This is a genomic window from Microbacterium galbum, from assembly GCF_032464915.1.
Classification (GTDB): domain Bacteria; phylum Actinomycetota; class Actinomycetes; order Actinomycetales; family Microbacteriaceae; genus Microbacterium; species Microbacterium galbum.
On the sequence record NZ_JAWDIS010000003.1, the window covers coordinates 1 to 54,805 of the forward strand.

At 71.2% G+C, this 54,805-nt stretch carries 57 protein-coding genes and 1 tRNA gene (1 of these 58 cut by a window edge); 37 read left to right on the plus strand and 21 right to left on the minus strand.

The window, feature by feature from the left end; genetic code table 11:
* Positions 1–103 precede the first annotated feature (103 nt).
* On the plus strand, positions 104–292 hold the full coding sequence (locus RWH45_RS12750; protein WP_315995280.1) for a hypothetical protein: 189 nt from the start codon (positions 104–106) through the stop codon (positions 290–292).
* A gap of 31 nt (positions 293–323) precedes the next feature.
* Here the strand turns inward: RWH45_RS12750 and RWH45_RS12755 are convergent, their stop codons facing one another.
* On the minus strand, positions 324–2,996 hold the full coding sequence (locus RWH45_RS12755; protein ID WP_315995281.1) for a phosphoenolpyruvate carboxylase: 2,673 nt from the start codon (positions 2,994–2,996) through the stop codon (positions 324–326).
* A gap of 336 nt (positions 2,997–3,332) precedes the next feature.
* On the opposite strand from RWH45_RS12755, the gene RWH45_RS12760 reads away from it, so the two are divergent.
* Together RWH45_RS12760 and hisS are read left to right on the plus strand one after the other, a co-directional pair.
* On the plus strand, positions 3,333–3,938 hold the full coding sequence (locus RWH45_RS12760; RefSeq protein ID WP_315995888.1) for a nucleoside triphosphate pyrophosphohydrolase: 606 nt from the start codon (positions 3,333–3,335) through the stop codon (positions 3,936–3,938).
* 127 nt (positions 3,939–4,065) lie between these two features.
* A complete protein-coding gene (gene hisS, locus RWH45_RS12765; RefSeq protein ID WP_315995889.1) occupies positions 4,066–5,313 on the plus strand; it encodes a histidine--tRNA ligase in 1,248 nt (415 codons plus the stop codon).
* Positions 5,314–5,358: 45 nt separating this feature from the next.
* Here the strand turns inward: hisS and RWH45_RS12770 are convergent, their stop codons facing one another.
* Positions 5,359–6,216 (minus strand): helix-turn-helix transcriptional regulator, encoded by an 858-nt coding sequence (locus tag RWH45_RS12770; protein ID WP_315995282.1) that lies wholly within the window; start codon positions 6,214–6,216, stop codon positions 5,359–5,361.
* A gap of 122 nt (positions 6,217–6,338) precedes the next feature.
* On the opposite strand from RWH45_RS12770, the gene RWH45_RS12775 reads away from it, so the two are divergent.
* From RWH45_RS12775 to RWH45_RS12825, 11 genes are all read left to right on the plus strand, one after another.
* Positions 6,339–7,781, plus strand: coding sequence for an MFS transporter (locus RWH45_RS12775; protein ID WP_315995283.1), 1,443 nt, complete (start codon positions 6,339–6,341; stop codon positions 7,779–7,781).
* 115 nt (positions 7,782–7,896) lie between these two features.
* Positions 7,897–8,706 (plus strand): SGNH/GDSL hydrolase family protein, encoded by an 810-nt coding sequence (locus RWH45_RS12780; RefSeq protein WP_315995284.1) that lies wholly within the window; start codon positions 7,897–7,899, stop codon positions 8,704–8,706.
* A 123-nt stretch (positions 8,707–8,829) separates the two neighbouring features.
* The gene (locus RWH45_RS12785) at positions 8,830–9,621 is read left to right on the plus strand and encodes a cytochrome c oxidase assembly protein (RefSeq protein WP_315995285.1); all 792 of its coding nucleotides are present in this window, start codon (positions 8,830–8,832) and stop codon (positions 9,619–9,621) included.
* 31 nt (positions 9,622–9,652) lie between these two features.
* The gene (locus RWH45_RS12790) at positions 9,653–10,333 is read left to right on the plus strand and encodes an O-methyltransferase (RefSeq protein WP_315995286.1); all 681 of its coding nucleotides are present in this window, start codon (positions 9,653–9,655) and stop codon (positions 10,331–10,333) included.
* 62 nt (positions 10,334–10,395) lie between these two features.
* Positions 10,396–11,676, plus strand: a complete 1,281-nt coding sequence (eno, locus tag RWH45_RS12795; protein ID WP_315995287.1) for a phosphopyruvate hydratase — start codon at positions 10,396–10,398, stop codon at positions 11,674–11,676.
* Between the two features lie 254 nt (positions 11,677–11,930).
* The gene (locus RWH45_RS12800; RefSeq protein WP_315995288.1) at positions 11,931–12,548 is read left to right on the plus strand and encodes an FtsB family cell division protein; all 618 of its coding nucleotides are present in this window, start codon (positions 11,931–11,933) and stop codon (positions 12,546–12,548) included.
* A 100-nt stretch (positions 12,549–12,648) separates the two neighbouring features.
* Positions 12,649–13,167, plus strand: a complete 519-nt coding sequence (locus RWH45_RS12805) for a DUF501 domain-containing protein (protein ID WP_315995289.1) — start codon at positions 12,649–12,651, stop codon at positions 13,165–13,167.
* Entirely contained in the window at positions 13,164–14,483 is a 1,320-nt protein-coding gene (locus RWH45_RS12810) for a S8 family serine peptidase (RefSeq protein ID WP_315995290.1), read from the plus strand. The genes RWH45_RS12805 and RWH45_RS12810 overlap by 4 nt, the downstream gene beginning before the upstream one ends.
* The gene (locus tag RWH45_RS12815) at positions 14,480–15,880 is read left to right on the plus strand and encodes an NAD(P)/FAD-dependent oxidoreductase (protein ID WP_315995291.1); all 1,401 of its coding nucleotides are present in this window, start codon (positions 14,480–14,482) and stop codon (positions 15,878–15,880) included. Before RWH45_RS12810 ends, RWH45_RS12815 begins: the two co-directional genes overlap by 4 nt.
* Positions 15,881–16,094: 214 nt before the next feature.
* Positions 16,095–16,167, plus strand: a tRNA-Leu gene (locus RWH45_RS12820).
* Between the two features lie 102 nt (positions 16,168–16,269).
* Entirely contained in the window at positions 16,270–16,839 is a 570-nt protein-coding gene (locus RWH45_RS12825; protein ID WP_315995292.1) for a LemA family protein, read from the plus strand.
* Between the two features lie 45 nt (positions 16,840–16,884).
* Here RWH45_RS12825 and RWH45_RS12830 read toward each other — a convergent pair whose 3' ends face one another.
* Positions 16,885–18,126: a winged helix-turn-helix domain-containing protein gene (locus RWH45_RS12830; protein WP_315995293.1), complete on the minus strand. Its 1,242-nt coding sequence runs from the start codon at positions 18,124–18,126 to the stop codon at positions 16,885–16,887.
* A gap of 69 nt (positions 18,127–18,195) precedes the next feature.
* On the opposite strand from RWH45_RS12830, the gene RWH45_RS12835 reads away from it, so the two are divergent.
* The gene (locus RWH45_RS12835) at positions 18,196–19,386 is read left to right on the plus strand and encodes an AI-2E family transporter (RefSeq protein ID WP_315995294.1); all 1,191 of its coding nucleotides are present in this window, start codon (positions 18,196–18,198) and stop codon (positions 19,384–19,386) included.
* Positions 19,383–20,612, plus strand: coding sequence for a threonine ammonia-lyase (gene ilvA / locus RWH45_RS12840; protein WP_315995295.1), 1,230 nt, complete (start codon positions 19,383–19,385; stop codon positions 20,610–20,612). The genes RWH45_RS12835 and ilvA overlap by 4 nt, the downstream gene beginning before the upstream one ends.
* 234 nt (positions 20,613–20,846) lie before the next feature.
* On the opposite strand, the gene greA is transcribed toward ilvA, so the two are convergent.
* Both greA and RWH45_RS12850 read right to left on the minus strand, forming a co-directional pair.
* Positions 20,847–21,338: a transcription elongation factor GreA gene (greA, locus tag RWH45_RS12845; protein WP_295840371.1), complete on the minus strand. Its 492-nt coding sequence runs from the start codon at positions 21,336–21,338 to the stop codon at positions 20,847–20,849.
* 106 nt (positions 21,339–21,444) lie between these two features.
* Positions 21,445–21,840, minus strand: a complete 396-nt coding sequence (locus RWH45_RS12850) for a DUF4307 domain-containing protein (RefSeq protein WP_315995296.1) — start codon at positions 21,838–21,840, stop codon at positions 21,445–21,447.
* Between the two features lie 63 nt (positions 21,841–21,903).
* On the opposite strand from RWH45_RS12850, the gene RWH45_RS12855 reads away from it, so the two are divergent.
* On the plus strand, positions 21,904–22,179 hold the full coding sequence (locus tag RWH45_RS12855; protein WP_315995297.1) for a hypothetical protein: 276 nt from the start codon (positions 21,904–21,906) through the stop codon (positions 22,177–22,179).
* A 91-nt stretch (positions 22,180–22,270) separates the two neighbouring features.
* Here the strand turns inward: RWH45_RS12855 and trhA are convergent, their stop codons facing one another.
* Positions 22,271–22,963 (minus strand): PAQR family membrane homeostasis protein TrhA, encoded by a 693-nt coding sequence (trhA, locus tag RWH45_RS12860; RefSeq protein WP_315995890.1) that lies wholly within the window; start codon positions 22,961–22,963, stop codon positions 22,271–22,273.
* Positions 22,964–23,127: 164 nt separating this feature from the next.
* On the opposite strand from trhA, the gene RWH45_RS12865 reads away from it, so the two are divergent.
* On the plus strand, positions 23,128–23,901 hold the full coding sequence (locus tag RWH45_RS12865) for an isoprenyl transferase (protein ID WP_437127353.1): 774 nt from the start codon (positions 23,128–23,130) through the stop codon (positions 23,899–23,901).
* Positions 23,902–24,148: 247 nt separating this feature from the next.
* Positions 24,149–25,510: an RNA 5'-3' helicase PhoH2 gene (phoH2, locus tag RWH45_RS12870; protein WP_315995299.1), complete on the plus strand. Its 1,362-nt coding sequence runs from the start codon at positions 24,149–24,151 to the stop codon at positions 25,508–25,510.
* Positions 25,511–25,825: 315 nt separating this feature from the next.
* Here the strand turns inward: phoH2 and RWH45_RS12875 are convergent, their stop codons facing one another.
* The 7 genes from RWH45_RS12875 to xseA form a co-directional block, all read right to left on the minus strand.
* Complete coding sequence (locus RWH45_RS12875; RefSeq protein ID WP_315995300.1) at positions 25,826–26,482, minus strand: response regulator transcription factor; 657 nt, start codon at positions 26,480–26,482, stop codon at positions 25,826–25,828.
* A complete protein-coding gene (locus tag RWH45_RS12880) occupies positions 26,479–27,894 on the minus strand; it encodes a sensor histidine kinase (protein WP_315995301.1) in 1,416 nt (471 codons plus the stop codon). The genes RWH45_RS12875 and RWH45_RS12880 overlap by 4 nt, the downstream gene beginning before the upstream one ends.
* 46 nt (positions 27,895–27,940) lie before the next feature.
* Complete coding sequence (locus RWH45_RS12885; RefSeq protein WP_315995302.1) at positions 27,941–29,335, minus strand: class II fumarate hydratase; 1,395 nt, start codon at positions 29,333–29,335, stop codon at positions 27,941–27,943.
* Between the two features lie 74 nt (positions 29,336–29,409).
* Entirely contained in the window at positions 29,410–30,066 is a 657-nt protein-coding gene (locus RWH45_RS12890) for a carbonic anhydrase (RefSeq protein ID WP_437127346.1), read from the minus strand.
* Positions 30,063–30,695, minus strand: a complete 633-nt coding sequence (locus tag RWH45_RS12895; protein WP_315995303.1) for a DUF4245 family protein — start codon at positions 30,693–30,695, stop codon at positions 30,063–30,065. Before RWH45_RS12895 ends, RWH45_RS12890 begins: the two co-directional genes overlap by 4 nt.
* Positions 30,695–30,925 carry an exodeoxyribonuclease VII small subunit gene (locus RWH45_RS12900; RefSeq protein ID WP_295780378.1) on the minus strand — a complete coding sequence of 77 codons (231 nt, stop codon included), beginning with the start codon at positions 30,923–30,925 and terminating at the stop codon, positions 30,695–30,697. The genes RWH45_RS12895 and RWH45_RS12900 overlap by 1 nt, the downstream gene beginning before the upstream one ends.
* 10 nt (positions 30,926–30,935) lie before the next feature.
* Positions 30,936–32,288, minus strand: a complete 1,353-nt coding sequence (xseA, locus tag RWH45_RS12905; protein ID WP_315995304.1) for an exodeoxyribonuclease VII large subunit — start codon at positions 32,286–32,288, stop codon at positions 30,936–30,938.
* Positions 32,289–32,416: 128 nt separating this feature from the next.
* Between xseA and RWH45_RS12910 the strand changes: the two genes are divergently transcribed.
* The 5 genes from RWH45_RS12910 to RWH45_RS12930 are packed head-to-tail and all read left to right on the plus strand — an operon-like array spanning position 32,417 to position 35,912.
* Entirely contained in the window at positions 32,417–33,478 is a 1,062-nt protein-coding gene (locus RWH45_RS12910; protein ID WP_315995305.1) for a 4-hydroxy-3-methylbut-2-enyl diphosphate reductase, read from the plus strand.
* Entirely contained in the window at positions 33,475–34,068 is a 594-nt protein-coding gene (locus tag RWH45_RS12915) for a DUF6264 family protein (RefSeq protein ID WP_315995306.1), read from the plus strand. The genes RWH45_RS12910 and RWH45_RS12915 overlap by 4 nt, the downstream gene beginning before the upstream one ends.
* A 52-nt stretch (positions 34,069–34,120) precedes the next feature.
* Entirely contained in the window at positions 34,121–34,627 is a 507-nt protein-coding gene (locus tag RWH45_RS12920) for a sigma-70 family RNA polymerase sigma factor (protein ID WP_315995307.1), read from the plus strand.
* Complete coding sequence (locus RWH45_RS12925) at positions 34,624–35,325, plus strand: zf-HC2 domain-containing protein (protein WP_315995308.1); 702 nt, start codon at positions 34,624–34,626, stop codon at positions 35,323–35,325. Before RWH45_RS12920 ends, RWH45_RS12925 begins: the two co-directional genes overlap by 4 nt.
* 41 nt (positions 35,326–35,366) lie before the next feature.
* Entirely contained in the window at positions 35,367–35,912 is a 546-nt protein-coding gene (locus RWH45_RS12930) for an MOSC domain-containing protein (protein ID WP_315995309.1), read from the plus strand.
* A 247-nt stretch (positions 35,913–36,159) separates the two neighbouring features.
* Here the strand turns inward: RWH45_RS12930 and fbaA are convergent, their stop codons facing one another.
* Positions 36,160–37,188, minus strand: a complete 1,029-nt coding sequence (gene fbaA, locus RWH45_RS12935; protein WP_315995310.1) for a class II fructose-bisphosphate aldolase — start codon at positions 37,186–37,188, stop codon at positions 36,160–36,162.
* 177 nt (positions 37,189–37,365) lie between these two features.
* Here fbaA and glpX point away from each other — a divergent pair, with 177 nt between their 5' ends.
* On the plus strand, positions 37,366–38,355 hold the full coding sequence (gene glpX, locus RWH45_RS12940; protein ID WP_315995311.1) for a class II fructose-bisphosphatase: 990 nt from the start codon (positions 37,366–37,368) through the stop codon (positions 38,353–38,355).
* 252 nt (positions 38,356–38,607) lie between these two features.
* Entirely contained in the window at positions 38,608–38,820 is a 213-nt protein-coding gene (locus RWH45_RS12945; RefSeq protein WP_083708993.1) for a UDP-N-acetylmuramyl pentapeptide phosphotransferase, read from the plus strand.
* A 73-nt stretch (positions 38,821–38,893) separates the two neighbouring features.
* On the opposite strand, the gene RWH45_RS12950 is transcribed toward RWH45_RS12945, so the two are convergent.
* Together RWH45_RS12950 and RWH45_RS12955 are read right to left on the minus strand one after the other, a co-directional pair.
* Complete coding sequence (locus RWH45_RS12950; protein WP_315995312.1) at positions 38,894–40,282, minus strand: DNA recombination protein RmuC; 1,389 nt, start codon at positions 40,280–40,282, stop codon at positions 38,894–38,896.
* Between the two features lie 137 nt (positions 40,283–40,419).
* On the minus strand, positions 40,420–41,013 hold the full coding sequence (locus RWH45_RS12955) for a 3'-5' exonuclease (protein ID WP_315995313.1): 594 nt from the start codon (positions 41,011–41,013) through the stop codon (positions 40,420–40,422).
* A 236-nt stretch (positions 41,014–41,249) separates the two neighbouring features.
* On the opposite strand from RWH45_RS12955, the gene RWH45_RS12960 reads away from it, so the two are divergent.
* The 3 genes from RWH45_RS12960 (at position 41,250) to RWH45_RS12970 (ending at position 44,508) form a co-directional block, all read left to right on the plus strand.
* Positions 41,250–41,999: a class I SAM-dependent methyltransferase gene (locus RWH45_RS12960; RefSeq protein WP_315995314.1), complete on the plus strand. Its 750-nt coding sequence runs from the start codon at positions 41,250–41,252 to the stop codon at positions 41,997–41,999.
* Between the two features lie 40 nt (positions 42,000–42,039).
* Positions 42,040–43,113, plus strand: coding sequence for a redox-regulated ATPase YchF (gene ychF, locus RWH45_RS12965; protein WP_315995315.1), 1,074 nt, complete (start codon positions 42,040–42,042; stop codon positions 43,111–43,113).
* A 645-nt stretch (positions 43,114–43,758) separates the two neighbouring features.
* Positions 43,759–44,508 carry a hypothetical protein gene (locus RWH45_RS12970; RefSeq protein ID WP_315995316.1) on the plus strand — a complete coding sequence of 250 codons (750 nt, stop codon included), beginning with the start codon at positions 43,759–43,761 and terminating at the stop codon, positions 44,506–44,508.
* A 143-nt stretch (positions 44,509–44,651) separates the two neighbouring features.
* Here RWH45_RS12970 and RWH45_RS12975 read toward each other — a convergent pair whose 3' ends face one another.
* Complete coding sequence (locus RWH45_RS12975; RefSeq protein ID WP_315995317.1) at positions 44,652–45,521, minus strand: hypothetical protein; 870 nt, start codon at positions 45,519–45,521, stop codon at positions 44,652–44,654.
* A gap of 179 nt (positions 45,522–45,700) precedes the next feature.
* On the opposite strand from RWH45_RS12975, the gene RWH45_RS12980 reads away from it, so the two are divergent.
* Genes RWH45_RS12980 through RWH45_RS12990 form a run of 3 tightly spaced genes read left to right on the plus strand, consistent with a single transcriptional unit; the run spans position 45,701 to position 48,255 of the window.
* Complete coding sequence (locus RWH45_RS12980) at positions 45,701–46,261, plus strand: hypothetical protein (RefSeq protein WP_315995318.1); 561 nt, start codon at positions 45,701–45,703, stop codon at positions 46,259–46,261.
* The gene (locus RWH45_RS12985; protein ID WP_315995319.1) at positions 46,262–47,644 is read left to right on the plus strand and encodes a sensor histidine kinase; all 1,383 of its coding nucleotides are present in this window, start codon (positions 46,262–46,264) and stop codon (positions 47,642–47,644) included. It begins immediately after the preceding gene.
* A complete protein-coding gene (locus RWH45_RS12990; protein WP_315995320.1) occupies positions 47,641–48,255 on the plus strand; it encodes a response regulator in 615 nt (204 codons plus the stop codon). Before RWH45_RS12985 ends, RWH45_RS12990 begins: the two co-directional genes overlap by 4 nt.
* 6 nt (positions 48,256–48,261) lie before the next feature.
* Here RWH45_RS12990 and RWH45_RS12995 read toward each other — a convergent pair whose 3' ends face one another.
* Together RWH45_RS12995 and RWH45_RS13000 are read right to left on the minus strand one after the other, a co-directional pair.
* On the minus strand, positions 48,262–48,690 hold the full coding sequence (locus tag RWH45_RS12995) for a class F sortase (protein WP_315995321.1): 429 nt from the start codon (positions 48,688–48,690) through the stop codon (positions 48,262–48,264).
* A 212-nt stretch (positions 48,691–48,902) separates the two neighbouring features.
* Complete coding sequence (locus RWH45_RS13000; protein ID WP_315995322.1) at positions 48,903–49,613, minus strand: CHRD domain-containing protein; 711 nt, start codon at positions 49,611–49,613, stop codon at positions 48,903–48,905.
* Between the two features lie 220 nt (positions 49,614–49,833).
* On the opposite strand from RWH45_RS13000, the gene RWH45_RS13005 reads away from it, so the two are divergent.
* Together RWH45_RS13005 and RWH45_RS13010 are read left to right on the plus strand one after the other, a co-directional pair.
* Positions 49,834–50,367, plus strand: a complete 534-nt coding sequence (locus RWH45_RS13005) for a sigma-70 family RNA polymerase sigma factor (protein ID WP_315995323.1) — start codon at positions 49,834–49,836, stop codon at positions 50,365–50,367.
* Positions 50,351–51,046 carry a hypothetical protein gene (locus tag RWH45_RS13010; protein ID WP_315995324.1) on the plus strand — a complete coding sequence of 232 codons (696 nt, stop codon included), beginning with the start codon at positions 50,351–50,353 and terminating at the stop codon, positions 51,044–51,046. Before RWH45_RS13005 ends, RWH45_RS13010 begins: the two co-directional genes overlap by 17 nt.
* A gap of 34 nt (positions 51,047–51,080) precedes the next feature.
* Here the strand turns inward: RWH45_RS13010 and RWH45_RS13015 are convergent, their stop codons facing one another.
* Entirely contained in the window at positions 51,081–52,397 is a 1,317-nt protein-coding gene (locus RWH45_RS13015; RefSeq protein ID WP_315995325.1) for a D-alanyl-D-alanine carboxypeptidase family protein, read from the minus strand.
* A gap of 172 nt (positions 52,398–52,569) precedes the next feature.
* On the opposite strand from RWH45_RS13015, the gene RWH45_RS13020 reads away from it, so the two are divergent.
* The gene (locus tag RWH45_RS13020; protein WP_074697048.1) at positions 52,570–52,740 is read left to right on the plus strand and encodes a CsbD family protein; all 171 of its coding nucleotides are present in this window, start codon (positions 52,570–52,572) and stop codon (positions 52,738–52,740) included.
* A 98-nt stretch (positions 52,741–52,838) separates the two neighbouring features.
* The gene (locus tag RWH45_RS13025; RefSeq protein ID WP_315995326.1) at positions 52,839–53,807 is read left to right on the plus strand and encodes an aldose 1-epimerase family protein; all 969 of its coding nucleotides are present in this window, start codon (positions 52,839–52,841) and stop codon (positions 53,805–53,807) included.
* Between the two features lie 72 nt (positions 53,808–53,879).
* Here the strand turns inward: RWH45_RS13025 and RWH45_RS13030 are convergent, their stop codons facing one another.
* A complete protein-coding gene (locus RWH45_RS13030; RefSeq protein ID WP_315995327.1) occupies positions 53,880–54,290 on the minus strand; it encodes a glucose-6-phosphate dehydrogenase in 411 nt (136 codons plus the stop codon).
* Between the two features lie 177 nt (positions 54,291–54,467).
* Here RWH45_RS13030 and RWH45_RS13035 point away from each other — a divergent pair, with 177 nt between their 5' ends.
* A protein-coding gene (locus RWH45_RS13035) for an SPFH domain-containing protein (RefSeq protein ID WP_315995328.1) crosses the window boundary here: on the plus strand, positions 54,468–54,805 show its 5' portion. The gene runs 1,072 nt beyond the window's last position; the window shows 338 of its 1,410 coding nt (coding positions 1–338); the start codon lies at positions 54,468–54,470; the stop codon falls past the right edge of the window.

Below are 54,805 nucleotides of genomic sequence, written 5' to 3' on the forward strand. Positions count from 1 at the left end.
AAGGGGGACGCGTACCGGCGCTTCCCGGTACCCGCGGAGCGACCCGTTTGGTGTACGTCGGCGCGCGGTCACGCTGTGCGTGGCAACAGCCCGCGGACGCGGCATGCCTTCGCACACCTGGGTTCAGAACCGCACGTTCAGCCCGACGCCGTCGCTCGGCGTCGTCGCTCGACGTCGTCGTGCCGTCGTGGTGGCGTCGTCGTGCTCGCGCGGTCGTGTGGGTATCGACGCCACCGAAGGTCGTGTGCGCATCGACGCACCCGGAAAACGACGATGCGCCGACCCCGGGTGAGGAGTCGACGCATCGCGGGGGGTGGAGCGGTTCAGCCGGTGTTCTGAAGGCCGGCCGCGACACCGCTCACCGAGAGGAGGAGAAGGCGCTGGTGCTCGGCATCCGGAGTCGGGTTCTCGGAATCGACGTCCCGCAGGGCGCGCAGCGCGCGCAGCTGCAGGAGCGACAGTGCGTCGACGTACGGACTGCGCATCTTGACGGCCCGCTGCAGGATCGGCTTGTTCCCCAGCAGGTCGCCGCCGGTGATCCGCTCGACCCAGGAGCGGGTGAGCAGCATCTCGTCCATGACGAGGTCGGCGAGGTCGTCGCGGTCACCGAGGGCGAGGTAGCGCCGGGCGATGCGTTCGTCGGCCTTCGCGAGACTCATCGCGACGTTGTCGATCATCGTGCGGAACAGCGGCCACTGCTCGTACGCCTCTCGCAGACGCTGCTCGTCGCCGACGGCGTCGAGCGCCGTGCCCAGGCCGAACCAACCGGCGAGGTTGATACGCGCCTGCGTCCAGGAGAACACCCACGGGATCGCTCGGAGGTCTTCCAGCGACTCCACCGAGAGACCGCGACGGGCGGGCCGTGAGCCCAGCGCGAGGTGCCCCAGCTCCTCCATCGGCGTGACCGTCGCGAACCACGGCGCGAAGCCCGGAGCCTTCACCAGCGCGAAGAACCGCTCGCGCGAGGCGACGTCCATCTTCTTCGCGACGTCGGCGAAGGCGTCCGCCGCCCCGCGGTTGCGGCGTTCGATGGAGGGGGAGGACGCCGTGAGCACGGCCGCCGCGACCTGGTCGATGTGGCGCATGGCGATGTCGGGGTCGCCGTAGCGCGCGAAGATGACCTCGCCCTGCTCGGTGAGCTTGAAGCGGCCGTCGACCGAGTGCGGGGGCTGCGCGAGGATCGCGGAGTTCGCCGGTCCTCCGCCGCGCCCGAGCGCTCCGCCGCGACCGTGGAAGAGGGTGAGCTCGATCCCCTCGGTCTCGGCCCATGTCGAGATCGCGGCCTGGGCCTCGTACAGCGCGAGGTTGGCGGCGACGGGTCCGACGTCCTTCGACGAGTCGGAGTAGCCGAGCATGACCTCGAGGCGGCGGCCGGTGGCATCCAGGCGGCTCACGAACGAGGGGTGCGAGACGATCTCGGCGAGGATGCCGGGGGCCGCCTGCAGGTCGGCGAAAGTCTCGAACAGCGGGATGACGTCGAGCACGGGCAGGGCTTCGCCCGGCCCCATCGCGTAGGAGGCGAGCTCGTGCACGTTCGCGAGGTCTTCCGCCGACTGCGTGAACGACACGATGTAACGGCCGGCGGCGCGGGGGCCGAAGCGCTCCTGCACGTAGGCGATCGAGCGGAACACCTCGAGGACCTCGTCGGCCTGCTCGCTGCGGGCACCGCCCGCGCGCAGCTCGTCGAGCACCTTGCGGTGGACCGCCGAGTGCTGCCGCACCTCGAGTTCGGTGAGGTGGAAGCCGTAGGTCTCGACCTGCCACACCAGGCGCTGCAGAGCGCCGTACGCCTGACGCGCGGCACCCGCGGCGACGAGCGAGTCCTGTACGGTCCGAAGGTCGGTGAGCAGGTGCTCCGGGTCGCGGTAGGCGAGGTCGGCGTTCCGCGTGCGGGTCGCGGCGATCTTCCGCGCGAGCAGCAGCAGGATGCGCCGGTGCGGCTCGTCGGGCGAGCGCTCGGCGATCTCCGCTGCGGCGTCTTCGTCGGCGGCGCGCAGACGGTGCCACAGGGCGACGAGGGCGTCACTGGGCGCAGTGGTCTCGGCATCCAGGGTCAATCCCCGTCCCACGCGCTGCGTGGTGCGCTCAAGGCCCAGGAGCACGTGTTCGCTGGCGATCGCGGCCGCCTTGCGGGTGACGGATGCCGTGACGAACGGGTTGCCGTCACGGTCGCCGCCGACCCAGGAGCCGACGCGCACGAAGGGCTTCACGATCGGCGCGCGGGCGCCGGCGTTCTCGCCCTGGAGGATGTCGTCGATACGGCGGTACACGCGCGGGACCGCGGTGTAGAGCGTCTCGTCGAAGACGGCCATGACCGAGCGCACCTCGTCGACCGGTGACGGCTTCTCGCGCCGCAGCGGGGCGGTGCGCCACAGGGTGTCGATCTCCTCGAGCATGCGACGCTCGGCACGGCGGCTCTCGCTGTCGTTGCCGGCGGCGTCGTCGTGCTCGGCGAGCAGTTCGGACAGGCGGCGGATGCTGGTCGAGATCGCTCGGCGGCGGGCCTCGGTGGGGTGCGCGGTGAAGACGGGGTGGAAGCGCAGAGCCTGCAGGCGCGCGAGCGCTGTCTCTTCGCCGACCTCGCCGGCGAGACGCTCGAACGCCGTCGCAATCGTGTCGGGGGTGCCGGAGCGCGACGGGCGATCGCCGCGCTCGCGCAGCACGCGCACGCGCTGGTGCTCCTCGACGAGGTTGACGAGGTGGAAGTACGCCGTGAAGGCGCGTGCCACTTCGTCGGCACGCTCGATCGACAAGCCGTCGGCGATGGCCGCCGCCCGCTCGAACGCTTCGGGCGTCTCATCGGTGTAGGCCTGGATCGTCGCCGTGCGCAGCCGCTCGACGTCGTCGTACAGTCCGGGGGAGCCGCTCTCCTGAAGGACGCGGCCGAGGAGCGATCCGAGCAGGCGCACGTCGGCGCGCATCTGTTCGGGCAGTTCCTGGCCGGCTTCGAAGCGGCCCACGAGGTCGATCGCCTCGGTCGGGGTCAGTTCACGCACACGCCCCAGATTATCCGCGTCCTGTTGCGCGCAGATCACGTGTGACGCGGGGCCGCCGTCTCGCACGGCGAATTCCGGACAATATCCGGCTACGGGTGGCGAGGGCCGCAGGATTTCGGCCCGTTCCGGGATCGGCATCCGGCTTTCCGGTCACGTCGATATCGACGACCTCGCGCGGGGCGGCGCAGGCCCCGCCTCGACCGCGACGGCCATGAAACGGGGAAGGAGCGCGCCGCGCGAGAGTTCCGCGGGGCATACTCGTCGACAGCGGGCCCGTCGGGGGCCGCGGAGGGAGACACCGTGAGCGACGACGCCCTGCGAGAAGCCGCCCGGACGATGCACGCCGTGCGCGAACGGTGCGTGTGGACGCAGCAGATCGACCACCGCGACCTCGTGCCCTATCTCGTCGAGGAGAGTGCCGAGGTCATCGACGCCGTCGAGGCGGGCACGCGCGCCGACCTGCGGGAGGAGCTCGGCGATCTGCTCTGGCAGGTGCTGTTCCACGCGGAGATCGCGGCGGGCGACCTCGACGACCCCTTCGACATCGACGACGTGGCGCGCGGTCTGACCGAGAAGATGGTGCGGCGGCATCCCCATGTCTTCGCGGGCGCCGTGGCATCCACGCCCGAAGAGGTGCTCGTGCACTGGAACGCGGCGAAGGCGGCCGAGAAGCGCGAGCGTACGAGCGTGCTCGACGGTGTCAGCGATCACATGCCCTCGCTCAGCCTCGCGCAGAAGGTGATCGGCAAGGCCGCGCAGGTCGGGGTTCCCGCCCCGCATCACCGACTCGCCGACCCCGCCTCCGAGGCCGAGCTCGGTGACGCCCTGCTCGCCCTCGTCCAGCTCGCGCGGGAGCGCGGCTGGGACGCCGAGCGCGCACTGCGCGAGCGCCTGCGCACCGTTCGCGCCGACGTGCGGGCCGCCGAGACCGCGGCCGGTTGACGACACCGCAGGCGCAGGATGACATCCGCCTACGGTCTCGGCACGTGCATGCGGTCTCGGTGGAGCGTTCGACCGCGCGCGAGCCTGGAACAATGGGACCGTGGCATCCGTGAATCCGCCGCGCGGCATGCGCGACTTCCTCCCCGCTGACAAGGCCCGTCGCGAGCGCGTGCTCGCCGTCATCCGCGAGCGCTACCGTGCGCACGGCTTCGACGAGATCGAGACGCCCGTCATGGAGGAGTACTCGCGTCTGCACGCCGGTCTCGGGGGGGATAACGAGAAGCTGTCGTTCAGCATCTTGAAGCGAGGGATGGATGCCGAGGGCATCCGCGCCGCGGCCGACGACCCGGCGGCGCTGGCCGACCTGGGCCTGCGCTACGACCTCACGGTTCCGCTGGCACGCTTCTACGCGACGAACCGTGCGCAGCTGCCGACGGTGTTCCGCGCGATCCAGATGGCTCCCGTCTGGAGGGCCGAGCGCCCGCAGAAGGGGCGCTACCGCCAATTCCTGCAGTGCGACATCGACATCATCGGCGACGCGTCCGCGCGCGCCGAGGCGGAGCTCATGATCGCGAGCCTCGACGTGCTCGACGCGCTCGGCCTCGAGGGCGGATCGATCCGCGTGAACGACCGACGCTTGCTCGACGCCATGCTGGACGTCTTCGGCTTCGCCCCCGACGAGCGCCCCGGTGTGCTCATCACGATCGACAAGCTCGACAAGGTCGGCCCCTCGGGCGTCATCGCCGAGCTGCGCGAGCGCGCGGCGACCCCCGCGGCCGTGGACGCCCTCGCTGCGTACCTCGAGCGGCCGGCGGGTGCGCCGACTTTCGACGACGCGGGGATCCGCGCGGCCCTGCCCGACGGAATCCCGGACGAGGTCATCGCCCACCTCGTCGCCCTGGGGGAGACGGTGGCAGCCGCCCGCGGTGCGGACGCACCGCTCGTGTTCGACCCGTTCCTCGTGCGCGGCATGGGCTACTACACGGGCACGATCTTCGAGCTCGCGCACCCGAGCGTCGACTACTCGCTCGGCGGCGGCGGCCGCTACGACGGCATGATCGGTCGGTTCCTCGGCCAGCAGGTGCCGGCGGTGGGCTTCTCTATCGGCTTCGAGCGCATCGTCGACCTGCTGCCCGACGACGAGGCCGACGGGGATCGCTCCGTCGTGCTCGTGCACGACCGGGACGTTCCGCTCGATCGGCTGGTCGCGCTGAAGGGCCGCCTCATCGCCGACGGGGCGCGCGTGCGTCTCGAGCAGCGGGTGAAGAACATGAAGGCCCTGCTGGAGCGGTCGGCGGCCGACGGGTACACCGCGTTCGCCTCCGTGGGGTCCGACACTACGGTGGAGTCGCTGGAGCTCAAGCCCCTGTCGTGAGGCTCGGGTCGCCGGGGCGGCCGAGGTCGGCGCCGCGCCGGGACCTCACGCCGCCACGCTGACCAGAGCATCGCTCGGACGCTCCGCGGCGAGCCGTTCGAGGCGCTCGGCGGTCGCGGCATCCCGAGGAGAGAACCACACCACGCGCGAGCCGAGTGCCTCGTCGATCCACAGGCTCGACATCTCGAGGTGCAGCTCGCCGACGCGGGGGTGGAGCAAATGCTTGAGGGCGTTTCGCTCCCCGCCCACGTCGCCCAATCGCCACAGCTCACCGAAGCGCGGCGACATCGCCTCGAGTTCGGCCACGAAGCGCTGCCACGACGCCTCGTCGTGGTGGCGGCCGTAGGCGGTGCGCAGGCGCGCGGCGATTCGTCGCTGCGCGTGGTCGAGGTCGACGTGGGCGCGCTGCCACGCCGGATCGGTGAAGAGCAGGACGGCGCAGTTGCGGCGGTCGACGGGCAGGTCGTCCAGGTCGTCGAAGAGGTAGCGGTAGGAACGGTTGAACGCGCGGATGTCGAAGCGCGCGGTCTGCACCGCGGCGGGGTAGGGCAGGAGCTTCTCGAGCAGGTCGAGGTGGGTCTGCCCGACGCACGTCCGCGTCGCGCGGTCGGGGAGGGGGAGGTCGGCCAGGTCGAAGAGGTGGTCGCGCTCGTCGTCGCTGAGCAGCAGCGCGCGGGCGATCGCCGTCACCACCTGGGCCGAGGCGGCGATCGGGCGCCCCTGCTCGAGCCAGGTGTACCAGGTCAGCCCCACCCCGGCGAGCTGCGCGACCTCTTCGCGGCGCAGCCCCGCGACCCGGCGGCGCGTCCCGTCGGGCAGGCCGACGTCGGCGGGGCGCAGGCGCGCGCGGCGGCTCCGCAGGAACGCGGCGAATTCCGCGCGGACATCGTCGGACCGTGTCATGGCATCCTCCTCCGGCGATCCTAGAACCGCCCACGTCCTGCATCCGCCCCGTGAGGAGTGGTGGCAGTACCAGGATGAGCGGGCTCCTGGTACCAGGATGCGACGCGCTCCATGCTGGCACCATGACCACCTCCGCACAACCGGCGACCGGCAGCGCCCCGACGCCGATCCGCCCCCAGGCCGACGACGTGCCGACCTGGCGCTACCTCGGTTTCCTGCTCGGCCCCGGTGCCGGCACGTTCGCCTTCAACGCCGTCACCGTGATCCTCCCCACGCTCCGCGAGCGGTTCGGGGCCGGCGACGTCGCCCTCGAGCTCGTCATCGCGGCGTACGGCATCCCGTTCGCGGTCCTGCTGATCCTCGGCGGGAGACTCGGGGACCGCTTCGGGCGCCACCGCCTCTACACGCTCGGGATGGGGCTGTTCCTGGTGTCGGCGATCGCCTGCGCCCTCGCGCCCTCCATCGAGACGCTCATCGCCGCCCGAGTGGTGCAGGGCGTGGGGGCGGCGCTGTGCACGCCCCAGGTCCTCGGCACCATCCAGGCGACCTCGCGCGGAGCGGCGCGCACCCGCGCGATCGCCGCCTTCGGGGCGAGCGGCGGGATCGGCGCCGCCGTGGGGCAGGTGGCCGGTGGTGCGCTCGCGGCCCTGTCGTTCGGTCCCGTCGAAGGCTGGCGTGCGGTGTTCGTCGTCGTCGCCCTCATCGCGGTCGCGGCGATCTCGTTCGCGCCCCTCGCCCCCCGCTCCCGCTCGCACGAGGTGGTCGCGATCGACCTCGTCGGCACGGCGGCGCTCGCCGTCGGCATCCTGGCGGCCTCGGTCGCCTTGACCTTCGGGCCGGTGTGGAACTGGTCGTGGCCCGTCGCGATCGCCCTCGTCGTCGCCGCCGTCGCCCTCGTGGCGATGTGGCGGCACCAGAACGGCATCGAGCGGTCGGGGCGCGTGCCGCTGCTTCCGCCGAGCGTGCTGCGCCTGCGTCCCTTGCAGCTGGGCCTGCTCGCGGCCGCGCTGTTCTTCGCCGGCTACTCGGCTCTGCTCTACGTCTTCCCGCGCGCGGTCGAGGCCGGCGGGCTCAGCTCCCTGCAGGCGGGGCTCGCGCTGCTGCCGTTCGCCGTGGTGTTCGCGGCCATGTCGCTCGCGGTCGCGCGGGTGCAGAGCCGACTGGGCGACGCGACGCTCGTGCTCGGGGTCAGCGTGCAGATCGTCGCCCTCATCGCGATGGCGGCGACCCTCGGCGTCGCGTGGGGCAGCGACATCGGGCTGTGGCTGCAGCCGGCGCTCGTGCTGCTCGGCGTCGGTCAGGCGCTCATCTTCTCGCCGCTCACGCAGCTCGTCGTGCGCGAAGTGCCCGTCGAGGCGGCGGGGCTGTCGGGTGGAATGTTCAGCACCGCCCAGCAACTCGCGCTGTCGTTCGGCGTCATCGTCATCGGGGGTGTCGTGACCTTCACCGGCGCGGCCGGCCGCGACGAACTCCTCGCCGGTCTCGCGCTCGACATCGGTCTCGCGGTGGCGGTGCTGGCTCTCGCCCTCGTGCTGCGGGCGCGGGGCGCTCGCGTCGCCGGCTGAATCGGTGCGTCGGGCTTCGGCATCCGGAGAAGACCCAGGATGCCGGGAGCCCGCCGTCGCCGCGCTGTCACGGTGTGTCCACCGGCCGTTCACCGCGGGCCGGTCTCATCGGAGCATGCGTCGTCCGGTGACCGTGACCGCCGCCTCCGCGATCGCGTTGCTGGGCGCCGGGGCCGTGGGGCTGCGCACCCTCATCGCCCGCCAGGCGGCGATCGCACGGCGCCGCATCGGCAAACCACTGGGGGAGCAGGCGCTCGACGCCGACCGGGTCTGGCGACGCAAGAAGCACCCGGGGCCCCCGGTCGAGCTGCTGCTGCTCGGCGACTCGATCGCGGCCGGCTTGGGCGCCGCACATCGGCGCGACACCCTCGGGGCGCGTCTGGCCAAGGGCATCGCCCGCGCGGCCGGGCGACCGGTGCGGTTGCGGACCGAGGCGGTCGTGGGGTCGGAGACCTCGGCGTTGGTCGGACAGCTCGCGGCGCTGCCCGAGGGGTACCGTCCGGATGCCGCGGTCATCGTGGTCGGCGGGAACGACGTGACGCACCGCATCCCGGCCTCCCGCTCCGCGGGGCAGCTCGAGGAGATCGTGCGCGCGCTCCGGGGGAGCGGGATCCCGGTCGTCGTGGGCACCTGCCCCGACCTCGGCACGCTGCGGGCGATCCCGCAGCCGCTCCGGGCGCTGGCCGCGCGATCGTCGCGGCAGCTGGCCGCCGCGCAGGCCGCGGCCGTGCACCGGTCCGGGGGTCGCGTCGTCGCGCTGGCGAGAGCGGTGGGACCGGTCTTCGCCGAGCGTCCCGACGAGATGTTCAGCGTCGACCGCTTCCACCCGAGTGCCCTGGGGTACCGCCGTACCGCGGAGGCGCTGCTGCCGGCGGTCCTGGCGGCGCTGGAGGTCGCGCCGGTCGTGGTCAGGGCGGAGCGCTGAGGGCTGCGGGGGACCGGGTCCCGGCTCCCGCATAGCTTCTCGGCCTAGCGTTCCCTCACGCCTCCCGTCGATGTCTTCCTCCGCACCTGGCGCGCCGATCCCCTCACGCTCGGCGTGCTGCTCGTGGCATCCACGGCCTATCTGCTCGCCGTGCGGCGGTCGAGTCGCCGGGGAGAGCCCTGGCCGCTCCGGCGCACGATCGGCTTCTTCGCCCTCGGGCTGCTGCCGTACGCCGTGATCGAGCTCGGATTCCTCGGCGTGTACTCGGGGCAGCTGCGGTGGGCGTTCTCGACCCGCATCGCGCTGCTGATCTTCGCCGTCCCCGCCGGGATCGCCGCCGGACGTCCGCTCGACCTCGTCCCCCGGGGTGTGCGCGAGCGCCTCCTGGCCGCACGGGTCACGCGCGTCTTCGGCAACGCGATGGTGGCCACCGTCGTCATCGCCGCGGTGTTCTGCCTCTTCCTCACGCCGGTGGCCGGCATCCTGCGCGTGAATCCCCTCGTGCAGGCATCTCTCGGCGTCGTCGTGCCGCTCGTGGGGTCGGCGATGGTGCTGCCCATGATGGCGCTCGGCGCGGTCCACACGGGCACGTTCATCGCGATCGAGTTCCTGCTCGCGTTCGTCGAGCTGCTCATCGACTCGGTGCCGGGGCTGCTGATGCGCCTGAACGACTCGGTGCTGGATCTCGTCCCGGATGCCGCGAAGGCGGTGTCGTGGTGGCCGTCGCTGCTGCACGACCAGCACCTCGCGGGCGACATGATCTGGTTCATCGCCGAGTTCGCCGACGTGCCGATCCTCGTCATCCTCATGATCCGATGGATGCGGTCGGACCGCGTCGAGGCGAAGGGCTTCGACGACCTCTCCGACGACGAGTACGACGAGATGACCCGCGCGCACCTCCGCGGCGAGCGTTGACCCGCACCCTCCGCCGCGCCAGGGTGGAGGGGTGCCCACCTCCGACGACGTCGATGCGTTCCTGACCGAGACGCTCGTCGGCTCCGACCCCGCGCTGGACGCGGCGCTGCGCGCACAGCACGACGCCGGCATGCCCGCCATCGAGGTCGCGCCGGTGAACGCGAAGTTCCTGCACCTGCTCGCGCGTATCGCGGGCGCTCGCCGCGTGCTCGAGATCGGCACCCTCGGCGCATACTCCACCATCTGGCTCGCCCGGGCCGTGGGGGCGCACGGGCGCGTCGTGACGATCGAGGCCGAACCGGCCAACGCCGCCGTCGCGCGGGCGAACCTGGAGCGGGCGGGAGTGGCCGAGCGCGTCGACATCCTGCTCGGTCGCGGCACCGACGTGCTGCCGACTCTCGACGGGGGAGACCCCTTCGACCTCGTCTTCATCGACGCCGACAAGGAGTCGAACACCAGATACCTCGACTGGGCGGCGCGCCTGGGCCGCCCCGGCACGGTCGTCGTGCTCGACAACGTCGTGCGCGGGGGAGAGGTGGCGGATGCCGGGACCGCCGACTCGAAGGTGCAGGGTGCTCGTCGGGGCGTCGAGATGCTCGGAAGCGACCCGCGCTTCGACGCGACGGCGTTGCAGACCCTCGATCGCAAGGGGTGGGACGGGATCGCGGTGGCGATCATCGTCGACCCCACGCCCGGCGGGACGGGTCACTAGACTCGACGGTGGACCGACGACGCTCCACCCTCTTCCACCCAAGAACCAACGAGGAGTCCTTCGTGGCACTTATCGAGGCTGTCAACGCGCGCGAGATCCTGGATTCGCGCGGTAACCCGACCGTCGAGGTGGAGGTGCTCCTCGACGACGGAATCGTCCAGCGGGCGGCCGTCCCCTCCGGCGCGTCCACCGGCGCGTTCGAGGCCTACGAACTGCGCGACGGCGACAAGAGCCGCTACAGCGGCAAGGGCGTGCTCAAGGCCGTCGCCGCGGTCGTCGACGAGCTCGGCCCCGCCATCGAGGGCGTCGAGGCCAGCGAGCAGCGCATCATCGACGAGATCCTCATCGAGACCGACGGCACCGACAACAAGTCGCGCACCGGCGCAAACGCCATCCTGGGCGTCTCGCTCGCCGTGGCCAAGGCCGCCGCCGACAGCGCCGACCTTCCGCTGTTCCGGTACCTCGGCGGACCGAACGCGCACCTGCTGCCCGTCCCGCTGTTCAACGTCATCAACGGCGGCGAGCACGCCGACAACGGCATCGACTTCCAGGAGTTCTTCCTCGCGCCCATCGGCGCCGACACCTACGGCGAGTCGCTGCGCTGGGGCACCGAGGTCTACCACGTCCTCAAGGGCGAGCTGAAGTCCGCGGGCTACAACACCGGTCTCGGCGACGAGGGCGGCTTCGCCCCCGACCTGCCCAGCAACCGCGAGGGCCTCGACTTCCTCATCCGTGCGATCGAGAAGGCCGGCTTCACCCCCGGCAAGGACATCGCCGTCGGACTCGACGTCGCCGCCACCGAGTTCTACAAGGACGGCGTGTACACCGTCGAGGGCAAGGAGTGGAGCGTCGACACGCTCGTCGACTACTTCGCCGACCTCGTCGCGAACTTCCCGATCGTCACGATCGAGGACGCCCTCGCCGAAGACGACTGGGACGGCTGGAAGAAGCTGACGGATGCCATCGGCTCCAAGGTGCAGCTCGTCGGCGACGACCTGTTCGTCACCAACCCCAAGCGCCTGCAGCAGGGCATCGACCTCGGTGTCGCCAACTCGCTGCTGGTCAAGGTGAACCAGATCGGCACGCTGTCCGAGACGCTCGACGCGATCTCGCTGGCGACCCGCTCGGGCTACACCTCGATGCTCTCGCACCGCTCGGGCGAGACCGAGGACACCACGATCGCCGACCTCGCGGTCGCTGTGAACGCCGGCCAGATCAAGACCGGTGCCCCGGCGCGCAGCGAGCGCGTCGCGAAGTACAACCAGCTGCTGCGTATCGAGGAAGACCTCGGCGACGCCGCGGTCTTCGCGGGCCGCTCGGCGTTCCCCCGTTTCAAGGGCTGAGCGTCTGACATCCGAGGAGGGGGAGCCCACGGGCTCCCCCTCCTTCGTCGTTTCCGGCGACGACCATGTCGCGCCGCGGGGTGGGGCCGCGTTCGCGAGCCCGACCCGTGGCATCCGCTTCAGGCGGCGCGCGGCGGGGGCCGACCCCGTGGCACCGGCCACCGAGCACGCGGCGTGGCCCACCGGGAACGCCGAGACCGCCGACGTAGACTCGCCTGCGGTCCGGGCATGCGTGCACCGGCGGATGAGAGGGGATGGACGTGGACCGACCGACACTGCCTCCCCGCAAGACGACCGCCCCCCGGCCGCCCGCCGGCAAGAAGGCGCCGCGCCGCCAGCCCGATCCGACCGCCTCGCGGCGCCCGACGGCCCCGCCCCGGTCGGCGGGCGGACAGCGCGTCGACGTGCGCGAGTGGCTCGGGAAGGTGCGCATCTCGGGTTTCGTCGTCATCATGCTGGGTCTGGTCGTGCTGGGCACCTTCGTGCTCGTGCCCACCGTCGGCACGTACATGGACCAGCGCCAGCAGATCCAGGCACTGCGCAGCGCCGTCGCCCTCAGCCAGTCGGAGGTCGCCGACCTGCAGACGCAGCGCGAGCGGTGGTCGGACCCGGCGTACATCCGCACCCAGGCGCGTGAGCGGCTGGGGTACACCTTCCCCGGCGAGGTCGTCTACCTGATCGACAACGATCTGCCCGCCTCGGCGACACCCCAGGAGCAGGCCGACGTCAGCGAAGACGTCGGGCAGACGCGCACCGACTGGATGGCGCAGCTCGCGCGCTCGGTGGCTGCGTCCGGTGCGGCGCAGGTGGCCGTCCCGTCGCTGCAGATCGGCGTGCCCGACCCCGCCCCGACCGAGCCGCCGGCCGGCTGACCGCCCCTCGGTCGCCCCCGGATGCCGGGTCCAGCCGCCGCCGCGCCGGGCGCCGCCCGCACCGGGCGCGGTGTCGGACGCGCCGGGTACCCTGTCAGGGATGACTACCGCACCTCTTCCCCCCGCTTCCGACGCCGACCTCGCCGTTCTGCAGGCGCAGCTCGGCCGTGTTCCGCGCGGGGTCATCGGCATCGCCGCGCGATGCGTGTGCGGCAATCCGACCGTGGTGGCGACCTCGCCGCGGCTCGACGACGGCAGCCCGTTCCCGACCTTCTACTACCTGACGCACCCCGCAGCGACCGCGGCGATGTCGGTGCTCGAGGCCGGCCACGTGATGAAGGAGTTCTCCGACGAACTCGCCTCCGACGAGGAGCTGCAGCAGGACTACCGTCTCGCGCACGAGGCCTACCTGCGCGACCGTGCGGCGTACGGCGAGCCCGAGGAGATCGCGGGCATCTCGGCGGGGGGGATGCCGACACGCGTGAAGTGCCTGCACGCTCTCGCCGGGCACGCCCTGGCGGCCGGCCCGGGCGTCAATCCGATCGGGGACCGGGCTCTCGAGCGCGGCACCTGGTCGCCCGATCGCTGCGTCTGCGAAAGCCCCGGGGCCGGCGGATGAAGCGCGTCGTCGCAGCCGTGGCATCCGTCATCCTGATGGCGGTGATGACCGGTGCGACGGCGTCTCCCGCGGCGACACAGGGCCCGGTGCCGGAAGACCCCACCGACTCGGTGCGCGCGTCGGAGTACTGGCTCGACCAGTACGGCGTGCGGGAGGCCTGGAAGACCACCCGCGGCGCGGGGCAGAAGATCGCCATCATCGACACCGGGATCGCCCGCGGTCCCGCCGAGTTCACCGGCGCGGTGGCCGGCGGCACCGACGTCTCCGGCGTGGGTGCGTCCGACGGGCGCACGCCGGTGGGAGCGGTGGATGCCAACCACGGCAGCTGGGTCGCCTCGCTCGCCGCGGCGCGCGGCACGGGCAACGGACGCGGCATGATCGGCGTGGCGCCCGAGGCCGAGCTGCTGTCGATCTCGGTCGGATTCGGCGCGTCGAGCACGAAGCCGTTCTCGGAGCAGATCGCCGAGGCGATGACGTGGGCGGTCGACAACGGCGCGACCGTCATCAACCTCTCGCTGACCACCAACACCCTCGACTGGGACACCAGTTGGGACACCGCGTTCGAGTACGCCTTCGATCACGACGTGGTCGTGGTCGTCGCCGCAGGCAACCGGGGGAGTGGCACCGACCGCGTGGGCGCCCCGGCGACCATCCCGGGCGTCCTCGCGGTGGGCGGCGTCGACCCGAACGGCACCGCGAGCAGCAGCGCCTCCACCCAGGGCATCACGATCGGGCTGTCCGCCCCCAGCGAGCGGCTCATCGGCGTCTCCTCCGACGGCACCCTCGTCGGCTGGAACGGGACGAGCGGGGCGGCGCCGATCGTCGCGGGCATCGCCGCGCTGGTGCGCTCGGCCCACCCCGACCTCGACGCGAACAACGTGCTCAACCGGCTGATCCAGACCGCGAAGCGCGCGGCTGGGGCGACGAGCGTTCCCGACAAGCTGTACGGCTACGGACTGGTGGATGCCGCCGGCGCGGTGTCGGCGAGGGTCGATACCGTCAGCGAGAACCCGCTGGGCAGTCTGAAGGAATGGATCCGCCTCTACCGTCGCGCCGACGCGGAGCCGGCGCCCGAACCGACGGCGAGCCCTGTCGAGATCCCCGCTCTGCCGCCCGTGGAATCCGCACCCGAGGCCGGTTCGCCTCTGCTGCCTTCACGCGATAGCGTGCTCTACGGATCGCTGCCGCTCGGGGGTGCCACGCTGGCCGCTATAATGATTGCGCTCGGCGTCAGTGCTGCTGCCCGGCGAATCCGACAGGCGCGCACCTCCCGCGAGCCGAGCCGCACCACAAACGAGGAGTCCCTCCCATCGTGACCACTACCGTGCCCAGAATCCTCATCGTCGGTGGGGGCTACGCAGGTTTCTACACCGCCTGGAAGCTCGAGAAGCTCCTCGGGCGCAACGAGGCCGAAGTCACGCTCGTCGACCCGCTGCCGTACATGACGTACCAGCCGTTCCTTCCCGAGGTGGCCGCCGGCGAGATCGAGCCGCGCCACGTCGTGGTCGGCCTGCGCCGCCACCTCAAGCGCACCACCGTCATCGCGGGCAAGGTCACGGGCATCTCCCACGCGACCAAGACCGCCACGATCACCCCGATCGCGGGCGACGAGACCTTCGAGCAGGGCTACGACCAGATCGTCGTGACCGCCGGTGCCGTCTCGCGCACGTTCCCGATCCCCGGCATCGCCGACAACGCCATCGGTCTCAAGACCATCGAAGAGGCCGTGGCCATCCGCGACCGCCTCACGTCGAACTTCGACAAGGCATCGGTGCTGCCCGCCGGTCCCGAGCGCGACCGCCTTCTGACGGTCGTCGTCGTCGGTGGCGGGTTCGCCGGCATCGAGGTGTTCGCCGAGCTGCGCGCCTACGCGTCGTCGCTGCTGAAGCAGTACCCCACGCTGTCGTTCGACGACACGCACTTCCACCTCATCGAGGCCATGGGCCGCATCATGCCCGAGGTGTCGCAGAAGACGAGCGAGTGGGTGCTCGCCGACCTCGCGAAGAAGGGTGCCTTCGTGCACCTCGACACGCAGGTCAAGGGCGCCGTGGACGGCGTCATCGAGCTGTCCACCGGTGAGCAGCTGCCCACCGACCTCATCATCTGGACCGCGGGCGTCATGGCGAACCCCACGGTGGTGCGCGGCAGCGACCTCCCCGTGGAGGAGCGCGGTCGCATCCGCACCCGTCCCGACCTGCGCGTCGGCACCGACGAGGAGATCGTCGAGGGTGCCTGGGCCGCCGGTGACGTCTCGGCCGTTCCCGACCTGTCGGGTGGCGGCGTCGGCGGGTTCTGCGTTCCCAACGCGCAGCACGCGGTGCGTCAGGGCAAACTGATGGCGAAGAACCTCGTGGCCGTGCTGCGCGGTGAGGAGCCCAAGCAGTACAACCACAAGAACCTCGGCGCCGTCGCCGGTCTGGGCCTGTACAACGGCGCGTTCCAGTCGGGCAACATCGCCCTGACCGGTCTGATCGCCTGGTTCGCCCACCGCGGTTACCACGGTCTGGCCATGCCCACGTGGGAGCGCAAGTTCCGCGTGATCGGCGACTGGATGCAGAACTTCGTCCACGGCCGTGAGGTCGTGTCGCTCGAGGCCGTGCAGAAGCCCCGCGCGGCGTTCGAGGAGTTCGCGGCACGTCCGCGCCCGGCGGCTCCCGCGGCCGACGCCCCGGCCCCGGCCGAGAAGAAGGCCGAGCCCGTCGCGGCGAAGTAACGTCATCGATTTCGAGACCCCCGTGCCCCGTGTGGGTGCGGGGGTCTCGGCGTGAGAGGTCGCCGCCGGCTCGCGCCGCGGGAGGGTCGGGGCGAGGCCCTTCTGCGGACGTCGTGACGGGCGCGCCGGGTCGCGGCATCCGGGGTTCGCAGGTGAAGGCCGCGGTCCGCGGGACGACGGCCACGCTGCCGCCCCGCGCTACGGTGGGAGCCGGGCCCCCGTAGCCCAATGGCAGAGGCAGGCGACTTAAAATCGCTTCAGTGTGGGTTCGAGTCCCACCGGGGGTACGGCATCCATCGCATCCGCTGGGAGTCGCCGCCCGGCTCCGTCACGCCGACCGGCCCGCAGTTACACTGAAGGGCAATCTCTCGAACGGAGTGTGGGGCCTTATGTGGGAGTGGCTCGTACCGGTCATCGTGATCGTCGGCATCCTGGTCATCGCCGGCATCTACCTGTGGGCCACCTACAACGCCCTCGTCTCGCTCAACGTGCGCGTCGACGAAGCGTGGAGTGACATCACGGTACAGCTCAAGCGTCGCGCCGATCTGCTGCCCAACCTCATCGAGACGGTGAAGGGCTATGCGGCGCACGAGAAGGCGGTCTTCGAGAACGTCACCCGCGCCCGCGCCGAGACGCTGAACGTCGAGAGCCCCGCCGAGGCGGGTGTCGCCGAGGGCCACATGCAGCAGGCGCTGAAGTCGCTGTTCGCCGTGGCCGAGGCCTACCCGCAGCTGCAGGCGAGCCAGAACTTCCTCAAGCTGCAGCAGGCCATCGTCGACACCGAAGACAAGATCCAGGCCTCTCGCCGGTTCTACAACGGCGGTGTGCGCGAGCTCAACACCAAGATCAAGGTGTTCCCGAACAACCTCTTCGCTCGTCAGCTCGGCTTCCACGAGCGTGAGTTCTTCGAGGTCATCGACGGCGCGGCCATCTCCGAGCCGCCTCGCGTGCAGTTCTGACCTTCTCGCAGATGCGCCCTCTCCGCTCGTCGGAGGGGGCGCATCTCACGTGGAGCGCCCGTCGGGGTGCTCGTGCCGCTCGGCCGAGAGCGCGCCGGCGATCGCATCGGCGGCGTCTCCCCATCGCGACACCGTCACCCGCTCCAGGCCCTGCCATCGCGCGGCGGTGCGCAGCTCGGCGGCGACGCGTTCCGCGGCATCCGGGGAGACACCGTGCTCCCACCACGCCGACTGCACCCGCAGGGCACTCGCCCCGCGGTCGGCTTTGAGGTCGAGGCGGCCCACGACGTCGTCGCCGACGAGCACCGGAAGCGAGTAATAGCCGAACCGGCGCTGCGGTGCCGGGGTGTAGATCTCGATGCGGTAATCGAAATCAAAGAGGCGCTCGGCACGATCGCGGAACCACACGACGGGGTCGAACGGCGTGAGCAGCGCGGTGGCGTCGACCGTGCGGGGCCGTGCCGCGTCGCGATGCAGCCAGGCCTTGGCGGGGCGGCCTGCGACGGACCATCCCTCGACCTGCACGGGCTGGAGCTCGCCCGCGTCGACGAGGTCGTGGATGGCCGCCATGACCGCCGGCCGATCGCGGATGCGCCAGTAGTCGGCCAGGTCGGACGCCGTCGCCACGCCGTAGGCCGCCGCCGCCCTCCGAACGAGCTCGCGGATGGCATCGGCCCGGGGCACGGGCGTCTCGAGCGAGGCCGCAGGCAGCACGTCGGATGCCAGAGCGTACCGACGCTCGAATCCGCGGCGCCCCGCGATGGCCACCTCGCCGAACAGCCACAGGCGCTCGAGGCCGTTCTTGACGTCGTCCCAGCCCCACCACGACCCGCGAGAGCCACTGCGGGCGTCGTGATCGATCTGCGCGGGCCGCAGCGGCCCCCGCTCGGCGAGTTCGTCGCGCAACCACTGCAGGAGGGGCTCGTTGGCCCGCGCCCACGCGTCGTCGCCGTACTTGCGGCGCAGGTCGTCGCGGCGGAACTGCAGGAGCGGCCAGTCGTCCGCGGAGACGAGGGATGCCACGTGCGCCCACGACTCCACCCAGCGCGGGCGGCGCGAGAAGGCGAGGGCGTCGAGGAGGGCCGTGTCGTAGGCGCCGAGGCGCGCGAACAACGGCATGTAGTGCGAGCGGGAGAAGACGTTGACGGAGTCGATCTGCAGGATGCGCATGCGACGCAGGGTCGCTGTGATCTGGCGCGTGCCGACCGTCTCGGGCCGCGGTCTCGCGAAGCCCTGGGCGGCGAGGGCGATGCGGCGCGCATCGGCGCGACGGAGCGTCGTGGTCATGCCTTTCACCGTATCCACCGCCTCCGACATCCAGCGTTCGCCGGGGGTGCGCGGCGGTAGGCTGACGGGATGAGTGGAACCGATCCCGAACCCCGCGGATCGTTCCTCGACGCCCTCAAGCGGCGCACCGTCTCGAGCGACCTTCAGCCCCCGGTCCCTCCGGCGCTTCGTCAGGCCACCGCGTACGCCTGGCGGTTGCTCGTGATCGCCGCCGCTCTCGGCGTCGTGATCTTCCTCGTCATCCAGCTGAAGCTCCTCGTGGTGCCCCTGCTCGTGGCGATCCTGGTGACCGCGCTGGTGTGGCCCGCGTTCTCCTTCCTCCTGCGGCACCGGTGGCCCAAGTGGCTCGCCATCGTCGTGACGGTGCTCGGCACCATCGCCCTCATCTCCGGACTCGTCTGGCTGGCCGTCTGGCAGATCACGCGCGAGTTCGGGTCGGTCCGGGAGCGCACGGTCGACGCCGTCTCGCAGTTCCGGCAGTACCTGATCGACGGGCCCCTGCACCTGAGCGCGCAGCAGATCGACGACGGTCTGCGGCAGGCCGGTACCTTCCTGCAGCAGCAGGCCGAGGTGCTGTGGACGGGCGCCCTCGCCATCGGGACGACTCTCGGCCACGTCGGCACGGGAGTGCTGCTGACCCTGTTCATCCTGCTGTGCCTGCTCGCCGACGGCGGGGGGATCTGGCGGTGGACCACGCGCCTGTTCCCCCGTGTCGCCCGACCGGCGGTCGACGGCGCGGGTCGCGCGGGCTGGCGGACCGTCAAGAGCTATGCCCGCACGCAGTTGCTCGTGGCCACCATCGATGCGATCGGCATCGGGCTCGGCGCGTTCCTCCTCGGTGTCCCGCTCTCGATCCCGATCGGCGTGCTCGTGTTCCTGGGCGCGTTCATCCCGTTCGTGGGAGCTGTGGCCACCGGGGCCCTGGCGGTGTTCATCGCCCTCGTCTACAACGGTCCGCTCGTCGCATTGTTCATGCTGATCGTCGTCCTGGGCGTCCAGCAGATCGAGAGCCACGTGCTGCAGCCGATCCTCATGGGCTCCGCGGTCAAGGTGCATCCGCTCGCCGTCGTGCTCGTCGTCGCCGGCGGCGCGATGATCGGCGGGATCGCCGGTGCCCTGTTCGCCGTGCCCCTCGCGGCCTTCGTCAACGTCGTCGCCGTCTACCTCAGCTCGAAGGCCTGGCAGCACGACGGGCAGGCCCTGGCATCCCGAGATCTCATCTGGCAGACCGTCCCGCGTGAGCGCGGAAGGAGATCATGAACGACACTCCCACCCTGGCCGAGTTCGAGGATGCCGCGCAGGCTCTGCGCGGCATCATCACGCGCACGCCCCTCGACGAGTCGCTTCACCTGACCGACCTGCTCGGCGTGCCCGTCAACCTCAAGCTCGAGAACCTGCAGCGCACCGGCTCGTTCAAGATCCGCGGGGCGACATACCGGCTGTCGCGCCTGACGGCCGACGAGCGCGCCCGTGGAGTCGTGGCCGCGTCGGCCGGCAACCACGCGCAGGGTGTCGCTCTGGCGGCGCAGCAGCTCGGAATCGCGGCGACGATCTTCATGCCCCTGGGTGTACCCGTGCCCAAGCTCCTCGCGACGCGCGGCTACGGCGCCGAGGTGATCCTCGAGGGGGCGACGGTCGAGACCCCGCTCCGCCTGGCCGCGGAATTCGCCGAGCGTACCGGAGCGGTGCTCATCCACCCGTTCGACCACCGCGACATCGTGGTGGGGCAGGGGACGTTGGGGCTCGAGCTGGTCGAGGACATGCCCGACCTCGAGACCGTCATCGTCGGTATCGGCGGCGGCGGGCTGGCCGCGGGTGTCGCGGCGGCGGTCAAAGCGCGGGCGGCCGCGGAGGGGCGCCAGGTGCGCGTCATCGGCGTCCAGGCGCACAACTCCGCCGCCTACCCGTCCTCCCTCGCCGCCGGGTACCCGATGCAGGTCGAGACCACCCCGACCATCGCCGACGGCATCGCCGTCGCGCGGCCGGGCGACCTTCCCTTCGAGCTCATCCGGCAGTACGTGGACGAGGTCGTCACGGTCACCGAGGACGACATCGCCCGCGCACTGCTCGTGCTGCTCGAGCGCGCCAAGCAGGTGGTCGAGCCGGCCGGCGCCGTGGGTGTCGCGGCGATCCTCGCGGGCAAGGTCAGGGCGAGCGGTCCCACCGTCACGATCCTCTCGGGCGGCAACATCGACCCGCTGCTCCTACAGCGCGTCGTGGCGCACGGGCTGTCGGCATCCGGTCGCTATATGTCGCTGCGCATTCCGCTTCCCGACCGCCCGGGCCAGCTGGCCCGCGTCTCGGAGCTCCTCGCGCAGGTGGGGGCGAATGTCATCGAGGTGCTGCACACGCGGCACGGGCAGGGGCTGCAGATCAGCGAGGTGATCCTGCAGCTGAGCGTCGAGACCCGCGGCGCCGAGCACCGCGCGCTGGTCATCGAGACGCTCGAGGATGCCGGCTTCGTCGCGACCGTCGTCCCGGACTGACGTCGGCGACGGGTCGCAACGTCCCGGGCCGACCTCGGCGGCGATCGTCACCGGCTCCGGGGTCGTCCCCTCCGCGATGTGCGCACTCTCCGTCGCGGGGCCGTGGTCCGGGCCGAGGTTGCGCGCATCGCGAGGTCGTGCGCGTCGGCCGGGGCGCGCGTGTGCGGCAGGCCGCCCCAAACGCCGCGAGCCGCCACCCCGATGGCGGGGGAGCGGCTCGCGGGCGGACCGGGCTTACTGGCCGGAGTAGGTCTCGACCTTGACGATCTCGACCGAGATCTCCTTCCCGTTGGGCGCGGTGTACGAGCCCTTGTCGCCTTCCTTGAGGCCGAGGATGGCGGCCCCGAGAGGCGAGGCTTCGCTGTAGACGTCGAGCTCCGAGTTGGCGGCGATCTCGCGGTTGCCGAGGAGGAACTTCTCCTCGCCGCCGGCGACGACGGCGGTGACGACGGTTCCCGACTCCACGACACCGTGGCTCTCGGGGGCCTCGCCGACCTTGGCATCCTTCAACAGCTGCTGCAGCGTGCGGATGCGCGCCTCCTGCTTGCCCTGCTCGTCCTTCGCGGCGTGGTAGCCGCCGTTCTCCTTGAGGTCGCCCTCTTCGCGAGCGGCCTCGATGCGCTTGGCGATCTCCTCGCGACCCGTGGTCGAGAGGTGCTCGAGCTCGTTGGCCAGGCGGTCGTAGGCGTCTTGCGTGAGGAACGTCACCTGAGCGTCGTTGGACACGGTTACTCCTTCGTCGAGGCGCTGACGGCGGGCGGTGTCGGGCCGTCGGCGGGGGATATGTCGAACGCCCCGGCATCGTGCCGGGGCGCGTCGTGATTCCGCGAGTTTACGGCACCCAGCAGGCGTTGACAAAACCCGTGGTCGCGAGCGACAGCGTCGGAATCTCCTCGGTGAAAGCCCGCGTGTGGTCCTCGGATGCCGGGTACTCGACGACGCGCCAGCCCACGGTTCCGTGCTCTTCGTCGCGGGCCTCGAGGGCGCAGGCGACGGGTCGGCCGGTGGGCGCGGTGATCTGGAACGTCGCGGTGACGGTGCGGTCGTCCACCACGGTGTAGCCGGTGTCGGTGGCGGTCACCGAGTTCAGGCTGCTCGACACCGTCGTCCAGCCCAGGAAGCCGATCGCGCCGAGGGCGAGGACGCCCACGATGGACCAGCCCACGATGCGTCGTCGCGGAGAGCGCGTGCGCCCGTAACGGTCGTCGAGTCGGGCGTGCGTCGTCATGCTCTCTCCGGGCTTTAGGCTGGACTTCCAGGCTACGCGCTTCCGCCCGGATAGAAGGTCTCCATGCACCCCGTGATCGTCGCTCTCGCGACAACGCCCTCCCCGGCCGTCACCCCCGACGAGTCGATCGTCACGCCCGGGCCGCTCGGATTCGCCGCGATCGCCTTCATCGGCATCGCCGTGTTCCTCCTCGTGTGGGACATGCTGCGTCGCATCCGTCGCGGCCGCTACCGCGAAGAGGTCAACGCGGAACTGGACGCCGAGGAGCAGGCGCTCGCAGCGGAGCGGGCCAGCGACGTCGACGACGAGGACATCGACCCGGCCGCTCCGCGCCGCTGACCCACGGCCGCGAGCCCGCGGCATCCGTAGCCTCCGAATCAGTCGACAGGAACGGTCGCTCGGAAGCGACGTGATCCGGCGACGCGCGCGGTCAGCTCCCGTGATACGCCGGAGCGAGGGCGATCAGCAGGCACGCGGTCCAGTGGCAGAGGAACGCCAGGACCGTGCAGACGTGGAAGATCTCGTGGAACCCGAAGTGCCCGGGCCAGGGGTTGGGCTTCTTCAGGGCGTAGATGATGGCGCCGGCGGTGTAGAGCAGGCCGCCCACGACGACGAGCACCATCATGGCGACGTTCGCCGCCAGCAGGTCGCCGAGGTACATCACCGCCGCCCAGCCCAGGGCGAGGTAGAGGGCGACGTAGAGCCAGCGGGGGGCGTTGATCCAGAACACCCGGAACAGGATGCCGAGCAGCGCGCCGCCCCACACGATCGACAGCAGCAGCACGGTCTTCGGTGTGGGCAGGGCCAGCACCGCGAGCGGGGTGTAGGTGCCGGCGATGAGCAGCAGGATGTTCGCGTGGTCGATGCGCTTGAGCACCGCCAGGGTCCGGGGCTTCCAGTGGAAGCGGTGGTACAGCGCGGAGTTGCCGAACAGCAGCATCGAGGTCGCCATGAACACCGCCGCGGCCCACTTGCCGGGAGCGCCCTGCGCGAGGGCGATGAGCACGATCCCGGCGGCGATCGCGACGGGGAACGTGCCGGCGTGGATCCAGCCGCGCCAGGTCGGCTTCAGCTCGGCCTGCGCCCCCACGGCTCCCGCCTCGAGCAGGGGGAGCTGGGGCATCTCGGGGCCGTCGGCCGGGGTTCGGGGGATCACTCCTCGACAGTACGTCCGCTCCCATGCCCCGGGAGGAACATGGGGGCAGCGCTCACCTTTCCCCCAGGAAGCACCACCCGATCCGATGCGGTCGGAAGCGCCCGACGCGGTAGCGTAGGCGGGTGGCGCGCGTGTGGAAGAACGAGGGGCGGGGACCGCTCTACCGTCTCTACATCTCGCGCCTGCGTCGTCGCATGCCGGCCACCGTGCCGCACCACGTCGCCATGATGATCGACGGCAACCGGCGCTGGGCCCGACAACTCGGCTACGACAGCGCCGCGCACGGACATCGCGCCGGAGCGGCCAAGATGCACGAGTTCCTGCGATGGTGCGACGATCTCGGCATCGAGGTGGTCTCGCTCTACCTGCTGTCGAACGACAACCTCGTCAAGCGCGACAGCAAAGAGCTGCAGGACCTGCTCGAGATCATCGCCGAGCTCGCCGGCGAGCTCTCGCGCGAGCCCGACTGGCGCGTCCAGCACGTCGGGCGGGCGGAGGGCCTGCCGCCGGAACTGGCCGAAGTGCTGCACGAGGCCACCGAGCGCACCCGCGGTCACCAGGGCCTGCACGTGAATCTCGCGGTCGGCTACGGAGGGCGCAGCGAGATCGTGGATGCCGTCCGCTCGATCATCGTCAAGCACGACGAGTCGGGCGGGTCGCTCGAAGAGCTCGCCGACAGCCTCACTCCGGAGCAGATCGGCGAGCACCTGTACACCGGTGGTCAGGCCGACCCCGATCTCGTGATCCGCACCTCGGGGGAGCAGCGCCTGAGCGACTTCCTGCTCTGGCAGTCCGCCCACTCGGAGTTCTACTTCGTCGAGGCGCTCGGCCCCGACCTGCGCGAGGTCGACTTCCTTCGGGCGATCCGCGACTTCGCGGCGCGCGACCGCCGCTTCGGACAGTAGACCGGGCCGACGCACGACGCCGGGTTCTCGGCATCCGGTGAACTATCTTCGACCGGCGAACGCCGCGAACACGCTGTTCACGAACTCGTCATATTCGCGGCGTGTTAACGACCCTCGTGGGTGTCGCGGGGTCGTACGGTGATCACATCGGACACGGAGTCCGGTCGAGTCGACCTTCGGATCGCGACTCGTGACCCACAGGTCGACTCGTGACAACCGGGTGCATCACCCGGGTCGGGAGTGGGTTGTGACTGCACGAGCACCGTACGACCAGCGTCACGTCGTCGAGAGCACCGAGTCCGAAGCCGGAGCCGATCAGGCCCTGCGCACGTACGTCCTGGACACCTCCGTCCTGCTGAGCGACCCGCGGGCGTTCTTCCGCTTCGCGGAGAACTCCGTGGTGATCCCCGTCGTGGTGATCATGGAGCTCGAGGGCAAACGTCACGACCCCGAGATCGGCTACTTCGCCCGCCAGGCCCTGCGCCACCTCGACGAACTGCGCATCGAGCACGGCCGCCTCGATTTCCCGGTGCCGGTCGGCGACGAGGGCACGCTCCGCGTCGAGCTGAACAACACCGACCCGTCCGTCCTGCCGTCCGGAATGCGCACCGGCGGCAACGACAGCCGCATCCTCGCGGTGGCCATGAACATCGCCAAGGACGGCGTCGAGGTCACCGTGGTGTCGAAAGACCTGCCGATGCGCGTGAAGGCGGCATCCCTGGGTCTCGCGACGGAGGAGTACCTCGCCGAGCAGGCGATGGACTCGGGCTGGACCGGGATCGCCTCGATCGACGTCTCGGGCGACGAGATCACCGACCTGTACGAGAGCGAGGTCGCCGTCAGCGACGCGGTGGTGGGGCTGCCGGTGAACACCGGGCTCATCATCCACTCGGAGCGGGGATCGGCCCTGGGCCGCGTGACGGGCAAGGGGCAGTACCGCCTCGTGCGCGGCGACCGCGACGCCTTCGGGCTGCACGGGCGCTCGGCGGAGCAGCGGATCGCCCTCGACCTGCTGCTCGATCCCGAGGTCGGCATCGTCTCTCTCGGCGGCCGGGCCGGCACCGGGAAGTCGGCCCTCGCCCTGTGCGCGGCGCTCGAAGCCGTGCTCGAGCGCCAGCAGCAGAAGAAGATCATCGTGTTCCGCCCGCTCTTCGCGGTCGGCGGGCAGGAGCTGGGCTACCTCCCGGGCGACCAGGCCGAGAAGATGGGCCCGTGGGGTCAGGCGGTGTTCGACACGCTGGGTTCGGTGGTCTCGGGCAACGTCCTCGAGGAGGTGCTGGCGCGGGGGCTCCTCGAGGTGCTGCCGCTGACGCACATCCGCGGTCGTTCGCTGCACGACGCGTTCGTGATTGTCGACGAGGCGCAGTCGCTCGAGCGCAACGTGCTGCTCACGGTGCTCAGCCGCATCGGACAGAACTCCCGCGTGGTGCTCACCCACGACGTCGGGCAGCGCGACAACCTGCGCGTGGGGCGTCACGACGGCGTCGCCTCGGTGATCGAGACGCTCAAGGGTCACGGGCTGTTCGGGCACGTCACGCTCACGCGCTCGGAGCGCTCGGCCATCGCCGCACTGGTGACGGAACTGCTGGAGGCCGGCGAACTGTCGTGAATCGAGAAGGAGGGCCGGGATGCCGCGGCATCCCGGCCCTCCTTCGTGCGCGAGCCGGGTTGCCGGAGCGTGCCGCGAAGCGCTGCAGATGAGAGGGTTCTCATCTGCGGCTCTCCGGCTTCTCACGAACGCCAGACAGAGTGGTCACATCGGCGAGGGAGACCTCGCCACCGCCCCGGCGGTTCCCCCTAAGAAAACACGAGGTCCGTGCTCGCGCAGGTCACCGCTCTTCGGGTGAGTCGGAAGACCACCGACGCGATCTCTCTCGAAAACCCCCGGTCGATCCCCCCGCCGGGGGTTTTCGGGGGTTCGGGCTCACTCCCAGCGGTAGCCGGCTCCGCGCACGGTGACGATGTGGGCGGGCCCCACTTTGGCTCGCAGGTAGCGGACGTACACGTCGACGACGTTCGACGTCGGGTCGAAATCCAGGCCCCAGACCCGGCTCAGCAGCTGCTCGCGCGAGAGCACTTGGCCCGCGTGACGGATGAACTCCTCCGCGAGGGCGAACTCGCGGGCGCTGAGATCGACCTCGCGGCTGCCCACCGTCGCGCGGCGGGCGAGGACGTCGAGCGACACGTCGCCGTGCGCCACCGTGATCGTGCCGAGGGTGACGGGCTCGCGCAGCCGGGACCGCACGCGAGCCAGGAGCTCGTCGAACTTGAACGGCTTCGCGACGTAGTCGTTCGCTCCCGCGTCCAGACCGTCGACGGTGTCGCGCGTACTCGTCCGAGCCGTGAGCATGATGACCGGCAGGGTGGAGCCTTGACCGCGCAGGCTCCGCAGCACCTCGAAGCCGTCGAGAGAGGGCAGCCCGACGTCGAGGAGCACGAGGTCGACCTCGCCGGAGAGGGCCGTGTCGAGCGCGTCGACGCCGTCATCGACGATGAGCGTCTGGTAACCGGCCGACTCGAGGCCTTTCGCCACGAACGCGGAGATGCGGTCTTCGTCCTCGGCGATGAGGATGCGGGTCATCCGGTGGCCTCTCTCTGCATGACGACGTCGCCGGCGCGCACGGGCGTCGGCAGCGCGGCGGGGGACTGCGCTCCCGTGAGCGGGATATGCAGCGTGAAGGTGGCGCCGCCTCCCGGCGTGTCGCCGATGGAGCAGTGACCGCCGTGCGCCTTGGCGATGGCATCCACGATCGAGAGCCCGAGCCCCGAGCCGTCGACGCCGCGCCGCGTCGACAGGCGGTCGAACCGCCGGAACACCCGATGCCTCGCGGCCGGGGGGATGCCGGGACCGTGGTCGCGGATCCACAGGTGCGCGGCGGTGTCGTCAGCGGTGCTGCCGATCTCGATCGGTGTCGCCTCGGGGGTGTACTTCGCGGCGTTGTCGGCGAGCTGCAGCCACGCCTGGACCAGGCGGTCGGCGTCGCCCGCGATACGCACGCGTGCGCGCTGCGCCACGCTCCAAGGGTGACCCGGGAGAGCGCCGGCGAGCTCCGCGACGCGGTCGGTCAGGGCGGCGACGTCGATCACCTCGGACGACAACGCATTGGCCTCGACGTCGGCGAGCGTGTCGATGTCGTCGACCAGACGCGTGAGGCGGTCGAGCTCGGCGATTCCGAGCTGACGCGTCTCCTCGACGTCGTGCGGATCGGCCGGGTCCATCATCTCGAGGTGGCCGCGGACGATGGTGATCGGCGTCTTCAGCTCGTGGCGCACGTCGTCGAGCAACTGACGCTGCGCCTCGACAGACATCGCGAGGCGGTCGAGCATGGAGTTGACCGACGTGGTCAGATCGGAGATCTCGTCGTTACCGTGCGCGCGCAAGCGCGTGCCGAGGTCGTCGATCGTGATCGAGTCCGCTGTGTCGCGCAAACGCCTCAGGGGGGAGAAGAGCCGTCCGGTGACGAACCACCCGACCGCGCCCACCACGACGAGCACGGCGAGGGCCGTGGATGCATAGGTGACGGAGGACAACGCCACCAGCTCCATGCGCTGGTCGATCGAGATGACCTGCACGACATAGCCGCCGGATGCCGCCGCAGCGGCGTACATGACCGGTCCTCGGGTGCTGTCGAGGCGGCCGGTGAGGCGCCCGTCGGTGATCGCGCGATCGAGCGCATCGACGAGCCCCTGGTCATCCCCGACGGCGAGACCGGGGGGCGACGGAGTCGCGGCGAGCACGCGCGCGTCGTCGACGGCGAGAGTGCCGTCGGTGCGGCCGGGGATCACCGCGTCGACGAGGTCGGCCGCGGTCTCGTCGCTGGTGGCGACCGTGGCGACGAAGCCGTCGAGCTGACGCTGCGCATTGGCGAGCACCCGGTCGCGCTGGACGAGGAAGGTGACCCCGCCCGCGACGATCATGCCGAGAAGCACGACGCCGAGGAGCGCCCCGAGGAGTCGCACCCGCGTCGAGACAGGTCTCGTCGCGGGGCTCATCCTTCGATTATGGCGCGCCTCGGCGTCGGAGGTGGTGCGTGTCGATTCAGCCCGGGTGGGTCATCGACAGCAGGTCGAGCTTCGCGTCGAGCACCTCTTCGGTGATCTCGCCGCGCTCCACGTAGCCGAGGTCGATGACGGCCTCGCGGACGGTGATGCCCTTCGCCACGGAGTGCTTGGCGATCTTCGCGGCCGCTTCGTACCCGATGACCTTGTTCAGCGGCGTCACGATCGACGGCGACATCCCGGCGAACGCCTCGGCGCGGCCGACGTTGGCTTCGAGGCCGTCGATGGTCTTGTCGGCGAGGACGCGCATCGCGTTCGAGAGGAGGCGGATCGATTCCAGCAGCGCGGTGCCCATGACGGGGATGGCCACGTTGAGCTCGAACGAACCGGACGCGCCGGCCCAGGCGACGGTGGCGTCGTTTCCGATGACGCGGGCGCACACCATGAGGGTGGCCTCGGGCACGACGGGGTTCACCTTGCCGGGCATGATCGAGGAGCCGGGCTGCAGGTCGGGGATGTGGAGCTCGCCGAGACCGGTGTTCGGGCCCGAACCCATCCAGCGGATGTCGTTGTTGATCTTCGTCAGCGACACCGCGATCGTGCGGAGGGCGCCGGAGGCCTCGACGAGTCCGTCGCGGTTGGCCTGCGCCTCGAAGTGGTCCTTCGCCTCGGTGATGGGCAGCTCGGTCTCTTCCGCGAGCAGCTCGATGACCTTCTGCGGGAAGCCGAGGGGGGTGTTGATCCCGGTGCCGACGGCGGTGCCGCCGAGGGGCACCTCGCCCACGCGGGGGAGCACCGCCTGCACGCGCTCGATGCCCAGACGCATCTGCCGCGCGTAGCCGCCGAACTCCTGACCGAGGGTGACGGGAGTGGCATCCATCAGGTGGGTGCGGCCCGACTTCACGATGCCCTTCCAGGCGTCGGCCTTGGCCTCGAGGGCGACCGAGAGGTGCTCGAGTGCCGGGATGAGGTCGGTGATGAGCGCCTGGGTCACGGCGATGTGGACCGAGGTCGGGAAGACGTCGTTCGACGACTGCGAGGCGTTGACGTGATCGTTGGGGTGGACGGTCGACCCCAGGATGCCCGTGGCCAGCGTCGCCAGCACCTCGTTCATGTTCATGTTCGACGACGTGCCGCTACCGGTCTGGTACGTGTCGACGGGGAAATGCGCGTCGTGGCGGCCCGTGATGACCTCGTCGGCGGCCTGCGCGATCGCGTCGGCGATGGCGCCGTCGAGCGTGCCGAGGTCTTTGTTGGCGAGCGCCGCGGCCTTCTTGATGCGCGCCAGAGCGGCGATCTGGGTCGACTCGAGACCCTTCCCCGAGATCGGGAAGTTCTCGACCGCGCGCTGGGTCTGCGCGGCGTACAGGGCGTCCTTGGGTACCCGCACCTCACCCATGGTGTCGTGTTCGATGCGGTACTCGGTGTCGGTCACGTCGTCGTTCCTCCAGGTCAGTCGTTCGGTTTCTCAGGTGCGCGGGGGTCGGGCGCGTCTCGGGTGCGCGGTTCTCAGATGCGCGCGTCGTCGACGTCGCCCACGATGACGACGGGGAAGGCTTCCCCCTCGTCGAGACGGTAGTTCGCGCCCACGACGGCTGTGCGTCCCTCGGCCACGGCTTCGCTGATCAGCTCCGAGGCGCGCAGCAGGTCGGCCACGGTGTGGCGCAGGTGCTCACGGCCCACCAGCTCGGGGTCGACGTGGTCGGGCAGGTGCCCGTCGACGGCGTTCTCGCGCTGGACACGGCGCACGGCCGGCACGATCGGGGCGATCTGCCGCCAGATGTAGGCGGGGAGGGTCGGGGCGTCGACGCCCGTGCTGTCGATGGCCGCGCCGACGGCGCCGCAGGCGTCGTGTGCGAGCACCACGATGAGCGGGACCTCGAGCACACCCACGGCGTATTCGAGGCTGCCGATGACGGAGTCCGAGATGACCTGCCCGGCGTTGCGCACGACGAAGAGGTCGCCGAGCCCCTCGTCGAAGATGATCTCGGCGGCGAGACGAGAGTCGGAGCACCCGAACAGCGCTGCGGTCGGGTGCTGCGAGCTGGCGAGCTCGGCGCGACGCTCGACGTCCTGACGGGGGTGGGCGGGTTCGCCGGCGACGAAGCGTCGGTTGCCCTCCACCATCTGCTGCCACACCTGACGGGGGGTCATGCGCTCGCTCACGGGACCTCTCTCAACTGCTCGATCTGCGACGTCACGGATGCGGCCGCCAGGGCCGCGGTCTCGGGTGCGGCATCGCCGTACACGAGGACGTAGTCGGGGCCGGCCGGGGTGGCCAGGGCGTAGTCGATGTTGCCCGTCCCGGAAGGGTTGGCGGGGCGGTAGACGTTCCAGGTGATGCCGTCGATGTCGACCGTCTCGGCACTGCGTGTGCCGTCGAGCACCTGCCCGACCCAGTTCTCGTCGGCGTCGAACCCCTGTGCGACGCGGAGGAACCCGGATTCGCCGGAGCGGACGTAGACCATCGTCCACGCTTCGGTGCCGCCGACGCCTTCGATCGTGGCCTGGTTGACCCGCCACCCGTCGCCGAGCGACGGGGAGAGCACGGGGCGCCCGAGGTCCGCCTCGATGCCGGCCGCGAGGGCGGGCACGTCAGGGGCGGGGGGCGGCGTCGGCTCACCGCGCGGGACGCCCGCGACCACCACGAACACGACGGCGACCGTCACCAGCAGGGCGGCGATGAGGTTGCGGAAGGTCTTGCTCGAGCGGTACCGACGCGAGGACTCCGCCTTGCGGTCGGCGGTCTCCTGCGGGGTCTCGGGGCGGCCGAGATGGGCGACGACGCGGGCCATCAGTCGTCGTCCCCTTCGCCGCGTGCGGCGTCGAGGCGGCGCTTGGCCCCCAGCAGCCACTCTTCGCAGCGCGCATAGAGCTTCTCGCCGCGCTCCCAGAGAGCCAGGGACTCCTCGAGCGTGGGGGCTCCCTGCTCGAGCTCGGCGACCACGCGCACCAGCTCGTCGCGGGCCTGCTCGAACGACAGGGAGGCGACGTCGGCAGCGGGGCCGGGGGTCGTCGCGGTCATGGCATCCATTCTAGGCGGCCCCGCCGGCGGAGCCGGCGTCGGGTGCCTCGTCGTCGAACGGAGCGGCGGCGGGGGAGGAACCGTGGGGAACGGCATCCGGGACGACGCCCTCCGAGGTCGTCGCGACCGTGCCCTGTTCGAGCGTCAGTCGCAGCGCGGTCCCCGCGGGGGCATCGGCCGCGTCGCGCAGCACCGCCCCGTCGGGCAGCTGTGCGATGGCGTACCCCCGGGCGAGGGTGGCCACGGGCGAGAGGGCGCGCAGCCCCGCGCTCAGCTCGCGCGTGCGCCGCCGTTCGCTCTCGAGGCGGCGATCGACGATGTCGCGGCCGCGGTTCGACAGCATCCACAGCTCCTGAGCGCGGGAGGTGAGCATGGCGTGCGGGGTGCGCAGAGCAGGACGCGAGCGGATCTGCTCCAGTTGGGCGATGTCGTGGACAACGCGCTGCGTCAGGCGCCCGGTCAGCCGCGCGCGCAGCTGGGCCACCAGCGCGCGCTGCTCGCTCACGTCGGGGACCACGCGCTTGGCCGCGTCGGTCGGCGTCGAGGCGCGCACGTCGGCGACCTCGTCGAGCAGCGGGCGGTCGTTCTCGTGGCCGATGGCGCTGACGATCGGCGTGGATGCCGCGGCCACCGCGCGCAGCAGACGCTCGTCGCTGAAGCCGAGCAGGGTCTGGGGATCGCCGCCCCCGCGCGCGATCACGATCACGTCGACCTCGGGGTCGGCATCCAGGGCCTTCAGCGCCGCGATGGTCTCGGGCACGCAGCGATCGCCCTGCACCGCCGCGTGCTTCGTGCGGAAGTGCACGCGCGGCCAGCGCAGTTCGGCGTTGCGATGCACGTCTTTCTCGGCGTCCGAATTCTCGCCGGTGATGAGTCCGATGCACTGGGGGAGGAAGGGCAGGCGCTTCTTGCGCGCGGGGTCGAAAAGCCCCTCGGATCGCAGCTGCACCCGCAGCCTCTCGAGACGCTCGAGCTGCTCGCCCAGGCCCACGTGGCGCATCGCCGAGATCGCGAACGAGAAGTCGCCGGTGCGGGGGAAATAATCGGCCTTGACGCACGCCACGACGTGATCGCCGACCTGCAGGTCTTTCGGCAGGCGTGCGAGCGTGCTCGACCAGATCCGGAACGACACCGTCGACTCGGTGCCCAGGTCTTTCAACCGCCCGAAGACGTTGCCGCCGCGGCGGTTGAACGAGGTGATCTCGCCCTCGACCCACACGGAGCCCCACCGCTCGATGAAGCCGCGGATGGTGTCGTTCAGGCGCGAGACGGAGGTGGGCGCGTCGGTCCGCGAATCGCGGGGGTGCACGCTGTCGGCCGGTGGGGCCTGGCCGGGGATGGTCTCGGGCTGGAAGGAGGTCATGAGGTCCGCTCGAATACATGCCGACGTCGGCGGGAGGGGCGGGGCGGGGAAGGGGTCATCGTATCCGTGCGCGTAGCGGTGGGGGGAGGTTCGGCCGGTGTCCAGGGGCGCCCCGGTAGAATCGAGGGGTGAGCTCACCTGCCGTCCACCTGCCCGTTCCCCGTATCCCGGGTCGACGCGGGCGGCTCCAGGATATCCCCGTCAACGGACAGAAGAAGGTGCTGCTGGCCGCGCCCCGCGGGTATTGCGCGGGTGTCGACCGCGCCGTGATCGCCGTCGAGAAGGCGCTCGAGCGCTACGGGGCGCCGGTGTACGTGCGCAAGCAGATCGTGCACAACATCCACGTCGTCACCGAGCTCGAGAAGAAGGGGGCGATTTTCGTCGAGGAGGTCGACGAGGTCCCCTCCGGGGCGCATGTCGTCTTCAGCGCGCACGGCGTCTCGCCGGCGGTGGTCTCGGCGGCATCCGATCGGGGTCTGCAGGCGATCGATGCGACCTGCCCCCTCGTCACGAAGGTGCACCGCGAGGCCGTGCGGTTCGCGCGCGACGACTTCGAGATCCTCCTGATCGGTCACGAGGGACACGAGGAGGTCGAGGGCACGGCCGGCGAGGCTCCCGAGCACGTCACCGTCGTCAACTCGCCCGACCACGCCGACACCATCGAGGTGCGCGACCCGTCGAAGGTCGTGTGGCTGTCGCAGACCACGCTCTCGGTCGACGAGACGATGGAGACCGTCCGGCGCCTGCGCGAGCGCTTCCCCGAACTGCAGGACCCGCCCTCCGACGACATCTGCTACGCCACCCAGAACCGCCAGGTCGCGATCAAGAAGGTCGCCGTCGGCGCGGATCTCGTGATCGTGGTGGGGTCGGCGAACTCCTCCAACAGCGTGCGTCTCGTCGAGGTCGCCCTCGAGCACGGCGCCAAGGCCGCCTACCGCGTCGACTACGTCGACGAGGTCAAGCAGGAGTGGCTCGAGGGCGTTCAGACCGTCGGCGTCACCAGTGGCGCCTCGGTGCCCGAGGTGCTCGTGACCGAGGTGCTCGAGGAGCTCGCCGGTGCCGGATACCGTGACGTCGAAGAGGTGCGCACCGCCGAGGAGGACCTGATCTTCTCGCTCCCCAAGGAGCTGCGCCAGGATGCCGCCGGCAAGCGCGACAGCCGGGCCCTCGGCGGCCGGGGTCGCGCGTGAGCGACGACTCCCGCTCGTCGGACGAGGGTGGCGGTGTCGAGCGTCCCCGCCCGCAGTACGGCGAATACGCCACGGCCGAGGAGCAGCGCGCCCGCATCCAGCGGCCCGAGGTGACGGAGGCGCTCGACGCCGGTGTCGCGCCGCAGCCGCAGCCGCAGCCGCAGGCCGCCCCCGTCGCGGACGCGCCTGCGGGCTTCGTCGCGCCCGCCACGCGCGGGGCGCGCGTGGACCGCATCGTCACCTTCGGGCTGCTCTTCTACGGCCTGTTCTCGGTGGTCACGACCATCGTGCAGCTGCTGAACTTCCCCGAGTACGCCGAGCGCGGCGCCCAGATGCTGGGTGTGACGGCGACGTTCACGAACCTCTCGGCCGGGTACGTCTGGGGTGCCGCCGCCGCCCTCGTGTACGGCGTCGGCTGGCTGCTGACGGCCGTGTTCACCTGGCGGCGTCTGCGACGCGGCCGGGTCGCGTTCTGGATCCCCCTCGTCGGGTTCGTCGCGACGGCGCTCATCGCCGGCATCTGCGTGACGATGGCCCTCGTCGGCGACGCGACCTTCATGTCGGCGATCCTCGACAGCGTTCCGAACTGAACCGCGAGGCCCGGCATCCCGTGTCCCCTGTGAGCGAGGGAGAGGGGATGCCGTGGCGAGAGACGAACACGCGCAGCTGACGGCGCTGTACGACGCGCACGCCACCCCCGTCTGGCGCTACGTCGTGAGCTTGACCGGCGACCACGCCGGAGCCGACGACATCGTGCAGGAGACGCTGCTGCGGGCGTGGCGGACGCCGCGGGTGATGAGCGACGACCCGGCATCGCTGCGGTCGTGGATGTACACGGTCGCCCGCAACCTCGTGATCGACGAGGCGCGCAGCGCCCGGAGGCGGCACGAGCAGCCCGTCGACGAGCTGCCCGAGACGGCGCGGGACGACGACACGGATGCCATGTTCGACGCGCTCCTCGTCGAGGAAGCGCTCGCGACGCTCACGCCCGACCACCGGGCGGTGATCGTCAGCGCGTACTACGGCGGACGCAGCGTCGCTCAGACGGCGGAGGAGCTCGGCATCCCCTCCGGGACCGTCAAGTCGCGACTGCACTACGCGGTGCGAGCGCTGCGGCTCGCCCTGCAGGAGAGAGGGGTGACCCGGTGAACGTCGACCACGAGCGTCTGTCGAGCTGGGACGGCGCCTATGTACTCGGAGCGCTGTCGGCTCCGGATCGTGCGGAGTTCGAGGCCCACCTCGCCGTGTGCGCGGACTGCCGCGCCGCGGTCGCCGAGTTCGCGCCGACCGCGGGACTGCTGTCCCGCCTGTCGGCCGAGCGCGCCCGCGCGATCAGCCCCAGCACGGGCCACGTGCCCCTGGCCGCCCCGGACCCGACCCTGCGCACCCGCGTGCTGGACACGGCGAGACGCCGGCGTCGACGCCGCGCGACCGGGTGGGTGCTCGCGGCATCGATCGCGCTCGTCGCGATCGCCGTGCCCGGCGTCGTCGCGGTGAACAGCGCCGTGTCGTCGTCGGGAACGGTGTACGCGTTGGACGGCGTGGCGGGCGCGCCCCTGGAGGCGTCGGTCAAGCTGACCTCTGCCCCGTGGGGCACGCGCATCGACCTCGTGTGCCAGTACACCGGCCAGGTGCTCGACGCTCCTCCCGGGGGCTGGCCGTACGCGCTCGCCATCACCGACGACACCGGAGCGACGAGTGTGTTGTCGACCTGGCGCGCCGGTCCGGGATCGACGACCGAGTTGAGCGCCGGCACCGATCTGGCGGCCGCCGACATCGGGTCGGTCGAGATCCGTACCCTCGACGGCGACACGGTCGTCATGCGGCGGGAGTTCTCGACGCCCTGACCGAGTGCGGGCCCACGGTGCCGACGCTCTAGCATCGACCCATGCCCCGTCTCGTCGCCGTCTGCGCCGTTCACGAATTGCATCCGGATGCCGGCTCCGTCGGCGTTACCGCGATCGACAAGCGCGCACTCGATGGCCCCGTTCGCGTCGGCACGCTCGGGGTGCGCGCCGACGTGCAGGCGAGTCGCAAGCACCACGGCGGTCGTGACAAGGCGGTCTACGCCTATGCGGCGGAGGATGCAGCGTTCTGGGAGGACGCACTCGGGCGCGACCTGCACGCGGGATGGTTCGGCGAGAACCTGCGCGTGGAGGGCCTCGATGTCAACGGGGCCCGCATCGGGGAGGTGTGGCGCATCGGCGACACCGTCGAGGTGGAGGTGACGATGCCCCGCACGCCCTGCGCGACCTTCGCGCGCTGGGTCGGCGGCGCGGCGGCGCGCGGGTGGGTCAAGCGCTTCTCGGACGAGGGCAGGCTGGGAGCGTACCTGCGGGTGCGCCGGGCGGGCGAGGTGCGGGCGGGGGATGCGATCGAGGTCGTGTCGTCGCCCGAGGGGGCGCCGACGGTGCTCGAGGTGTACCGCAGCTGAGTGGCCCGTCCGAGCGCGCCCGCCGTCGTGGGGCCCGCGCTCCGGGACGCTCCTGCGGGCTCAGTCCCGCTGCGGCGCGCGAGGCTGCGCGGTGCTGACGTCTCGGGTGCAGGCCGGCGCCGAGATGTCGGTGGGATGCCGTCTCGCCGTGGGTGGCGGGAGGGGCGGGGTGGAGCGCCGGGGGCGCGGCATCCGGAAACGACGAACGCCCCGACCGGAGCCGGGGCGTTCGCGGGGTGACGAGGGGTCAGCTCTGGGACTGGCCGTACGAGCCGAGCTGCTTCGTGGCCTCGACCACGCGGACGGCCATGGCCGACTCGGCGACCTTGCCCCACGCGCGGGGGTCGTACTGCTTCTTGTTGCCGACTTCGCCGTCGAGCTTCAGCACGCCCTCGTAGTTGGAGAACATGTAGCCCGCGATCGAGCGCGTGAAGGCGTACTGGGTGTCGGTGTCGATGTTCATCTTGATGACGCCGTTGGCGACCGCGAGGGCGATCTCCTCGTCGGTCGATCCGCTGCCGCCGTGGAAGACGAGGTCGAGGGGCTTGGGGCCGGTGCCGAACTTCGCAGCGATGCCCTCCTGGATCTCGCCCAGCAGCTCGGGGCGGAGCTTGACGCCACCGGGCTTGTACACGCCGTGGACGTTGCCGAAGGTGAGGGCCGAGATGTAGCGGCCGTTCTCGCCGAGGCCGAGGCGCTCGACGGCCTTGGTCACGTCGGCGACCGTCGTGTAGAGAGCCTCGTTCGAGCCCTCGTGCTGCACGCCGTCTTCTTCGCCGCCGACCACGCCGACCTCGATCTCGAGGATGGCGTTGATGTTCTTCAGTCGGGGGAGGAGCTCCGCGGCGATGTCGATGTTCTCGTCGAGAGGAACGGCCGAGCCGTCCCACATGTGCGACTGGAAGATCGGGTTGCGTCCGGCCTTGACCTCTTCTTCGGAGGCCTCGAGCAGGGGGAGGACGAAGCCGGGGAGGGCGTCCTTGGGGCAGTGGTCGGTGTGGAGCGCGACGGTGATGGGGTAGTTCTTCGCGACCTCGGTCACGTACTTCGCGAAGGCGAGGGCACCGGTGGCGCGGGCCTTGACGGTGTGACCGGCGAAGTAGTCGGCACCACCGGTGGTGACCTGGAGGATGCCGTCGGAGCCGGCCTCGGTCAGGCCCTGGAGCACCGAGTTGATGGTCTGCGAGCTCGAGACGTTGATCGCGGGGTACGCGAAGCCGCCGGCCTTCGCGCGGTCCAGCATGTCGGCGTACTGCTCAGGGGAAGCGACGGGCATGGAGGTGCTCCTTGGTGTTGTCGGGACACCGTCAGCCTAGCGAAGGCGCCGGATCGTGACGGTGTCGGTGCGACAGGAACCGGGCAGTTCTGTCGATTCGTTAAGAACGTCGATTCCTTCGGGTCTGGGCGGTGGAAAACCGCCGAATGTGTCGACTCTGCTGGATACAGTGGGCCCATGGTGAGCCTGACTGCCGACATGAGTCCTCTGCACCCCGACCGCAACCTGGCTCTGGAGTTGGTGAGGGCGACGGAGGCGGCATCCATCCGGGCCGTTCCCTTCATCGGGCGGGGCGACAAGGAGGCGGCCGACGGTGCGGCGGTCGACGCGATGCGCGCGTTCTTCAGCACCGTGAACTTCGACGGCACGATCGTCATCGGAGAGGGCGAGAAGGACAACGCCCCGATGCTCTACAACGGGGAGCGCGTCGGGAGCGGCCGCGGACCCCGGTGCGACGTCGCGGTCGACCCCATCGACGGCACGTCGCTGACCGCTGCCGGGCGGCAGAACGCGCTCTCGGTGATCGCGGTGTCCGACCAGGGGACGATGCTCGATGCGTCGAGCGTCTTCTACATGGACAAGCTCGTCACGGGCCCCGCCGGTGTCGGCGTGGTCGACATCCGCCTGCCCATCGGCGAGAACATCCGTCTGCTGGCCAAGGCGCTCGGCAAGCCCGTCGACGAGATCGTGGTGTCGGTGCTCAACCGCCCCCGTCACGAGCAGCTCATCGCGGACATCCGCGACGCCGGCGCCGGAACCCGCCTCATGAGCGACGGTGACGTGGCCGGGGGGATCAACGCCGCCCGGCACAACGCCCGCACCGACATGTGCGTCGGCATCGGCGGCAGCCCCGAGGGCATCGTCACCGCGTGCGCGATCAAGGCCCTGGGCGGTCACATCCAGGGCGTGCTCGCGCCCCGCACCGACGACGAGAAGCAGAAGGGCCAGGATGCCGGCCTGAAGATCGACGGCACGGTCTACGAGGCCGACGACCTGGTGAAGGGCAAGAACACGATCTTCGTCGCCACGGGTGTGACCGACGGTCAGCTCGTGCAGGGCGTGCGGCGCGACGGCGACTTCATCTACACCGAGAGCGTCGTTCTCCGTGGGGCTTCGGGCACGCTGCGCCGGATCTCGTCGGAGCACCTGACATCGAAGTGGCTCTGACGCCGGGCGCCGTCGGCGGCGGACGCGCCTGACGGCCCGGGACGCGGGGCGCTGCCCGCGGCGGACGCGCCGGACGGCCCGGGAGACGCGAGGCGCTGTCCGCGGCGGGTGCACCCGACCGCTTCGACGTGCAGCTACAGCCGGGCGTGTCGTTGCGCAAGCGTGACCGGTCGCGCGCACGTCGTCTGGCAGAATCTCAAGGAGTGTCAACGGCGACGCTGTGTTCTTCCGAGACCCGAAGGGGGATCGTCCATGGCAACAGCTCCGACGAATCAGACCGCACCTCAGACAGGTGCGCAGGCGGTCATCGCCAGCGCCGTCGACCCGGCTCGACGTCCCGACGTCCTTCTCCGCGTCCGTCGCGATGAGGGCCATGAAGTCAGCGCGTGGTGGATGGTCGGGGCGTTCGTCGCCGTCTCCGCCGCCGTGGTCAGCCTGCTGAGTTGGGTTCCCGGGGGGGCCTGAGTCTCGCGTTCTCGCACCGGGTCGATCCCTTGGGGTCGGCCCGGTTTCGCGTGGAGGGGCGGCAGCGGGGTGCTCAGGGCTCAGAGCGATTTCCGGGTTCGTCGAGCAACCCGGCTCGCGCGCGGACGCCACCCAGATCGGCGTACGCGGACGACGCGCCGGTGTCGGCGGGCAACGCGTCGACGGGCGGCACACGGGAGGGTGACGCGTCACCGGCGGAGTCGTCATCGCCCGTGGTCGTGCCGAGGTCGAGCATCTCCGGCGCGGTCCAGCGGCGCGGTGCGGCGTCGAGCGCGGGGGGAGCAGCGACGGATGCGAGCTTCGTCTCGTCGATGCCGGGGAATTTGCGAGCGGTGACGAGCACACGCGATTCGAGCGACCCCGCGAACCGGTTGTAGCTGTCGACCGTCTTCTCGATCGCGCGACGCAGGTCGTTGGCGTGACCGGCGAGGACCCCGACGCGTTCGTACAGCTCGGTACCGAGGTGGAAGAGCGTGCGGGCCTCGTCGGAGACGTCCTGCTGCGTCCAGGTGAAGGCCACCGTCTTCAGCACCGCCCAGAGGTTGACGGGGGAGGCCAGGGCGACGCGTCGCGCGAAGGCGTACTCGAGGAGCGTCGGGTCTTCGTCGAGGGCGGAGGCCAGGAGCGACTCGCTGGGCAGGAAGCACACCACGAACTCGGGGCTCGTGGTCAGGCCCGCCCAATACGCCTTCTTCGCGAGGGCGTCGACGTGCGCCCGCACCGCTCGGGCGTGCTTGCTGAGGAGGGCGGCGCGGCGCGCGCCCTCGTCTCCGTGTGCGGTCACCGCGATGGCGCTGGCCTGCAGGTAGGCCTCGAGAGGGACCTTGGCATCCACCGCGAGGGCTTTGCCGCCGGGAAGACGCACCACCATGTCGGGGCGGCCCGCGCCGGCGTCGCTCGAGATCGCCGCCTGGAGGTCGAAGTCGACGTAGCGGGTGAGCCCGGCGGCCTCGACGACGCGTCGCAGCTGCGTCTCGCCCCACACTCCGCGCGTCGTGCCCGATCGCATCGCCGAGGCGAGCGATTCAGTGGTGGCGCGCAGCGCCTCGTCTGCCTCGCGGGAGAGTCGCAGTTGCTCGCCGAGCGCGGAGTACTGCTCGACCCGGTCGCGCTCCAGCCCGTCGACCTTGCGCTGCATCGCGTCGAGGGTCTCGCGGACGGGGTCGAGGGCGCGCAGCACGGTCTGCTCGCGACGCTCTCGTTCTTCGCGTGCGGCCTGATCGGCCCGGGACTGGCCCACGAGCTCGCGGTACATCGCCGCCTGATGCTCGAGCTGCTGCTGCAACCCCGCGCGCGCGGTCTCGGCCGCGATTGCGCGAGTCTCGAGACCGCGCTGCTCGGCGGCGCTGCGCGCGGACGTGCGGGCACCGGCGATGAACCAGCCGCCGGCGACGCCGAGCGCCAGGGCGAGGATCACGAGGACGAGGGTGATGGCATCCATGGGGTCAGCATGCCCCACACCTCCGACATCGCCGGAAAGACGGGCCGGGCGGGCTCGGGCGACGGGTGCGGAGTGGGCGGGCGGTCCTGGGCCGCGAGCGAGCGTGCGGATGACCGAAGGGCGTCGTCCGGAAGGGGTCAGGCGACGGCGCGCTCGGCCGGTTCGACGGCGATCTGCGAGATGCGCACGCCGAGATGCGCCGCGAGACCCTGCACGTCGTCGACCCCGGCGCGGCGGGCGCAGTCGATCGTGATCTCCGCGCACGCGACCGCGTCGGCGAGCGCGTCGTGGTGCGCGAACGGCGAGCATCCCGCTTCGGCGGCGACGAGCGGCAAACGGTAGGAGTCGAGCGTGTAGGTCTTGCGCGACATCTGCACGCTGCAGAGATAGCGGTACGGCGGGCATTCGTCGCCCGTCGCCGCGCACGCCCGTCGGAGCACCGACATGTCGAACCCGGCGTTGTGCGCCACGAGCACGTCGGAGCCGGCGAAGGCCGTGAGCCGTGCGAGCTGGGCGCTCCACGACGGCGCGTCCACGACGTGGGCGGGCTGTATGCCGTGGATGCCGATGTTGATCGGCGCGAAGTGGTCGTGTCCGGGCGGCGGCTTGATGAGCCACGCCGCGGTCGCCACCACTCGTCCTCCGCGGACGCGGGCGAGGCCCACGGCGCACGCGGACGCACCGCTGGAATTCGCCGTCTCGAAGTCGATCGCGGTGAAATCCAGAGCCACGCATCCACCCTGCGCCGCCGGGACCGCGTCGGGAGGGAGGCGCGCCGGGGTCGGCGTCGCACCGGCGTGCGGATACGTCCTCGTGGCGCGACCGCGCGTCGATGGCGCCGCACAGGGGTCGTGGCGGACGTGCCCGCCGATGGCATCCGGGGCCGCGGTGGGGGCCGTGGCTCCCGGGCGGGCCGGCGCGCGGGAGCATGGAGTGCGTGTCGGAGGGGCGGCGTAGGGTCGAGGCCATGACGGGGAGTGAGAAGTCGACGTCGTTCGGGCAGGCGGCATCCGCGTACGAGTCGGGCCGCCCGGGATACCCGGCCGAAGCCGTGGCCTGGCTGCTGGATCCGGTGCGCGAAGAGGGGCGCGCCCTGCGCGTGGCCGACGTGGGGGCGGGCACGGGAAAGCTCACGCGGGCGGTCGTCGAGCTCGGTGCCGACGTGGTGGCGATCGACCCGGATGCCGACATGCTCGCCGCCCTGCGCTCCTCCGTCCACGGCGTGCCGACCTTCGCCGGCACGGCGGAGCGTCTGCCGCTGCCCGACGCCGGTCTCGATGCGGTCGTGATGGGCCAGGCGTGGCACTGGGTCGACGTCGAGGCGGCATCGCGCGAGGTGGGGCGGGTGCTGCGCAGCGGCGGGTCCCTCGGTCTGATCTGGAACATCCGCGACGACGCCGTCGACTGGGTGCGCCGTCTCACCGCGGCGATGGGTGGGTCGAACGCCGAGGTGCTCCTCGCGACCACCGGCCCACGGGTCGCGGAGCCCTTCGCGCCGCTCGAGCACGAGCAGTGGCGCTGGGAGCGGCCTATCACCCTTCCCCTGCTGCGCGAGCTCGTCTCCTCGCGCAGCGACGTCATCACGGCCGACCCCGAGACCCGCGCGCGGATCGATGCCGCGGTCGACGAGGTCGTGGCATCCGTCCCCGGATTGGCCGACGGGGCCACGGTCGCGCTGCCGTACGTCACCCACGCATTCCGCGCGCGGCGGCCGTGAGGCGGGTGGGCGCCGCCCGGGCCGGGTAACCTGGACTCCCGTGGCTCTTACCATCGGAATCGTCGGCCTTCCCAACGTCGGAAAGTCGACCCTCTTCAACGCCCTGACCAAGAACTCGGTGCTCGCCGCGAACTACCCGTTCGCCACGATCGAGCCCAACGTCGGGGTCGTGAACCTTCCCGATGCACGCCTGCAGCAGCTGGCCGACGTCTTCGGCAGCGAGCGGCTCGTGCCGGCCGCGGTGTCGTTCGTCGACATCGCCGGCATCGTGCGCGGCGCGAGCGAGGGCGAGGGCCTCGGCAACCAGTTCCTCGCGAACATCCGTGAAGCGGATGCCATCGCCCAGGTCGTCCGCGGGTTCGCCGACGACGACGTGGTCCACGTCGACGGTGCGGTCAACCCCGCCAGCGACATGGAGACGATCAACGCCGAGCTGCAGCTCGCCGACCTCCAGACCCTCGAGAAGGCCATCACGCGCTACGAGAAGGAGGTCAAGGGCAAGAAGCTCGACCCCTCCGTCCTCGACGCGGCCAAGGCCGCGCAGGACGCGCTGCAGCGCGGCGTGCTGCTCTCGGGATCCGGTCTCGACCTCTCGCCCATCCGCGAGCTGGGTCTGCTGACCGCCAAGCCTTTCATCTTCGTCTTCAACGTCGACGAGGCGGTGCTCACCGACCAGGCTCGCAAGGACGAGCTGTCGGCGCTGGTGGCGCCCGCGAAGGCCGTCTTCCTGGATGCCAAGATCGAGTCCGAGCTGATCGACCTTGACCCCGAGGATGCCGCCGAACTTCTGGCATCCACCGGTCAGGACGAGTCGGGCCTCGATCAGCTCGCCCGTATCGGCTTCGACACGCTCGGCCTGCAGACCTACCTCACCGCCGGCCCCAAGGAGGCCCGCGCGTGGACGATCCCGCAGGGCGCGAAGGCCCCGCAGGCGGCCGGTGTCATCCACACCGACTTCGAGAAGGGCTTCATCAAGGCCGAGGTCATCTCGTTCGCCGACCTCGTCGAGCTCGGCTCGGTCGCCGAGGCCCGCGCGAAGGGCAAAGCGCGCCTCGAGGGCAAGGACTACGTCATGCAGGACGGCGACGTGGTGGAGTTCCGGTTCAACAACTGACGCTCGGGTGAGGGGAGGGCGACGGCCATGACTTCCCGGGACATCGTCGTGCGCTACGACGCAGTCAAGCGGGCAGCCGTGGAGAGCGCCCTGCGGAAGGCCGTGCGCGGGCAGGGTATCGCGGCGATCGCCCTCGCCGCGGTGTGGGGACTCGTCACGCTGCTCCCACTCGTCGCCGCGGCCGTCGCCGGGCAGGCCAGCGCCACCCTGGTAGTCGTCTTCGGCGCGCTGCTCCTCGTTCCCCTCGCCATCGGCGTCTTCGGTGTGCGCCAGCTCCGGCGACGACCACGCATACCTGAGATGGCCGTCGCGATCACCCCCACCAGCGTGCATTTCCCGGCCCTCGAACGTCCGTCCGGCGTGGCTAGACGAGTGCCGGCCGAGGAGTGGGCGCGGGAGGGGACGACCGCCGAGATCAGACCGGCGTCCGGACTCTGCCGACGGCCGCCATCGTCTTCACGCGGCACGACGGACGCACACGGCGGCGCCGGACGGTCTCCGCCGAGCATCTCGACATCGACCCGCGGACGATCGTCGATGTGCTCGGCGGTCCGCCGTCCGCCTAGCGACGATGCGTCGCGACGCGGCAGAGACCTGGCCACCCGTACCGTCCGTCGTCGGATGCTCTTTCCTACACTGGGCTCCATGGACACCCCCGACGCCCGCATCGCCTCTGTTCCGCCCGGGTGGGTGTGGCCGGCGGCATCCAAGAAGCGGTTGTCTCTGCTGCCCGCGGAGATGTTCAACCGGACGTTCGAGCGGGCGCCCGACGACTGGCTGCACGTCGCCCCGCTGAAGAAACCTCCGCTGTTCCTGACCGTCGTGACCGGTGTCATCACCCTGTTCCTCGGGTGGGTGGTGGTCGCCGTGTTGATGCAGGCCGGCACCACCCCGGCGATGGAGGGCCCGATCCCGTACGTGATCGCGGGTGTCTTCGGGCTCATCGGGCTGTTCTTCCTCATCTCGTTCATCAGCCTGCTCTTCGCCTCGCGGAGCCGCTCATCGTGGGGCAACCGTCAGTGCGTGGCGGTCGGGCGCAGCGGTATCGCGGTGCGGTTCCAAGGCGTGGGCACGAACATCCCGTGGTCCGAGGTGAAGGCAGTGGTCGCGACGACGACGAACGACTCGGGGGTGCAGCAGGCGCGCCCGGTGAAGATCCCGGTCCTGCGGATCGAGCGTGACGTCGACCTCGCCTCGGGCGAGCTGCGGTCGTGGCAGATCGCCACGTTCGCGCTCGACGCGGCGCCGCGCGCGGTCTATGCCGCGGCTCACTTCTACTGGACGCACCCGCATCTGCGCGCGGAGCTCGGGACCACCGTGGCCCAGCAGCGCATCGACGGATTCGCCGGGTTCGCGCCCACGACGGTGGGGCCGCAGGGCGTCGCCGGCTTCTGACCGCGAACGGTGGCAGTCGAGCGCCGACCGTCCACGCCGTCGAGAGCGGGGTCACGGCGAGCCCGTCGCGAGGAACACGACAGCGCCCCCGGCCATCCGACCGGGGGCGCTGTGTTCTTCGGGCCTGTGTGTTCCCAGGGAACTCAGCCGCCGATCGGCGTCGGGTTTGTCGGGTCGGGCGGAACGGGGAGCGAACCGTTGATGCGGTTCTGCGCCTGGCACTGGCTCGTGCAGTTCGTGGCGCCGGCCGACAGTTCCACGGCATCCTCGCCGAGCACGCCGCCCATGCGGCCGCCCGAGGTCACGGTCCACTTCGTGACGGTGGCATCCTGATACGTCTTCGTCGCGACCTGGGGGCTGTCCTTGCCGAGCAGCATCTGGTGGGCATTCGCGCCGGAGGCGACGGCATCCACTCCGTTTCCGAAGTTGATCTTGCCCGTGTACTGGTTCACGAAGTAGAACAGACCGGGGCCGAGCGTGTGCACGAGTTCGACGGGGGCGGCGAACTCGGGCTCCATCTGGAAGATGCCGCCCTGCGCGCCGTCCTTGGCCTGGATCTTGAGCTTGCCGGCCGCCGTGGTGAAGATCGCGACGATCGCGTCGTCACGCACCTCGAGGCTCGACAGGCGGGTGCCCGCGCGCTGCGCGGCGGTGAGCGTCGGCACCTTCGACGCGAACACCACGGTGGGGCTCGTGACCATGCGCTGCGTGTCGGGGGCGCCGGTCAGGGTGTAGTCGTACACGCCCAGGGTCACGGGGTCGATCGTGAAGCGGTTGTTCGTCCCGCTCACGGTGATGCGGCCCGAGACGGCGATGTCCTTCAGCTTCGCGTCCTTGCCGGGTGCGGGGTTGTAGGTGGTGCCGTTGACGGTGACCGCGTAGTCACCGCCCGCTGAGGTCGTCTTGGCCTGGGCCGCGGTGGGGAGGAGGAGTCCGGATGCCGCGACCAGGGCGGCCGCGAGGATCGCGGTGCCGCGGGCCAGGCGGCGGCGGGACGGGGTGCTGATGCTCATGCTCTCTCGTTTCGTCGGTGGGCGAGCTGTGTCCACCGTCGGTCCGCGACCCCGGGCCGGGCAATGCGACCTTGGTACTACGACCATCGTCCGATGGCCCCGGTGCGCTGTTTCGCGGACAGTGGGTCATGGCAGTCCTCGTCGCGGGTGACAATGCAGAGGGCGGAAGGATGGATGACATGAAGAAGCGGATCCTCATCGGCGCGGGTGCGCTGGTGCTCGCCGCCGCCCCCGCGGCGGTGGGGCTGTGGGGCAATGCCTCGTTCGCCGAATCGGTTCCCGTTCCCGTGCCGACGTCGGTCCAGGTGGGCGTCCTCACTCCGAGCCCCGGCCCGAGCGTGGACGACCACGGCGGTGATCGGGACCGGGACCGACGGAGCGAGCCGGGGGACGATCGTGACGCGGATGGCGACGCCGCCGCGGACGAACGACGCGGCTCGACCTCAGACGATTCCTCCGTGTCCGGGAACCTCGACGACCACGGCGGGTCGGCCGTCACGGACGACCCCGTCGCTCCCTCCGGGGCCGATGACGGCGGGGGAGAGGTCCCCCGCGACGCTCGCGTCGAACAGAGCGACGACGGGGCCTCATCGGATGCCGGCGCCTCCGATGACTCGCGGAACGGCGGCGATGACGCGGCCTCGGGCGGGTCGGGTTCCGGCGGTTCCGGCTCCGATGACAGCGGCCGCCACGGAGGACGCGACGGTGGTGACGGTGGTGGCCGTGGGGGAGACGACTGAGTGACATCGGACCCGTCCGCCCCTCCCTGGCAGGTGCTGGTCGAGGCCCGAGCGGCGTCGGCGGCACCTCGCCGCTTGTCGACCCGTGCAGTGCTCGTGCGCCTCGCCGCGGGCCTGGCCGCGGTGCTCGTCGCGGTCGCCGCCCTCGCCGGGTTCGGCGCGCAGTGGCTCGCGGAACGCGAAGCCGTCAATGATGCCGCGCAGGTCACGAACGTGCTCGCCGACGCCGTGGTGCGTCCGGTCCTGACCGACGGACTCGCGGCGGGGGAGGACGCCGCGCTCGCCGCGTTCGACGAGACGGTGAGGTCGCAGATCCTCGGAGACGACGTCATCCGGGTGAAGATCTGGGATACCGAGGGGCGCGTGCTGTACGCCGACGAGCCGCAGCTGATCGGACGCACCTTCGTCCTCGACGACGCACAGCGCGCGGCCCTGGCCGCCCCGTCGACCCGTGCGGCGGTCTCGGATCTGTCGGAGGACGAGAACGAGTTCGAGACCGGTTCCCGGCTGCTCGAGGTGTACCGGCCCATGTGGACACCCAGTGGGCAGCAGGTGCTGTTCGAGGTCTACTACCCGTACGAGCCGGTCGCCGCGCGTTCCGCCGAGCTGTGGCGCGGCTTCGCGGGGGTGACGACGAGCAGTCTGCTGCTGTTCGTCGTGCTGACGGCCCCGATCGTCTGGACGTTGCTGCGCCAGCTCCGAGGCGCGGAGGCACGCCGGGCGGAACTGCTGCAGCGTGCCGTGGACGCATCGGACGCGGAGCGTCGGCGGATCGCCGGATCACTGCACGACGGCCCGGTGCAGGAGCTCGTCGCGACCAGTTACGGGGCCGAGGCCGCCGCCGTCGCCGCCGACGCGCGCGGAGAGGAAGAGGGAGCCGCCGGCATGCGCGAGGTCGCGGGCGCCGTGCGCGGTAACGTGCGGGTTCTGCGATCGCTCCTCGTCGACATCTACCCCGAGAGCCTCACGGCGTCGGGCCTGTCCTCGGCGCTGCACGACCTCGCCGCGACCGCCCGGACGCGTGGCGTGCCGGTCGTCCTCGACCTGCGCGCGCCCATCGATGCACTGTCGGAGGCGCACGAGCGCCTGATCTATCGGATCGTCCAGGAGGCCCTGCGAAACGCCGTGACCCACGCCGCGCCCTGCACGGTGACCATCGCGGTCGCGGCCGACCGTGGACGCATCGACCTGGTCGTCGCCGACGACGGCCCCGGCTTCGACGCCACCGCGGTGCTCGACGCCCCGGCCGAGGGGCACCTCGGTCTGCGCGTGCTCCGCGATCTCGCCACGGACGCGGGCGCCGAGCTCGCCCTGTCGACGTCCCCTGGCCGCGGCACGCGCTGGCGCCTGCGTTTCACCGACACCCCCCGGGAGATCTCATGATCCGCGTCCTCGTCGTCGACGATCACTCGATGGTGCGGGAGGGACTGGCATCCGTCCTCGCGGCCGAGGGCGACATCGCCGTCGTCGCCACGGCGGCGAACGGCGTCGACGCCCTCCGGGCGATCGAGGACGTCGACGTCGACGTCGCGGTCATGGACCTCTCGATGCCCGTGATGGACGGGGTCACCGCGACGCGCGAGATCCGCTCCCGTGCCGCCGGCATCCGGGTGCTCGTCCTGACCTCCTTCGGCGACCGTGACCAGGTGCGTCGCGCCGTCGCCGCGGGGGCGACCGGGTATCAGCTGAAGGATGCCGAGCCCCACGACCTCCGTGCGGCGGTGCGGGCCGTGCACGCCGGGCATGCCCCGCTGGATCCGCGCGTCGCGGGCGCGCTGCTCCCCGAGGAGATCACCGTGGACAGCGGTCTGAGCGCCCGCGAGGAGGAGGTGCTGCGCCTGGTGGCCGACGGGCTCGCCAACAAGCAGGTCGCGAACGCGCTCGGCATCTCGGAGCGCACGGTGAAGGCGCACCTGGGCAGTGTGTTCCGCCAGATCGGCGTGGCCGACCGGACGAGCGCGGCGCTGTGGGCGCGCGATCACCTCGGAACGTGACGGTCGTCAGACCCGCTCCGCGTAGACCACGCGGTTGTCGACGTAGTGCCCCGAATCGCGATCGAAGACGCCCCCGCACGTGATGAGTCGGAGCTCATCTCGCGCCGTCGCCCCGAAGACGCGCGCGGTGGGGAACGACGACTTGGGGTAGTCGGCCGCTCCGGTGACGCGGTACGCGTGCGTCCGGCCGTCGGCATCCTGCACCTCCACGACGTCTCCGACGACGAGGTCCTCGAGATCCTGGAAGACCGCGGGACCGGTGGGCGAGTCGACGTGCGCGGCGATCACCGTCGGGCCCGTGCCCCCGGGGCGCCCTCCGCCGGTGAACCAGCCGACCTCGTCGTAGTCGGCGGGAACCTCCATGGCGCCGTCGTCGGCGATGCCGAGGTCGATCAGTGACTCGTCCAGGTTGATCGCCGGGATCCACACGCGCACGGGAGGGGAAGCCGAGGCCGGGGACGCCGTCGAGGTCGGGGGCGATGATGACGCCGGGGGAGACGCGGTCGTCACGAGGGGCGTCGGCTCATCGGCCACAAGCGGGGAACTGCAACCGGTGACGGTCGTGAGCGCGCCGACGACGAGCACGCACGCGGTGCGCCGCTTCCATCCCGAGAAGGACGGCCGCCGCGCACCGCGCCGTGCGTCGGTCACTTCGCCGACGACGCGTGACGGCGGCGTAGCGCGAGTGCACCCGCGGCCACGACTCCCAGGCCGCCCGCTGCCGCGGCGAGACCCCACCCGCCGGCATCCGCCGTGGCGGAGCCACCGGCACCGGTGTCGACGCCGCCGACGGGGATCGCCGACAGCTGCCCGCGGACGACGCCGGCCGTGAAGTCGACGGTGTGCGAGTCGCCGGTGAAGCCGGCGGGGTCGGCCTCGATCTGCTTCAGGGTGAAGCCCTCGCCGGTGTCGACGCCGTCGGCGACCACGCCCGTGGTGAAGGGGCCCTGCAGGCAGCCTGAGGAGGTGCGGGGTCCGTCGCCCACGGGGGCGGGGTTGGGGAAGGCGATGCGGGGCGGCCCGGGCTTGCCGACGGCCGCTTCGTGAATGTGCGTGGCGGTCTTGGCGGGGCTCTGGTAGTCGCCGGTGACGCCCTTGAGGCGGATGTCGTAGCAGATGATGTCGAGGTCGGAATTGATGCGGAACGTGTACGTGCCGGTGGCGCCCTCCTCGCCGGGCGCGGCGACGCCGTCGTTGTTGATCACCTGATCGGGGGTGGCCATGACCGTGAACGCGCTCGTGAACTCGGCGGGTTCGGCCACCTCGGTCTCGGCGTGCGCGGGGAGCCCGACGGCCAGGAGGGCGACGCCGGCCAGGGCGCCGATCGTCAGTGGGCGGGCGTACGTCTTCTTCGTCATCGTCGTGCCTTTCGATCGGGACGCGGAGTGTCCGGTTGCGGGGGAGTACGACCGCCGGGGGCCGCGCGTTCACGGCATCCGGGATTTTCTTCCGCGCCGTGAACGCCGGCACCGCCCCGGTCGTACACCCCACGAGGCCGTCGGCAGGCGACGGTTACCCTCGGAGAGGACGACACGGGTGACGGAGTCCGAGTCCACAAGACGCGAGGGGGAGTTGCGGATGCGCGCCTCTCGGCGACCGAGCACACGCCCCGCGTTCGACCTACGCCGTGCGTTCGACGACAACGGCCACGCCCTGCTGGGATTCGCGGTGAACGCCCTGCGCGACCGGCCGTTGGCCGAGGACTGCGTGCAGGAGACGTTCCTCCGAGCGTGGCGGGCGCGCGACCGATTCGACGCGCGGGCCGCATCCGAGCGCACGTGGCTGTTCTCGATCGCGCGCAACGTGATCGTCGACGCCCTGCGTGCTCGGGCGCGGCTGCCGGTGATCGGCGACCAAGGCGAGCTCGAGAGCCGGGCGGCCGAGGCGATCGACCCGCTCGACCGCTTGCGCATGCTCGAGGCGCTGTCGATCCTCAGCGAGGCGCATCGCACCGCGGTCGTGGCGATTCACCTGCACGGTCGTTCGTATCAGGAGCTCGCAGATGCCACGGGCGTCCCTGTCGCGACGTGGCGCACACGAACGTTCCACGGGCTCCGCGCCCTCCGCACGCACCTCGAGGAGATGGAGGAGACCGATGCGCACTCCCGATGACCGCTGGGCCGAACTGGCCGCCGCCGCGCTGGCGGGTGAGCTGAGCGCGGCGGAGGAGGCGGAGTTCGACGAGCTGCGTCGCTCCGACCCGGCCCGCGCCGAGGAGTACGCCCACCTCGAGGACCTCACCGGACGGCTCCGTCAGGGCGACGTCGGGTGGGTCGCGCCGCGCGACGGCGGCGAGCTGTTCGCTCGGATCGAGTCCTCGCTGGGGGCCCCGGCTCCGGTGCCCCACGCGGCACCGCGGGAGCGACAGCGCCGATGGGTGACGCCGGTGGTCGCGGCCGCGTGCCTGGTGGGGGGCGTCGTGCTCGGGGTCAACGGCGTGGGGCTGTTCGACTCCTCGGTGCCGTCGGGCCCGCCCGGCACCCTCGGCGCCCTCGAGCGCGTCGCGGTGAGCGACGACCGCGACGGAGTGGACGTCTCGGCCGAGGTCGTCGCGCACACGTGGGGCACGGAGGCCTACCTCGAAGCGACGGGGCTCGACGTGGGGGCCACCTACGAGCTGGTCTTCGTCGGGGTCGACGGCGCGGAGTTCTCGGCGGGCGAGGTGCTGGGCTCCGAGGTGCCGATCGTCTGCCGTCTGAACGCGGCCGTTCTCCGGGGGGATGCCGTGCGCATGGAATTGCGCGACACCGGCGAGGCCGTGATCGCGCACGCGGACCTGCCCGCGGTCTGAAACGTCATGGCGGGAGGGGGCGCCCGCCCGGGCGTCAGCCCAGTTCGCCCGGGTGGGTCAGACGCCACAGCAGCGTGGGCTCCTCGATGGCGCCGGAGATCTTCACGTCGGCCGAGGTCGATTGCGGACCCGCCGTCCACGTGACGGTCCCGACCGTCTCGCCGTCGGCGTAGGTGCGCGGCGTCTCGGTGTCGAGGGTCACGGTCACGGGGGTGTCCGACCAGGTGCGCACCTCCGCATTCTTCGCGAGCACAAGCTCCGCCTGCGACCCCCAGCGCGTGGTGATCGTACCGATCGTCTCGCCGAGGCTGCCGACCTGCAGATCGTGGAACCCGTCGCTGACGCTCTGCAGCAGTCGCGCCACATCGTCGTCGGTGCTGTCGTGGGTCTCGCCGCCCAGGCGCACGCCCGTGATCTCGAGCGGGCTGCCGATGCCGACATCGAGGGAGGCCGTGAACAGCAGGTTGAACGTGCCGTCGCCGAGATTGCCGGTCTTGAGTCCGTCGATCCCGAGCGTGCCCAGCAGATCGTTCGTATTGGTCACGGTGCCCGCACCGGTCACGCTGATCGAACGCATCGCCGTGATCGCGGCGATCGTGGGGTTCGCCCCGGCCAAGCGGGCGATGGCGACCAGATCGCCGGGCGTGGAGGTGTTGCGCGCGTCGATGCCCGTGGCATCCACGATGCGGGTGTCGTTCAGGCCGTTGCGAGTCAGCCAGGACCGAGCGGCGTCGACGTACGCGCCCTCCGATCCGAAGCCCCAGCGGGCGATCGCGACCGCGTAGTTGCTCGCCGAGGGCAGGAGCATCGTGGCCAGGGCGTCGTGCAACGGCATGCGGGTGCCATCGGGCATGTTCGCGATCGTGACGCCCTGCACGTAGAAACGGTCGTACAGGTCGGTGTCGGCCTCGGTGAAGGCGATGGTGGGTCCGGGATCGGCGGCGTCGCCCAGCGGGTGCGCATCGAGCACGACCAGAGCCGTGATGAGCTTGGCGATGCTGGCGATGGGACGGGCGTCGTCGCCCCCCGACGACGCGAACACCCCGGCCGCATCGGGTCCGAGATACTGTTCGCCGCCGTCGATGCTCATCCGCACCGAGCCGGAGGAGGGCAGGACCAGGGATGCCGGGCCCGCCGCGTTCACGGTCGGCGTCTGCGAGGTGACGGTCGGGGCGGGCAGGGCCGCCGACGACGCCCACCAGACGTAGCCGCCGCCACCGCCGAGGGTGGCGAGGAGAACGACGAGGAAGACGATGAGCGCGACCCGGCCGGCCCGCCCGGGAGGTGCCGGCTCGCGCGGTGCCTCGTCGAGGAGACTGGAGAAATCGGCGAGCGTGTCGGGCGCGGTCATGAGGTGCGACCGCCCGTCGCGAATGATGCTTCCCCCCGGCGCATGCCTCGAACCTATCCCGTCGGCTTGCCTCACACGCACATGAATTTCAAGCCCCCCGCCGCGTCGGGCGCGCAGATCTAGCGTGGATGCACATCGGGAGATACCCGGAAACCTAACGGGAGGTGCCGACATGGGACTCGACGACAAGATCAAGAACGCCGCTGAGAACATCGCGGGCAAGGCGAAGGAAGCCACGGGCAAGGCCACCGACAACGAGCGCCTCGAAGCCGAGGGCCAGGCGGACCAGACCAAGGCCCACGCCAAGCAGGCCGGCGAGAACGTCAAGGACGCCTTCAAGTAAGTCGCCCTCCCCGAATGCCCCGACCCTCGCGGTCGGGGCATTCGTCGTTTCCGGAACGGATGCCGGAGGCAGGCGCCCGCGTTCGCGATAATGGCGGAATGACCGCTGCCGTTCCCACCGAGACGCCCACGCTCGTCTCGGGCACCCCCGTCGTCCTGCGCGCCCACGGCTACGAAGCCGCGATCGCCAGTGTCGGCGCGTCCCTCCGCTCGCTCACCTTCGACGGCCGTGACCTCGTGGTCCCCTTCGACGCCGACGAACTGCGACCCGCCTATCGCGGCACGACGCTCGCGCCCTGGCCCAATCGGGTGGTGGACGGCATCCATCGCTTCGACGGCGAGGAGCACCAGCTGCCGCTCACCGAGCCGAACCGCGGCCACGCCCTGCACGGTCTGCTGTCGTGGGTGGACTGGAACGTGCTCGACGCCTCCGACGACGCCGTCTCGCTGACCGCGACCGTGACCGCTCAGGCCGGATACCCCTGGTGGCTCGTCGTGTCCACCACGTTCCGTCTCGGAGCCGACGGCCTGACGCAGACCGTGCGAGCGACCAACCTGTCCGACACCCCGGCGCCGTGGGGCACCGGCCCGCACCCCTACCTCGTCGCCGGTCCGGCCGCGCTCGACGAATGGTCGCTCTCGCTCCCGGCCGACACCGTGCTCGAGGTCACGCCCGATCGTCTCGCGCCGGTGGCCTTGGCATCCGTCGAGGTCGACGCCGACCGCTTCGACTACCGCGACGAGCGCGTGCTCGGCGCCGTCGAGATCGACCACGCCTACACCGGGCTGATCCGGGATGCCGACGGCCGCGCCACGGTCACCCTCACCGACCCCGCCGGCACCGGGGTGGCGATGACCTGGGCCGAGGACTGCCCGTGGGTGCAGATCCACACCGCCGACCTGCCGGCCGGGCCCGGGACGCCCGGGCACCGCGCGGGGCTGGCGGTGGAGCCGATGACCTGCGCGCCCGATGCGTTCAACGACGACGCCTACGACTTCGCCACCGGCGTGGTCTCGCTCGATCCGGGCGCGTCGCACGAGGCCGGCTGGACGATCTCGGCGCGCTGAGCCGGCCGCAGACGCGAATCGCCCCGGATCCGTCCGGGGCGATTCGTCGTTGCGAGCGGTCGGTCCGCGAGCTCAGACCACCTGGGTGCCGCACATGCCGCAGTCGCCGCCGGCCGAGACCTCGACGAAGCAGTCCGGGCACATCGCCCGCGTGGGCCGGTCGGTGATCGGGGTGGGCTTGGGGCTCGTGCTGCGGCGTTCGGCCTTCGGCGCGGCCGCGCGCGCACGGCGCATCTCGATGGTCGGGGCGGGCGGCGGGGGCGGGGCGACGGGCTTGTGCGCCTCGCAGTAGAAGCGGACGAATCCGCCGTGGTGCTTGGGGTGGCGGTGCTTCACCGCCCACAGCTCGGTGCGCTCGTACAGCGGACCGTCGGTGCCGCACGCGACGCACCGGGTGGCTTCGCCCGGTACGACGTCGGCGACGAGGACGGGGGCGTCGAAGCGGATGGCATCCCGCCAATCCTGCGACGAAACGATCTTCATGGGGGACCCTTCTTCGGCGGTTCGGGCCGCCTCACCCTCAACGGTACGCTCCTCCCCAGGCCCCTGGGGACGCCGATCGTGCGCTCCGGGGCTGGACAGTGCCCGCGGGGCGCCGGATAGGTTGGAAGCAATTCCCCCGCGCCGCCGCTTTCGTGCGGCGCCTGTCGAAGGAGAACCATGGAATTTGCTGCTCTGGGGGCGATCGGCATCGTCGTGGTCATCGCACTCGTCGTCGTCATCGTCGTCTTCCTCATCATCGCGGGGCTGATCCGCGGCTGGTACCGGGTCGCCAAGGCCGACGAGGCCCTGGTGATCGTCGGTAAGCGTCAGAAGGGCGCGGACGGCGGATCCTCCCGCATCACCGTCATCACCGGTGGCGGTGCGATCGTCAACCCGCTCACGCAGCGCGGCGAGATGATCTCGCTGCGCGCTCGTCAGATCAAGATGGAGCCGACCGCGCAGTCGTCCAACGGCGTGACCGTGAACGTCAGCGGTGTGGCGCTGGTCAAGATCGG

What these genes read in the sequence shown, in the direction of transcription:
- RWH45_RS12750 (WP_315995280.1), top strand. Translation starts at nt 104, where the DNA reads ATGCCTTCGCACACCTGGGTTCAGAACCGCACGTTCAGCCCGACGCCG.
- RWH45_RS12760 (WP_315995888.1), top strand. Translation starts at nt 3,333, where the DNA reads ATGCACGCCGTGCGCGAACGGTGCGTGTGGACGCAGCAGATCGACCAC.
- hisS (WP_315995889.1), top strand. Translation starts at nt 4,066, where the DNA reads ATGCGCGACTTCCTCCCCGCTGACAAGGCCCGTCGCGAGCGCGTGCTC.
- RWH45_RS12770 (WP_315995282.1), bottom strand. Translation starts at nt 6,216, where the DNA reads ATGACACGGTCCGACGATGTCCGCGCGGAATTCGCCGCGTTCCTGCGG.
- RWH45_RS12775 (WP_315995283.1), top strand. Translation starts at nt 6,339, where the DNA reads ATGACCACCTCCGCACAACCGGCGACCGGCAGCGCCCCGACGCCGATC.
- RWH45_RS12780 (WP_315995284.1), top strand. Translation starts at nt 7,897, where the DNA reads ATGCGTCGTCCGGTGACCGTGACCGCCGCCTCCGCGATCGCGTTGCTG.
- RWH45_RS12800 (WP_315995288.1), top strand. Translation starts at nt 11,931, where the DNA reads ATGGACGTGGACCGACCGACACTGCCTCCCCGCAAGACGACCGCCCCC.
- RWH45_RS12805 (WP_315995289.1), top strand. Translation starts at nt 12,649, where the DNA reads ATGACTACCGCACCTCTTCCCCCCGCTTCCGACGCCGACCTCGCCGTT.
- RWH45_RS12810 (WP_315995290.1), top strand. Translation starts at nt 13,164, where the DNA reads ATGAAGCGCGTCGTCGCAGCCGTGGCATCCGTCATCCTGATGGCGGTG.
- RWH45_RS12825 (WP_315995292.1), top strand. Translation starts at nt 16,270, where the DNA reads ATGTGGGAGTGGCTCGTACCGGTCATCGTGATCGTCGGCATCCTGGTC.
- RWH45_RS12830 (WP_315995293.1), bottom strand. Translation starts at nt 18,126, where the DNA reads ATGACCACGACGCTCCGTCGCGCCGATGCGCGCCGCATCGCCCTCGCC.
- RWH45_RS12835 (WP_315995294.1), top strand. Translation starts at nt 18,196, where the DNA reads ATGAGTGGAACCGATCCCGAACCCCGCGGATCGTTCCTCGACGCCCTC.
- ilvA (WP_315995295.1), top strand. Translation starts at nt 19,383, where the DNA reads ATGAACGACACTCCCACCCTGGCCGAGTTCGAGGATGCCGCGCAGGCT.
- RWH45_RS12850 (WP_315995296.1), bottom strand. Translation starts at nt 21,840, where the DNA reads ATGACGACGCACGCCCGACTCGACGACCGTTACGGGCGCACGCGCTCT.
- RWH45_RS12855 (WP_315995297.1), top strand. Translation starts at nt 21,904, where the DNA reads ATGCACCCCGTGATCGTCGCTCTCGCGACAACGCCCTCCCCGGCCGTC.
- trhA (WP_315995890.1), bottom strand. Translation starts at nt 22,963, where the DNA reads ATGCCCCAGCTCCCCCTGCTCGAGGCGGGAGCCGTGGGGGCGCAGGCC.
- RWH45_RS12875 (WP_315995300.1), bottom strand. Translation starts at nt 26,482, where the DNA reads ATGACCCGCATCCTCATCGCCGAGGACGAAGACCGCATCTCCGCGTTC.
- RWH45_RS12880 (WP_315995301.1), bottom strand. Translation starts at nt 27,894, where the DNA reads ATGAGCCCCGCGACGAGACCTGTCTCGACGCGGGTGCGACTCCTCGGG.
- RWH45_RS12895 (WP_315995303.1), bottom strand. Translation starts at nt 30,695, where the DNA reads ATGGCCCGCGTCGTCGCCCATCTCGGCCGCCCCGAGACCCCGCAGGAG.
- RWH45_RS12900 (WP_295780378.1), bottom strand. Translation starts at nt 30,925, where the DNA reads ATGACCGCGACGACCCCCGGCCCCGCTGCCGACGTCGCCTCCCTGTCG.
- xseA (WP_315995304.1), bottom strand. Translation starts at nt 32,288, where the DNA reads ATGACCTCCTTCCAGCCCGAGACCATCCCCGGCCAGGCCCCACCGGCC.
- RWH45_RS12930 (WP_315995309.1), top strand. Translation starts at nt 35,367, where the DNA reads ATGCCCCGTCTCGTCGCCGTCTGCGCCGTTCACGAATTGCATCCGGAT.
- fbaA (WP_315995310.1), bottom strand. Translation starts at nt 37,188, where the DNA reads ATGCCCGTCGCTTCCCCTGAGCAGTACGCCGACATGCTGGACCGCGCG.
- glpX (WP_315995311.1), top strand. Translation starts at nt 37,366, where the DNA reads ATGGTGAGCCTGACTGCCGACATGAGTCCTCTGCACCCCGACCGCAAC.
- RWH45_RS12945 (WP_083708993.1), top strand. Translation starts at nt 38,608, where the DNA reads ATGGCAACAGCTCCGACGAATCAGACCGCACCTCAGACAGGTGCGCAG.
- RWH45_RS12950 (WP_315995312.1), bottom strand. Translation starts at nt 40,282, where the DNA reads ATGGATGCCATCACCCTCGTCCTCGTGATCCTCGCCCTGGCGCTCGGC.
- RWH45_RS12960 (WP_315995314.1), top strand. Translation starts at nt 41,250, where the DNA reads ATGACGGGGAGTGAGAAGTCGACGTCGTTCGGGCAGGCGGCATCCGCG.
- RWH45_RS12970 (WP_315995316.1), top strand. Translation starts at nt 43,759, where the DNA reads ATGGACACCCCCGACGCCCGCATCGCCTCTGTTCCGCCCGGGTGGGTG.
- RWH45_RS12975 (WP_315995317.1), bottom strand. Translation starts at nt 45,521, where the DNA reads ATGAGCATCAGCACCCCGTCCCGCCGCCGCCTGGCCCGCGGCACCGCG.
- RWH45_RS12980 (WP_315995318.1), top strand. Translation starts at nt 45,701, where the DNA reads ATGAAGAAGCGGATCCTCATCGGCGCGGGTGCGCTGGTGCTCGCCGCC.
- RWH45_RS12990 (WP_315995320.1), top strand. Translation starts at nt 47,641, where the DNA reads ATGATCCGCGTCCTCGTCGTCGACGATCACTCGATGGTGCGGGAGGGA.
- RWH45_RS13000 (WP_315995322.1), bottom strand. Translation starts at nt 49,613, where the DNA reads ATGACGAAGAAGACGTACGCCCGCCCACTGACGATCGGCGCCCTGGCC.
- RWH45_RS13005 (WP_315995323.1), top strand. Translation starts at nt 49,834, where the DNA reads ATGCGCGCCTCTCGGCGACCGAGCACACGCCCCGCGTTCGACCTACGC.
- RWH45_RS13010 (WP_315995324.1), top strand. Translation starts at nt 50,351, where the DNA reads ATGCGCACTCCCGATGACCGCTGGGCCGAACTGGCCGCCGCCGCGCTG.
- RWH45_RS13015 (WP_315995325.1), bottom strand. Translation starts at nt 52,397, where the DNA reads ATGACCGCGCCCGACACGCTCGCCGATTTCTCCAGTCTCCTCGACGAG.
- RWH45_RS13020 (WP_074697048.1), top strand. Translation starts at nt 52,570, where the DNA reads ATGGGACTCGACGACAAGATCAAGAACGCCGCTGAGAACATCGCGGGC.
- RWH45_RS13025 (WP_315995326.1), top strand. Translation starts at nt 52,839, where the DNA reads ATGACCGCTGCCGTTCCCACCGAGACGCCCACGCTCGTCTCGGGCACC.
- RWH45_RS13030 (WP_315995327.1), bottom strand. Translation starts at nt 54,290, where the DNA reads ATGAAGATCGTTTCGTCGCAGGATTGGCGGGATGCCATCCGCTTCGAC.